The 57671-nt window shown below is 41.2% G+C and carries 58 protein-coding genes and 1 tRNA gene (1 of these 59 running past the window's edge); 53 read left to right on the top strand and 6 right to left on the bottom strand.

Going from position 1 to position 57671, the window contains the following annotated elements; genetic code table 11:
• Both E7413_03480 and E7413_03485 read right to left on the bottom strand, forming a co-directional pair.
• Positions 1 to 140 (bottom strand): MerR family DNA-binding transcriptional regulator (locus E7413_03480; GenBank protein ID MBE7018922.1); only part of this gene is annotated, 140 nt, incomplete at its 3' end.
• A gap of 303 nt (positions 141 to 443) precedes the next feature.
• Entirely contained in the window at positions 444 to 1097 is a 654-nt protein-coding gene (locus tag E7413_03485) for an SGNH/GDSL hydrolase family protein (GenBank protein ID MBE7018923.1), read from the bottom strand.
• 200 nt (positions 1098 to 1297) lie between these two features.
• On the opposite strand from E7413_03485, the gene E7413_03490 reads away from it, so the two are divergent.
• The 20 genes from E7413_03490 (at position 1298) to E7413_03585 (ending at position 22217) form a co-directional block, all read left to right on the top strand.
• Complete coding sequence (locus E7413_03490) at positions 1298 to 2338, top strand: DUF2961 domain-containing protein (protein ID MBE7018924.1); 1041 nt, start codon at positions 1298 to 1300, stop codon at positions 2336 to 2338.
• A gap of 16 nt (positions 2339 to 2354) precedes the next feature.
• Positions 2355 to 3659, top strand: a complete 1305-nt coding sequence (locus E7413_03495) for a hypothetical protein (protein ID MBE7018925.1) — start codon at positions 2355 to 2357, stop codon at positions 3657 to 3659.
• Positions 3660 to 3811: 152 nt separating this feature from the next.
• Positions 3812 to 4486, top strand: coding sequence for a hypothetical protein (locus E7413_03500; GenBank protein ID MBE7018926.1), 675 nt, complete (start codon positions 3812 to 3814; stop codon positions 4484 to 4486).
• Positions 4487 to 4491: 5 nt separating this feature from the next.
• Entirely contained in the window at positions 4492 to 5868 is a 1377-nt protein-coding gene (locus E7413_03505; GenBank protein MBE7018927.1) for a hypothetical protein, read from the top strand.
• Positions 5869 to 5905: 37 nt separating this feature from the next.
• Entirely contained in the window at positions 5906 to 6850 is a 945-nt protein-coding gene (locus E7413_03510; GenBank protein ID MBE7018928.1) for a hypothetical protein, read from the top strand.
• A 188-nt stretch (positions 6851 to 7038) separates the two neighbouring features.
• Complete coding sequence (locus E7413_03515; protein ID MBE7018929.1) at positions 7039 to 8142, top strand: DegT/DnrJ/EryC1/StrS family aminotransferase; 1104 nt, start codon at positions 7039 to 7041, stop codon at positions 8140 to 8142.
• Positions 8143 to 8164: 22 nt separating this feature from the next.
• Entirely contained in the window at positions 8165 to 8782 is a 618-nt protein-coding gene (locus E7413_03520; GenBank protein ID MBE7018930.1) for a sugar transferase, read from the top strand.
• Positions 8775 to 9386 carry an acetyltransferase gene (locus E7413_03525; protein ID MBE7018931.1) on the top strand — a complete coding sequence of 204 codons (612 nt, stop codon included), beginning with the start codon at positions 8775 to 8777 and terminating at the stop codon, positions 9384 to 9386. Before E7413_03520 ends, E7413_03525 begins: the two co-directional genes overlap by 8 nt.
• A 3-nt stretch (positions 9387 to 9389) precedes the next feature.
• The gene (locus E7413_03530; protein MBE7018932.1) at positions 9390 to 10487 is read left to right on the top strand and encodes a glycosyltransferase family 4 protein; all 1098 of its coding nucleotides are present in this window, start codon (positions 9390 to 9392) and stop codon (positions 10485 to 10487) included.
• On the top strand, positions 10484 to 11803 hold the full coding sequence (locus E7413_03535) for a nucleotide sugar dehydrogenase (GenBank protein MBE7018933.1): 1320 nt from the start codon (positions 10484 to 10486) through the stop codon (positions 11801 to 11803). Before E7413_03530 ends, E7413_03535 begins: the two co-directional genes overlap by 4 nt.
• A 4-nt stretch (positions 11804 to 11807) precedes the next feature.
• Positions 11808 to 12782 carry an SDR family oxidoreductase gene (locus E7413_03540; GenBank protein MBE7018934.1) on the top strand — a complete coding sequence of 325 codons (975 nt, stop codon included), beginning with the start codon at positions 11808 to 11810 and terminating at the stop codon, positions 12780 to 12782.
• 45 nt (positions 12783 to 12827) lie between these two features.
• Positions 12828 to 13934, top strand: a complete 1107-nt coding sequence (locus E7413_03545) for an EpsG family protein (GenBank protein MBE7018935.1) — start codon at positions 12828 to 12830, stop codon at positions 13932 to 13934.
• Positions 13935 to 14056: 122 nt separating this feature from the next.
• A complete protein-coding gene (locus E7413_03550; GenBank protein MBE7018936.1) occupies positions 14057 to 14497 on the top strand; it encodes an acyltransferase in 441 nt (146 codons plus the stop codon).
• Positions 14498 to 14510: 13 nt separating this feature from the next.
• Positions 14511 to 15782, top strand: coding sequence for a glycosyltransferase (locus E7413_03555; GenBank protein ID MBE7018937.1), 1272 nt, complete (start codon positions 14511 to 14513; stop codon positions 15780 to 15782).
• Between the two features lie 40 nt (positions 15783 to 15822).
• Entirely contained in the window at positions 15823 to 16920 is a 1098-nt protein-coding gene (locus tag E7413_03560; protein MBE7018938.1) for a polysaccharide pyruvyl transferase family protein, read from the top strand.
• Positions 16921 to 16930: 10 nt separating this feature from the next.
• Positions 16931 to 17911 carry a hypothetical protein gene (locus E7413_03565; GenBank protein MBE7018939.1) on the top strand — a complete coding sequence of 327 codons (981 nt, stop codon included), beginning with the start codon at positions 16931 to 16933 and terminating at the stop codon, positions 17909 to 17911.
• 20 nt (positions 17912 to 17931) lie between these two features.
• Positions 17932 to 18900, top strand: coding sequence for a glycosyltransferase family 2 protein (locus tag E7413_03570; GenBank protein MBE7018940.1), 969 nt, complete (start codon positions 17932 to 17934; stop codon positions 18898 to 18900).
• 48 nt (positions 18901 to 18948) lie between these two features.
• Positions 18949 to 20511: a hypothetical protein gene (locus E7413_03575; GenBank protein MBE7018941.1), complete on the top strand. Its 1563-nt coding sequence runs from the start codon at positions 18949 to 18951 to the stop codon at positions 20509 to 20511.
• Positions 20512 to 20520: 9 nt separating this feature from the next.
• Entirely contained in the window at positions 20521 to 21744 is a 1224-nt protein-coding gene (locus E7413_03580) for a hypothetical protein (protein ID MBE7018942.1), read from the top strand.
• Positions 21741 to 22217 (top strand): VanZ family protein, encoded by a 477-nt coding sequence (locus tag E7413_03585; GenBank protein MBE7018943.1) that lies wholly within the window; start codon positions 21741 to 21743, stop codon positions 22215 to 22217. Before E7413_03580 ends, E7413_03585 begins: the two co-directional genes overlap by 4 nt.
• A 42-nt stretch (positions 22218 to 22259) precedes the next feature.
• On the opposite strand, the gene E7413_03590 is transcribed toward E7413_03585, so the two are convergent.
• Positions 22260 to 23513: a SpoIID/LytB domain-containing protein gene (locus E7413_03590; protein MBE7018944.1), complete on the bottom strand. Its 1254-nt coding sequence runs from the start codon at positions 23511 to 23513 to the stop codon at positions 22260 to 22262.
• Between the two features lie 339 nt (positions 23514 to 23852).
• On the opposite strand from E7413_03590, the gene E7413_03595 reads away from it, so the two are divergent.
• The 13 genes from E7413_03595 (at position 23853) to E7413_03655 (ending at position 38424) form a co-directional block, all read left to right on the top strand.
• Positions 23853 to 24884 (top strand): MreB/Mrl family cell shape determining protein, encoded by a 1032-nt coding sequence (locus E7413_03595; GenBank protein ID MBE7018945.1) that lies wholly within the window; start codon positions 23853 to 23855, stop codon positions 24882 to 24884.
• Positions 24885 to 24893: 9 nt separating this feature from the next.
• Entirely contained in the window at positions 24894 to 26780 is a 1887-nt protein-coding gene (gene mnmG / locus E7413_03600; protein ID MBE7018946.1) for a tRNA uridine-5-carboxymethylaminomethyl(34) synthesis enzyme MnmG, read from the top strand.
• 25 nt (positions 26781 to 26805) lie between these two features.
• Positions 26806 to 27513: a response regulator transcription factor gene (locus tag E7413_03605; protein MBE7018947.1), complete on the top strand. Its 708-nt coding sequence runs from the start codon at positions 26806 to 26808 to the stop codon at positions 27511 to 27513.
• 31 nt (positions 27514 to 27544) lie between these two features.
• Complete coding sequence (locus E7413_03610; GenBank protein MBE7018948.1) at positions 27545 to 29356, top strand: cell wall metabolism sensor histidine kinase WalK; 1812 nt, start codon at positions 27545 to 27547, stop codon at positions 29354 to 29356.
• Positions 29357 to 29385: 29 nt separating this feature from the next.
• A complete protein-coding gene (locus E7413_03615) occupies positions 29386 to 30270 on the top strand; it encodes an Hsp33 family molecular chaperone HslO (GenBank protein ID MBE7018949.1) in 885 nt (294 codons plus the stop codon).
• Positions 30271 to 30285: 15 nt separating this feature from the next.
• Positions 30286 to 30630, top strand: coding sequence for a hypothetical protein (locus E7413_03620; protein ID MBE7018950.1), 345 nt, complete (start codon positions 30286 to 30288; stop codon positions 30628 to 30630).
• A gap of 33 nt (positions 30631 to 30663) precedes the next feature.
• On the top strand, positions 30664 to 31827 hold the full coding sequence (locus tag E7413_03625; GenBank protein MBE7018951.1) for a methionine adenosyltransferase: 1164 nt from the start codon (positions 30664 to 30666) through the stop codon (positions 31825 to 31827).
• 69 nt (positions 31828 to 31896) lie between these two features.
• Entirely contained in the window at positions 31897 to 33771 is a 1875-nt protein-coding gene (locus E7413_03630) for an ABC-F family ATP-binding cassette domain-containing protein (protein ID MBE7018952.1), read from the top strand.
• Positions 33747 to 34925, top strand: coding sequence for a cation transporter (locus E7413_03635; GenBank protein ID MBE7018953.1), 1179 nt, complete (start codon positions 33747 to 33749; stop codon positions 34923 to 34925). Before E7413_03630 ends, E7413_03635 begins: the two co-directional genes overlap by 25 nt.
• Complete coding sequence (locus E7413_03640; GenBank protein MBE7018954.1) at positions 34813 to 35490, top strand: DUF4364 family protein; 678 nt, start codon at positions 34813 to 34815, stop codon at positions 35488 to 35490. Before E7413_03635 ends, E7413_03640 begins: the two co-directional genes overlap by 113 nt.
• 3 nt (positions 35491 to 35493) lie before the next feature.
• Positions 35494 to 37413: a YgiQ family radical SAM protein gene (locus E7413_03645; protein ID MBE7018955.1), complete on the top strand. Its 1920-nt coding sequence runs from the start codon at positions 35494 to 35496 to the stop codon at positions 37411 to 37413.
• On the top strand, positions 37295 to 38146 hold the full coding sequence (gene folD, locus E7413_03650) for a bifunctional methylenetetrahydrofolate dehydrogenase/methenyltetrahydrofolate cyclohydrolase FolD (protein ID MBE7018956.1): 852 nt from the start codon (positions 37295 to 37297) through the stop codon (positions 38144 to 38146). The genes E7413_03645 and folD overlap by 119 nt, the downstream gene beginning before the upstream one ends.
• A 32-nt stretch (positions 38147 to 38178) precedes the next feature.
• A complete protein-coding gene (locus E7413_03655) occupies positions 38179 to 38424 on the top strand; it encodes an RNA-binding S4 domain-containing protein (GenBank protein ID MBE7018957.1) in 246 nt (81 codons plus the stop codon).
• 125 nt (positions 38425 to 38549) lie between these two features.
• Here E7413_03655 and E7413_03660 read toward each other — a convergent pair whose 3' ends face one another.
• A complete protein-coding gene (locus E7413_03660) occupies positions 38550 to 40418 on the bottom strand; it encodes a hypothetical protein (GenBank protein ID MBE7018958.1) in 1869 nt (622 codons plus the stop codon).
• A 383-nt stretch (positions 40419 to 40801) separates the two neighbouring features.
• Positions 40802 to 40888 (bottom strand) — tRNA-Leu (locus tag E7413_03665).
• Positions 40889 to 41122: 234 nt separating this feature from the next.
• On the opposite strand from E7413_03665, the gene secG reads away from it, so the two are divergent.
• The 20 genes from secG (at position 41123) to E7413_03765 (ending at position 56689) form a co-directional block, all read left to right on the top strand.
• Complete coding sequence (gene secG, locus E7413_03670) at positions 41123 to 41605, top strand: preprotein translocase subunit SecG (protein MBE7018959.1); 483 nt, start codon at positions 41123 to 41125, stop codon at positions 41603 to 41605.
• Between the two features lie 164 nt (positions 41606 to 41769).
• The gene (locus E7413_03675) at positions 41770 to 43011 is read left to right on the top strand and encodes a WG repeat-containing protein (protein ID MBE7018960.1); all 1242 of its coding nucleotides are present in this window, start codon (positions 41770 to 41772) and stop codon (positions 43009 to 43011) included.
• Positions 43012 to 43226: 215 nt separating this feature from the next.
• A complete protein-coding gene (locus tag E7413_03680; GenBank protein ID MBE7018961.1) occupies positions 43227 to 44456 on the top strand; it encodes a WG repeat-containing protein in 1230 nt (409 codons plus the stop codon).
• A 283-nt stretch (positions 44457 to 44739) separates the two neighbouring features.
• The gene (gene rpmG, locus E7413_03685) at positions 44740 to 44889 is read left to right on the top strand and encodes a 50S ribosomal protein L33 (GenBank protein ID MBE7018962.1); all 150 of its coding nucleotides are present in this window, start codon (positions 44740 to 44742) and stop codon (positions 44887 to 44889) included.
• Positions 44890 to 45036: 147 nt separating this feature from the next.
• The gene (gene secE / locus E7413_03690; GenBank protein MBE7018963.1) at positions 45037 to 45240 is read left to right on the top strand and encodes a preprotein translocase subunit SecE; all 204 of its coding nucleotides are present in this window, start codon (positions 45037 to 45039) and stop codon (positions 45238 to 45240) included.
• A 19-nt stretch (positions 45241 to 45259) separates the two neighbouring features.
• Positions 45260 to 45778: a transcription termination/antitermination factor NusG gene (gene nusG, locus E7413_03695; GenBank protein ID MBE7018964.1), complete on the top strand. Its 519-nt coding sequence runs from the start codon at positions 45260 to 45262 to the stop codon at positions 45776 to 45778.
• A 144-nt stretch (positions 45779 to 45922) separates the two neighbouring features.
• Positions 45923 to 46348, top strand: coding sequence for a 50S ribosomal protein L11 (gene rplK, locus E7413_03700; protein MBE7018965.1), 426 nt, complete (start codon positions 45923 to 45925; stop codon positions 46346 to 46348).
• 100 nt (positions 46349 to 46448) lie between these two features.
• Positions 46449 to 47144, top strand: coding sequence for a 50S ribosomal protein L1 (locus E7413_03705; GenBank protein MBE7018966.1), 696 nt, complete (start codon positions 46449 to 46451; stop codon positions 47142 to 47144).
• A 234-nt stretch (positions 47145 to 47378) separates the two neighbouring features.
• Positions 47379 to 47885 carry a 50S ribosomal protein L10 gene (locus E7413_03710; protein MBE7018967.1) on the top strand — a complete coding sequence of 169 codons (507 nt, stop codon included), beginning with the start codon at positions 47379 to 47381 and terminating at the stop codon, positions 47883 to 47885.
• Positions 47886 to 47947: 62 nt separating this feature from the next.
• Positions 47948 to 48325 carry a 50S ribosomal protein L7/L12 gene (locus E7413_03715; GenBank protein ID MBE7018968.1) on the top strand — a complete coding sequence of 126 codons (378 nt, stop codon included), beginning with the start codon at positions 47948 to 47950 and terminating at the stop codon, positions 48323 to 48325.
• A 491-nt stretch (positions 48326 to 48816) separates the two neighbouring features.
• Positions 48817 to 49137 carry a DNA-binding protein gene (locus tag E7413_03720; protein MBE7018969.1) on the top strand — a complete coding sequence of 107 codons (321 nt, stop codon included), beginning with the start codon at positions 48817 to 48819 and terminating at the stop codon, positions 49135 to 49137.
• A 19-nt stretch (positions 49138 to 49156) separates the two neighbouring features.
• A complete protein-coding gene (locus E7413_03725; protein MBE7018970.1) occupies positions 49157 to 50506 on the top strand; it encodes a signal recognition particle protein in 1350 nt (449 codons plus the stop codon).
• A 122-nt stretch (positions 50507 to 50628) separates the two neighbouring features.
• On the top strand, positions 50629 to 50874 hold the full coding sequence (gene rpsP, locus E7413_03730) for a 30S ribosomal protein S16 (protein MBE7018971.1): 246 nt from the start codon (positions 50629 to 50631) through the stop codon (positions 50872 to 50874).
• 22 nt (positions 50875 to 50896) lie between these two features.
• Positions 50897 to 51124 carry a KH domain-containing protein gene (locus E7413_03735; protein MBE7018972.1) on the top strand — a complete coding sequence of 76 codons (228 nt, stop codon included), beginning with the start codon at positions 50897 to 50899 and terminating at the stop codon, positions 51122 to 51124.
• A gap of 81 nt (positions 51125 to 51205) precedes the next feature.
• The gene (gene rimM, locus E7413_03740) at positions 51206 to 51700 is read left to right on the top strand and encodes a 16S rRNA processing protein RimM (GenBank protein ID MBE7018973.1); all 495 of its coding nucleotides are present in this window, start codon (positions 51206 to 51208) and stop codon (positions 51698 to 51700) included.
• Between the two features lie 15 nt (positions 51701 to 51715).
• Positions 51716 to 52513 (top strand): tRNA (guanosine(37)-N1)-methyltransferase TrmD, encoded by a 798-nt coding sequence (gene trmD / locus E7413_03745; protein ID MBE7018974.1) that lies wholly within the window; start codon positions 51716 to 51718, stop codon positions 52511 to 52513.
• Entirely contained in the window at positions 52467 to 52763 is a 297-nt protein-coding gene (locus tag E7413_03750; GenBank protein MBE7018975.1) for a YhbY family RNA-binding protein, read from the top strand. The genes trmD and E7413_03750 overlap by 47 nt, the downstream gene beginning before the upstream one ends.
• A gap of 12 nt (positions 52764 to 52775) precedes the next feature.
• Positions 52776 to 53939 carry a nicotinate (nicotinamide) nucleotide adenylyltransferase gene (nadD, locus tag E7413_03755; protein ID MBE7018976.1) on the top strand — a complete coding sequence of 388 codons (1164 nt, stop codon included), beginning with the start codon at positions 52776 to 52778 and terminating at the stop codon, positions 53937 to 53939.
• A 2-nt stretch (positions 53940 to 53941) separates the two neighbouring features.
• The gene (gene rsfS, locus E7413_03760) at positions 53942 to 54289 is read left to right on the top strand and encodes a ribosome silencing factor (GenBank protein MBE7018977.1); all 348 of its coding nucleotides are present in this window, start codon (positions 53942 to 53944) and stop codon (positions 54287 to 54289) included.
• Positions 54290 to 56689: a leucine--tRNA ligase gene (locus tag E7413_03765; protein MBE7018978.1), complete on the top strand. Its 2400-nt coding sequence runs from the start codon at positions 54290 to 54292 to the stop codon at positions 56687 to 56689.
• Between the two features lie 427 nt (positions 56690 to 57116).
• Here the strand turns inward: E7413_03765 and E7413_03770 are convergent, their stop codons facing one another.
• Positions 57117 to 57671, bottom strand: partial view of a SigB/SigF/SigG family RNA polymerase sigma factor gene (locus tag E7413_03770; protein ID MBE7018979.1) — the 3' portion only. The gene runs 168 nt beyond the window's last position; 555 of the gene's 723 nt are visible here — the last part of the coding sequence; its start codon lies beyond the right edge, outside the window — the gene reads right to left on this strand; its stop codon occupies positions 57117 to 57119.

A 57671-nucleotide genomic window follows, 5' to 3' on the forward strand; every position in this document is an offset into this window, starting at 1 on the left:
CGAAGAAGGGAATTTTCGTCGTAATAACGATAGCCTGTAAACCTATCCACATAGGCAGGCATCAACAATCCTATTTCATCGTAATAATGAAGTGTGCGCACACTTACACCTGTAAACTCGGCAAATTCCTTAATCTGCATTCTCAATTTTGTCACCTCCCAAAACAGAGTATACACTATGACGGAGCGTGAGAGTCAATACCTTTTGCAAAAAAAAATTGACTGACATTCGATAAATTCTAATTTGTCTGTTTCTTATTAAGTAACTATATTATAACATACTTTTACTCATTTGTCACTAATCAAAGATAAAATCAGCAAAACTGTTAGGCATAAATATTTATAAACTTGTATATTTTTTGTTCACCAATACTCATCTAATACAGAGACTATAAAAAAGTATAACAAAAAACCTCCGATGATTCGGAGTTTTTTTTCATAGAATTACAGATTTTTTAAAAATGTTTTTAAGGTGTTATAAAGGATTTCATGCCCTGCATCATTGGGATGTAATCCGTCCGGTACATAGTTTTCTTTGTGGCTTGCCAGGTTGGGGTTAATGTCACAATCGTGATATAAATCCAACACAGACAGCTTATGATATTCTGCCACTTCTTTAATGATATTCACATAAGTTTCCAAACAAGCTGCGGTGCGAACGTGGAATCCGTTATATACCATGTGTTCGTTATCACGGTGCAGGGGAGTCATTACTACAACGGCAGCATTGGGATATTTTTCACGGATTTTGATGCACAAATCGTGATATGCGCCGTAGAAGGTGTCAACTGTGCGGTCATCCATAGAGCCCAGTGCAGCATCACCGTGACCATAGTCATTGGTGCCACCAAAAATCACTACCACATCGGCATCTGCTTCCATGTTGGGAATACGGGTAGCAAAATAGTCATCATCAATTCTTGGGTCAACTCTTAAAGTGGCCTGGGGCGCAATTCTGGTGCCGCTGACACCGTAGCCGTACACCTTACAGCCGTCCTGTTCCAAACGTCTCCAGTAAATATTTTTTGGGTCTGCCACACCGATTCCTTCGGTGATGCTGTCGCCTAAAAACACAATTTTTTGATTGGTAAGTTCCATACTGAGCTTCCTCCCGAATACATTTTGAATTTTCTCATTGCTATTATAAAACAAGCGTGAGAAAATGTCAAGAAAATATGAGGAGTTTTGGTTTTTCTCAAAATATTACTTGCAAATTATTGGAATTTATGCTACACTGTAACCAGAGTTTTGACAGCAATGTTTTTCTGATAGAAATTTGATATTAGGAGATGAAAGAAATGTCCAGAATTCCTTCAAATCGTGTTAGTTTTACATTTACTGCGGAAAATCCAACCGGTGCCCGTAACGGCGGTACTCGCGGTGGTGACTGCGAAAAATTAAATCCCTGTTTTCAACTGCAACCCGGGGAAACCATGACAATTGTAGATGCCGAGGGTCCCGGTATGATTACACATATCTGGTTAGGCGGACTGCTGGGTCACGAGTCTATTATCCGTATGTATTGGGATGATGCCGAGTTTCCTTCGGTGGAAGCGCCTGCTTCCGCCTTTTTCGGATATCCCTATGATGAGGCTTATGTGAGAGTGGACAGAGATCATAAAATTATTACGTTAAATTCTTCCAAGGTGCTTCTGGCACCCACTCGCGGTTACAACTGTTATTGGGAAATGCCCTTCCGGAAACACTGCAAAATCACCATCGAAAACCGTGGTACCAAAGATGTTAATCTATTCTACGCAGTGTCCGGTTATTACGGGGAAATCCCAGAAGACTCAGGATATTTTCACGCTGTGTACCGTCACGAACATCCCGTGCAGAAAGGCCGTGCTTATACCGTTTTGGACAACGTGGAGGGCAAAGGATACTTTGCGGGTATGTTTTTTGCAGTTGGCGTGAACGGCACCAGCTGGTGTTGGTGTGAAGGGGAACCGAAGATGTATATCGACGGGGAAACTTATCCTTCCATTAACTATACAGGTACCGAGGACTATTTTTGCGGTTCCTATGCATTCGGTAACGACACCGTTCCAGAATGGTATCAGACCTATAGCGGTTTGTATGCAGGATTGTATGCCATTTTGGGGGACAACCGTGAAAAATATAACGTGCAGCAGCGATTCTTGTTGTACCGTTGGCATGATAAGGATCCCGTATGTTTTGACAAATCTTTCCGTATGACCATTGATGACGGCATTTATGAACCGCCGGTTCATTCCCCCAGATATGACGATTTTACCTCGGTGGCATTTTATTATCTTACCGAGCCGAAATCCTTACCTTTTGCATTGCCTTCTCATTTGGAATTATTTATGAGATAATCGGGAGTTTTTAGAAATGAATAATCAAAAAATTGCGGTGGGGCTTGATATCGGAACCACCACCGTCAGTGCGATTGTGCTGGATGCCAAAGAGCGAACCGTTCAGCAGATTTATAACGTGGAAAATGATTCCAAAATCCTTTCGGATCACCCCGGCGAGTTTATTCAGTCACCCAATCGCATCTGGGAGATTGTAAAAGAACTTTTAGACGATATTTTATCAAACTATTCCGTTACCTCTATCGGTGTGACCGGGCAAATGCACGGAATTCTTTTGATTTCCCCTGATGGAGAAGCGTTATCTCCCTTATATACCTGGCAGGATATGCAGGCAAGTTTGGGAGACAATTCTTCCTGCGAACAACTGGAAAAACTGACGAAAACCCGTGTGCCTGCAGGATACGGACTTGCTACATTATATCATTTGATTCAAACAAATAAGGTGCCGACCCTCCCCTATGTAACCGGCACCATTATGGATTTTATCACCATGAAGCTGTGTGGATTATCCCGCCCTGTGATGCATATTACCAATGCTGCATCCTGGGGATTTTTCAGTACTTCTCTAAACGACTTCGATGCCAATTTATTAGAGAAGGCAGGGATTCCCAAAGGGGTTTTACCCCTTGTAACTTCAGAGAAAACTGTGGTGGGAGAATATCAAAAAATACCCGTTGCGGTGGCAATCGGAGATAATCAGGCGGCATTTATGGGCTCCGTCAGTGATCCGGATAAAACCCTTTTAGTAAACATTGGAACAGGGAGCCAGGTTTCTTTGTTATCGGATCAAATTCCCGAAGAAGAAAGTTTATTGGTGGAAGCGCGTCCTTATGACGGGAATTCTTTGTTATACAGCGGTTCTTGTTTGTGCGGTGGCCGTTCTTATGCTTTGTTGGAGAAATTTTTCCGCCAGTTTGCTACCAAATGCGGATTGGAGAACAAGCCGTATTATGATGTGATCAATTCTTTGGCAAAGGAAGGTCTCGCATCGGGAAATATCGTGAATATTTCCACCACCTTTGCAGGAACCCGTGAAAATTCCAACCTTCGTGGTGCAATTACAAACATCGGAGAAGACAATTTTACCCCCGAATCCTTTGCGGCAGGTCTTTTGACAGGGATGGCAGAAGAACTGTATCAATTGTATCAAAAGATGCCTCACGAAGGGGTAAAAAAATTGGTTGCATCGGGAAACGGTGTGCGGAAAAATCCTGTTTTAAGACAGGTGATTGAAGAAGTATTCGAGATGAAATTAACCATTCCCGACCACACTGAAGAAGCAGCATTCGGCGTAGCAATGTTTGGTGTGGAAGCGATTTAATTTCTTTTTATCAATTCAGACGGCAATTCCCAAAAAGAGGATTGCCGTCTTTTTATTGACAGATTTTTTAAATTGTGATACAATATAAAAAGTGTTGAAACATTTGTAAGGAAGACATCATTTATATTTTACGATAAATTAGGAGATTTATTATGAAGAAAATGAAAAAGTTATTGTTGTTGTTTTTAGCAACGACTCTTTGTCTGACTGCTTGTCAAGCTCAGAATTCTGAGCCGGTGTCAGAAGAGGAAGAGGAAAAACTTCCTCAAGAGGATATTGTGAACTATATGGCATTGACTTATGTGAACGGAGCATCAACTGATGCTAATTATGCAGTGGAAACCGATATTGAGTTACCGGAGCGTCATTTTTTGTTTGAAGATGTGGTTTCCAATCCAGCTGAATTGATGGCGTATGAATATTTTTATGCTATCGGTACCGGGGATTATGAGTATCTTGTAAATCATATTGTTGGATCTGATTTAAAACGAAAAATGCAGTCAGTAGTGGATGCAGATGCTAACGGACTATTCTACAAGACTCTGACGCTTCATGAAATGGAAATTGTTCCCATTGAAGAGTTTTTTGATTTTGAGTATGCTTTTTGTGAAGAAGTTGCAACTTTGGCAGGGACAGCGAAATTGACGGAATATACTGTGGTGAAAGCCAGAGCAAGTTATGAATTTAACGATTTATCGTTGGAAGCAAATCCTGAACTGGTTGATGACGAAGTTACCCTCTATATTTTTGTGGGACGAACCGACGGAGATTATTTCTTATTCGAAGCTTACGGAGAAGACTTTGTAAAAAATGTGACTGAGGAGTAAGATTCATGAAACGTAAAACAACACTTTTATTGGCGATGATACTTGCATTTTCTGTAGCTTTTGGGATGGTTGCCAACGCTTCTTACAGCGGTTGGGCTGAGGAAGCTCTTCTTGACGCGAAAAACAGCGGAGTGTTAACGCAGGATGGGTTTTATGATTATCGCACCCCCATGTTAAGAGGTGAACTTGCATCCGTTTTGGTTCGTGCTTATGAAAATGCAACCGGAAAATCTGTACCCAAAAACGGACAAAGTGTTTTTTCGGATGCCTCTAAAGATGCGGACACATTATACCGTTTAGGTATTATGAATGGTGTTGGTGACGGTAAGTTTTCTCCCCACACTGCGGTTACCAGAGAGCAGATTGCAAAAATTATTTTAATGTTACAGTCAGTTTGCAGTGGGGAAGAACTGGTATTACCCGCTTGGTATGAAAACCCTTTCACTGATTTTTATGCGGTTTCCGAATGGGCAAAACCTTATGTGGAAAAGGCGTATGTTGAAGGTGTTATCACCGGTTATGATGATGGTAGTTTCCGTGGTGGCAATAGTGTTTCCAAAGAAGAAGCTATCGTTCTGTTGATGCGTTCTTTGAATCTTCACGTCAATGGAACTGCAACTGCGGTGAACAGTAAATTGACATGGAATGTGACCAATGATTGGAAATCGGGTGAGCATACCATTACCTGGAGCCGTTTAGCACCGGGAACTGAATATGTTTTAACCATTACAGAACAGAGAAATTCCCGTTATGAAGGGGATATTCCGCCCAACGGTCCCTACCAGTACCGATATGTGGATCGGTTTGACCATCCGTTGTATTTTTATCCTAACCGCACCTATCAGATTAGCTTGACAGCGGCAGGACAGACCTTGGAAAGAAGCATCTATATTCCTCAGATATATACACCGGCTATGGAAACGATTTCGAGTGCTTTGCCTACCACTCAGACAGAAGCAGCAGGCTTGCAGGCTAAGGTTACCGTTCCAATTTGGAAAATGCGTTCAGATGGCAGTAAATATGAATCTTCTGCACAACTGACAGTTCATTGGGCGATTGCAGATCAGGTTGTTAAGGTGTTTACGGAAATCTTTAACGGCACTGAAAAATTCCCCATAAAAGATTTGGGTGCTTATGCTTGGCGTGGCGGCAGAAGCGAGCATAACTGGGGAACTGCCATTGATATCAATGCCAATGAAAACTATTGTATTTATAAGGATGGAACCACCATCGGAAGTTTCTGGAAACCTTATGAAAATCCCTATTCCATTACCCCTTATGGTGATGTAATCAACGCTTTTGAAAAGTACGGATTTACTTGGGGCGGAGATTCCTGGTCTAATCCGAAAGATTATATGCATTTCTCATATCTGGGTACCTAAGCAGTGATGTGATCTCTGCAAGAAGCGAGGAATTTGTATGAAAAACAAAAAACAAAAGACAGAAAAAAATCAGCAGAATGAGCTGAACAACAATCATCAGAAAACAGCCAAAAAACGAAAAAAGTGGCCTTGGATTCTGCTGGTGATTTTATTGATTCTTGCCATTGGACTTGTCATTTTGGCAAAGTGGCAATGGAATAATATTATGGCAATCCATTATGCTACAAAATACACTTCAAAGCAGCTTTCTGAGATGCAAATGAAAAACGAAAGTGCTTTGCAGGAAATGTGCGAGGAAGTTTCCGGTGTGGATATTACCAGATTGCCCGAAGAAGCGGAAAAACATTTGCAAACAGGGAAGCTTTCTCAAGAAGACGCTGTTGCAATTTTAATCGGAGAAAAACGTTGGGATGAAAAAACCAAAAAAGCAGTTCCTGTGGAACCATCTTTGGTGGAGGGAGAAACTGCATCAGAAGGAACCGAACAGTCGGGAAATTCAGGGGATACCCAAACTGCCGACACAACTCAATTGGCAAACGGTACCGAAGCTTCAGGTGGCGAAAACACAACTGTTGATAACGCACCTTCCAACAGCGGAAATTCCGCAAGTTCCGAAGAAGTTGCCACCAACACATCCGGTCAGAATGCTGCAAACTCTGCACCTTCCCGAGTAGATGAAATTATTGCGCAGATTTATGTGTTGCGTTCCGGTTATGTGGGGCAGTTAGACGGTTTGGTTGTGCAGGGCTGGAGAGAATATAAAAGAGGCGAAATCTCCAAACAGGGAGCAATTTCCAAATATATCGGAATCGGAAATAGCCTGGAAGGACAATGCGATGCTCAGATGGAATCGCTTCTTTCAGAATTGCAGACGGAATTGGTTCGTATTGGCGGAGATACCGGTCTGATTGGTCAGATTCGCCAAACTTATCAATCACAAAAAAGCATCAAAAAAGCAGAAATGATTGCAAAATATCAATAATTATCATTCAAAAAAGAGAAAGGGCGACTTTTCTCTTTTTTTTGTGGCAAAAAACGTTTGAAAAAAGGAATTTTTCCGCGAAAAAACCGTAGAAAATTGAGAAAATCACTTGCCATTTTATAATTAGTGTGTTATAATATTGTAGTTAAAGTATATCTTTTTTTAGACTTTTGGAGGTGCAGTTTTCCATGGGTGAACGAATTTATTTATCTTCCCCTCATATGTGTGGAAAGGAAATGGCATATATCAACGAAGCATTTGAAACCAACTGGATTGCTCCTTTGGGAAAAAATGTGACTGAATTTGAAAATGAAATGTGCAAAAAAACCGGTGCTGATCAAGCAATTGCCATGTCTGCAGGAACTGCGGCTTTACATATGGCACTTCGTTATTTAGGCGTGGGCAGAGGGGACGTGGTATTCTGCACATCTATGACCTTTGCGGCAAGCTGTAATCCCATTGTGTATGAGGGCGGCACCCCCGTGTTTATTGATAGTGAGCCCAATAGCTGGAATATGTCACCTGCGGCTTTAAAAAAAGCTTTTGAGAAATATCCCAACCCGAAAGCCATTGTGGTTGTGAATTTATACGGTCAGTCTGCTGACTACGATGAAATTTTAAAACTGGCAAAAGAACATAACGTTCCCATTGTGGAAGACGCTGCAGAAAGCTTAGGTGCCACTTATAAAGGACAAATGACCGGTACCATTGGTGATTTTGGAGTGCTGTCTTTCAATGGCAATAAAATTATTACCACTTCCGGCGGCGGAATGCTTCTTTGCAAAACCAAAGAAGAAAAGGAAAAAATCCTGAAATGGATTACCCAGTCCCGTGACCCTGCCCGACACTATCAGCATACCGAACTTGGTTTTAATTACAGAATGTCTAATATTTGTGCAGGGATTGGCAGAGGTCAGTTGACTGCTTTGGATGACCGTGTTGCCAAGAAAACTGAAATTTATCATACTTATCGGGATGCATTTTCAGATTTGCCCGTGGATATGATGCCTGTTTGTGATTACGGTGTTCCCAATTTCTGGCTCTCTTGTATGACAGTCCGTGGCACTGACCCTGTAAAACTGATGGAAGCACTGGAAGCAGAAAATATTGAATCCCGTCCCATCTGGAAACCCATGCATCTGCAACCGTTCTATGCAGAGTGCGACTACTTTATGCACGATGGAGATGTTTCCAAAGGTATTTTTGAAACCGGCATCTGCTTGCCTTCTGATACCAAAATGTCAAAAGAACAGCAGAATCGCGTAATCGATATTATCAAAGCTCAATTCTAAACGAGCAAAAAGGAGTAAAAAAATGTACCGTAAATTCGGAAAACGTTTTTTCGATATTATTTGTTCCCTGTTGGCGCTTGTAGTGTTTTCCTGGCTATACATTATCATTGCCATTTTAGTGGCAATCTTTTTGGGAAGACCTGTTTTTTTCAAACAGGAGCGTCCCGGGAAAGATGAAAAGATTTTTAAACTTTATAAATTCCGCACGATGACGGACAAGCGTGACGAAAACGGAAACCTGTTGCCTGACGAAGTGCGCCTTACCAAATTCGGGAAGTTCCTCCGTGCCACCAGTTTAGACGAATTGCCGGAAGCTATCAACATCTTAAAAGGGGATATGTCTATCATCGGACCAAGACCTTTACTGGTGCAGTATCTGCCGTTGTATAACGAAGAGCAGAAACACCGTCATGATGTGCGGCCCGGTTTATCAGGTTTAGCGCAGGTCAACGGCAGAAACGCTATTACCTGGGAAGAAAAATTTAAGCTGGATGTGGAATATGTGAATCACGTAACCTTCATAGGTGATGTGAAAATCATTTTCCAAACCGTGTGGAAAGCTTTTGCCAAACAGGAAGGTATCAATCAGGATGGTTCCGCTACGATGGAACCCTTTAAAGGAAGTAAGCAAGATGCATAAAGATGTGATTATCATTGGTGCAGGCGGTCACGCCAAAGTGATTGCCGATATTGTAAGAAAATCGGGAGACAATTTAGTTGGCTTTCTGGATGATTCTAAGGAGGCTGGAACCGAATTTTTCGATGCTTTTATTTTAGGAAAGACCGATTCTTATCATGAATATCGGGACAAAGAATTTATCATTGCGATTGGTAACAATGGCATTCGCCAAAAGATTGCCGAGCAAATGAGGGACGTTACCTTCTATACTGCCATTCATCCCGCAGCGGTAATTGCTGAGGGCGTTACGATTGGTGAAGGCACCTGCGTGATGACAAATGCGGTGGTGAATTCTGACGCAAAAATCGGGAAGCACTGTATCGTAAATACTGCATCCGTGGTGGAGCACGACAATGTGATTTCTGATTATGTGCATATTTCGCCGGCAGCGGCGTTAGCAGGCACAGTAACCATTGGGGAAAGAACCCATGTGGGAATTGGTGCCAAGGTGAAAAATAACACAGACATTTGTGCCGAGGTGGTAGTTGGTGCAGGTGCCGTGGTGGTAAAAAATATTACCGAAGGGGGAACTTATGTGGGAGTTCCTGCAAGAAAGGTGAAATAGCCTATGAAAAAGATTCTGATTCTTGCCAATCTGGATATGGGGCTTTACAATTTCAGAAAAGAATTGTTGGAAAAGCTTTTGTCAAAGGGATACGAAGTGCATATCAGTTTGCCGCAGGGTCCCAGAGTAAAGGATATGGAAGAGATGGGATGTCATTATATTGAAACTCCCGTGGACAGACGGGGTATGAATCCTGTTGCTGATTTAAAATTATTTTTTGCTTACCGGAAAATCTTAAAGCAATTGCAACCTGATGTGGTTTTAACCTACACCATCAAGCCCAATATTTACGGCGGACTTGCCTGCCGTATGGCAAAGGTGCCTTACCTTTCCAACATCACGGGATTAGGTTCTGCAGTGCATAATGGTGGATTAGTTGCCAAAATTTTAATGATGATGTACCGTCAATCCGCAAAATATGCAAGCTGTCTCTTTTTCCAGAACAGTCAGAATTTAGAATTTTTTAAAGAACAAAAAGCAATTGCCGAAAATCACGTATTGCTTCCCGGATCAGGCGTCAACATCAAAGAGTATGCTTACGAAAAATATCCTCCCTCCGATAATCCTCTGTCCTTTTTGTTTATCGGTAGACTGATGCGAGATAAAGGTGTAGGCGAGCTAGTGCAAGCTGCACGCAATATCCGTAAGGATTACCCTGAAATCACCTTTGATTTAGTGGGCTTTTGCGAAGAAGAATATCAGGATACTTTTGATGAATTAAACGAAGGTAATGTGGTAAATGCGTTAGGACAGCAGAAAAACGTGCGGGAATTTATCGTAAGCCATTCTGCAACCGTATTGCCGTCTTATCACGAAGGAACGGCAAATGTGCTGTTAGAAAGTGCGGCATCAGGAAGACCTTGTATTGCAAGTAAAATTCCCGGCTGCATGGAAATTATTGATCATACTATTACCGGGTACACCTTTGAAGCCAGAAGTGTTTCGGCATTAGAAGAAGCCCTTCGGAAGTTTATCCGTTTATCTTATGAGGAACGTAAGCAGATGGGCATTTTAGGACGTTTAAAAATGGAGCGGGAATATGACCGCAAAATTATTATAGATTATTATTTACGAGAAATCGGGAAGGTGGAAGAACAATGAACTTGTATGAAAAAATTGTAAATCGTCAGGAAAAAATTTCTTTAATTGGGTTAGGCTACGTGGGAATGCCCATTGCAGTTGCTTTTGCCAAAAAAGTAGATGTCATCGGATTTGACCTAAATGAGAAGAAAATCCAATTGTATCAAAACGGAATTGACCCCACTAAAGAAGTTGGAGATGCAGCCATTAAAGAATCCACTGTGGAATTTACCTCCGACCCCAAAAAACTGCAGGAAGCAAAATTTCATATCGTAGCGGTACCCACGCCTGTCAATTCAGACCATACGCCTGATTTAACTCCCGTGGAAGGTGCCAGCAAAATTTTAGGTCAGAATCTGACCAAAGGTTCTGTGGTAGTGTTTGAAAGCACCGTATATCCCGGTGTAACCGAAGATATTTGTGTGCCGATTTTAGAGAAAGAAAGTGGCTTAAAATGCGGTGTTGATTTTAAAATCGGATATTCTCCCGAGAGAATCAATCCCGGTGATAAAGTACACAGACTGGAAACTATTGTAAAAATTGTTTCCGGTATGGATGAAGAAACCTTGGATACCGTTGCTAAAGTGTATGAACTGGTGGTACAAGCAGGGGTTCACCGTGCGGAAAGTATCAAGGTTGCAGAAGCAGCCAAAGTTATTGAGAACTCTCAGCGTGATATCAACATTGCGTTTATGAATGAATTATCCATTATTTTTAACAAAATGGGAATTGATACCAAAGCTGTTTTGGAAGCTGCCGGCACTAAATGGAATTTCTTGAAATTCTTCCCCGGTCTGGTTGGCGGTCACTGTATCGGTGTAGATCCCTACTATCTCACCTATAAGGCAGAACAGCTTGGATACCACAGCAAAATTATTTTGTCTGGTCGTACCATCAATGACGATATGGGAAAATACGTGGCAGAAAATATTATCAAAAACTTAATCCGTGCAGATGTTTCCATCAAGCACGCCAAAGTGGCTCTTTTGGGCTTTACCTTTAAGGAAAATTGCCCCGATACCAGAAATACCCGTGTGATTGATATTATCAACGAACTTGCGGAATACGATTTGGTTCCTATGGTGTATGATCCTGTTGCAGACAAAGGGGAAGCATTGCATGAATACGGCATTGAATTTGCATCCTTAGAAGATATCCGTGATGTGGATTGCTTGATTATTGCTGTGGGACACGAAGAATTTATGAAGATGAATCTTTCTGATTTTGATAAACTCTTTAAAAATGTGCCCAACAACAAAAAAGTGTTGGTGGACATCAAAGGCGTTTTAAACAGAAAAGAAGCAGAAAGCTTAGATTATAACTATTGGAGATTGTAAGATTATGGGTTACAAGGATTTGAAATTCCCTGAAAATTCTCGCTTTTTGGTAACCGGCGGAGCAGGTTTTATCGGTTCCAACATTTGTGAAGCCATTTTAAATATGGGATTTTTTGTTCGTTGCCTGGATGATTTTTCTACCGGTAAGCGGGAAAATATTGCGCCTTTTTTAGACAATCCCAATTTTGAATTGTTAGAAGGGGATATCCGTGATTTAGATACCTGTATGAAAGCTTGCGAAGGTATCGATTATGTGTCTCATCAGGCAGCCTGGGGAAGTGTTCCCAGAAGTATTGAAATGCCGTTGTTGTATGAAGATATCAACATTGGCGGCACCTTAAATATGATGGAAGCGGCACGTCAGAATCATGTGAAAAAATTTGTGTATGCTTCCAGTTCTTCTGTATACGGGGACGAACCAAATCTTCCCAAAACCGAAGACAGAGTGGGCAAAGTTTTATCTCCGTATGCCCTGACCAAAAAAACCAATGAGGAATACGGCAGACTTTATACCAAATTGTACGGTCTGGAAACGGTTGGCTTCCGTTATTTCAACGTGTTTGGACGCCGCCAGGACCCTCACGGCTACTATGCAGCGGTGATTCCGAAATTTGTAAAGGCACTGCTCAATGATGAGGCTCCTACCATCAACGGAGACGGCAAACAGTCCCGTGATTTTACTTATATTGAAAATGTAATCGAAGCCAACTTAAAAGGAATGTTATCCGGTCCGGAAGCGGCAGGTGAGGCCTTTAACGTGGCATACGGCGGTCAGGAATACCTGATTGACTTGTACTATAAACTATGCGAATTATTAGGCAAAAATATTGAACCAAATTTTGGTCCCGACAGAGCAGGGGATATCAAGCATTCCAATGCGGATATCACAAAAGCGAGAAAATTGTTGGGCTATCATCCTGAGTACGATTTTGCCAGCGGTATTGAATTAGCGGTAGATTGGTATCGTGAGAATTTGTAACCATTTTAAAATTATTAGGAAAATGTTAGTAACAGAGGTTAATTTATGACGCCTTATGTATTTATGATTCTTATTTGGGTAGTGCTGTTTTACTACCTGTTATATCGGAACGAAGGTATCTCAGAGGAAGGTATGGAAAAGCGAAGACAAATTTTCGTGTGGCTTGCCGGAACCACCTTGTTTGTGATTATGGGCTTCCGACACAATGGTGTCGGAGTCGATACCAAGCATTATCTGAGCAGATATCATTCGACAGCATATTATGACTGGGATGTGTTTAAGCATTGGGATCTATGGCGTGAGGAAGAACTTGGATTTCTCTTTTTCACTAAGATTTTATATGTGTGGAAAATTCCTTTTCAAGTATACCTGATTCTTTATGCTCTATTTATTTCCATTTGTATTTCTAAATTCATTTTAAAATGGAGCAAGAACCCATTTTGGGGATTTTATTTGCACGCTACTATTGGAATGTTTACCATGTCAATGTCCGGAATTCGACAGTCAATTGCTTGCTGTATCTGCTGGCTGGCAATTGATTATATTCTAGAGAAAAAGCCCGTTCGGTTTGTATTGATGGTCATTTTGGCATCTACTTTCCATCAGTCTGCAATTTTCTTTTTGGTATTTTATTTTGCACGCTATCTCAAAATTAAAAAGATCAGCGGATGGTTTTTTGCAGGTGTATCAGTAGCTAGTATTTTTCTTCGCTCGATTTTTACACCGATTCTGGAATATTTTATGCCCGAAAAATATGAAATTTACGGCGCGGTTAGTGATAAGTATCCTATCAATCCGTTGTTGGTAATGGTGGCACTTTTGATTCCGATGTTTTGTCTGTTTTTCTGGGAACGCAGGAAAATCAAAAATGAACGAGACGACCAGTTTCAGTCTCTTTGTTTTGTAGGTTCCTTCGCTTACGCCATTATTCAGGTGTTAGGTCTTTCTTCTAATGCGATTGGACGTATGTGTTATTACTTTTATATTTTCAATGTAATTCTGCTCGGAAATGTTATTACGGATATTGAAGACAGAAATACGCGATATATCGCGTCTGCTTTTGCAATCCTTTTGCCGGGATATATGTTCTTTAAAGCACACAGCTTGGGGATTGCGCCCTATTATTTCTTTTGGCAAGTATACGGTTCGTAAAAAAATTTGTTGCATGAGGTATCAATATGTTAAAACGGATTTTTGGTTTGTTACCGAAATTATACAATAAAATCTATGCCGTGGTAAACCACGTTGGATATGCTAAGCACATTGGTGTGAATATGAAAGGAAGAACCTATATATACGGAAATCCTTATAAAATGTTTTCTACCGAGCCTTGGTGTGTTACATTGGGTGATAATGTGCATATTACCAACGAGGTTGTTTTTGTTTGTCACGACGGCGGAACGTTGGTGTTCCGACATTTGGTTCCCGATTTGGAAATTACCAAACCGATTACTGTTGGTGACAATGTATTTATTGGTACTCGCAGCATTATTATGCCCGGCGTTCACATCGGCAATAATGTGATTATTGCTGCAGGTTCTGTTGTTAGTAAGGATTTGCCGGATAATGGAGTGTATGGCGGCGTTCCTGCTAAATTCATTAAACCGATGGACGAATATTTTGAAAAAATTCAGCAAGAATCCTTGCATCTGGGCCATTTAAAAGGTAAGGAAAAAGATAGAGAATTACGAAAAGTTCTGCTCAAGCAGGAATGATAATGTAGAAAAGATGGGGAAGAATATGAAAGTTTTATGGATTATGTATGCACCCTTGGGGCAATTATCCAAAGCATTGGGATTCGGTTGCGCGCAAAGCGGAACCTGGATTGACGGTGCGATGGACTCCTTGTTGGAAGCAGATTCTAATGTGGAACTCGCCGTTCTGACTACTGCGAAAATCAAAGAAACTCGCAGAAAAAACGAAAACGGTGTAGAATATGTGTGCCTGAATTTAGGCAGATGTCCCCGTGGGAAAAGCACATCCAAAGCGAAGTTGAATGTTTGGCTTGCGGAAATTAAACGAATCAACCCTGATGTAATTCATATTTGGGGAACCGAGTATTCCATTGGTTATGATTTGGCAAGAGCAATCCGCAATATCCCCATTGTGTATCGGATTCAGGGAGCGATCAACTCCATCAGTAAATACCCCAACGGTCATTTACCTGTTCGGAAAATGAAGCAAGAGCTGTCATTTTTTGACGGATTAAAAGCCAATAAATATGATAAAGATTCCCGTTTTATGGAAAAACAGGCAGAAATGGAGCTGGCAATGATAAAAGACTCAGCAGCCATTTTTTCCGATAATGAATGGGCGCTGATGCAATATCAGATGAAAATGCCCCAGCTTCCCGTTTATTTTGACCAGCTTCCGATTCGGGAAGTATTTTTTGAAAACACTTGGGAGCTGGATAAAGTAACACCGCACAGCTTATTTTGCTTAGCAGGGCGAACTGCCTACAAGGGGCTTCATCAGGCAATCGAAGCGGTGGCTTTATTGAAGGATGAGTTTCCGGATATTCTTTTGCGAATTCCCGGAAGCATTGCCTCCAGAAATCCAAAATGGTTGTTTGAACCTACCTACATTACCTATTTAAGAAAGCTAATTAAAAAATACGGTTTAGAAAAGAATGTGGAATTTTTAGGGGCATTATCTTCTGAGCAAATGGCAGAGTATATGCTAAAGAGCCAGCTGTTTATTATGCCCTCTGTGATTGAAAATGAATCTGCCACTTTGCGAGAGGCAATGACAATGGGTATGCCTGTGGTATCTGCATTTGCAGGGGATATCTATGAGGTGGTTGTCCATAAAGAAACAGGCCTTTTGTACCGTTATGAAGAATACGAACATTTAGCGTATTTTATCAAGACTTTATTTAGTGATACCGAGTTTTCCGTGGAAATGGGAAAACGTGCTGAGGCATTTTTAAAGGAAAAATACAAAGAACACGATTACGGAAAAATCCTTTGCGATATTTATGCCAAAGTGTTGAAACAGTAGTTTTTAGAGTGTAGCAACCAAAATATATAAAGGTGATGAAATGATGAAACGTGTCGGAATTATAACGATGTATCACAACAGCGAAAATTACGGCGGGATTCTGCAGGCATATGCCTTGGCAAAAAAATTGAATTTACTGGGTGCTGATGCCAAGCAAATCAGTTTTGACGCTTGCGGTAGCCGTGTTTTTGCACCGAAGAAATCTATTGTTACTTCTGTGAAAACTACCATGGCAAAAATTTTAAAAATGCTTTCTGCGGGGAATGCTCGAAAAAGCAAAATAATCCAAAAGTTTCGGGACGATATTCCCCATACATCAGTTGTGAATCCCGACAACATTAAAAGTATCGTGAACGATTTTGATGTGTTCATTACAGGAAGCGACCAGGTGTGGAATCCTTTGGCAATGTGCAAGGAATATCTGCTTAGCTTTGTTCCGCCCGAAAAAACCAAGCTCTCTTATGCTGCCAGCATCAGCAGAGATCGGCTGACGGGGGAAGAGCAAGCCGTATTTCAGAATTATTTAAGCACCTTTACCGATATTTCGGTAAGAGAATCCCACGATGTTGCCTTGTTGGAAGAATGTGTCAACAAAAAAATTGAGTGGGTTCTGGATCCGGTGTTTTTATTGGATCAAGCAGAGTGGGAGGATGCGGCTTGCAAACGTCTGATTGAAAAGCCTTATGTTTTTTGTTATTTCTTAAATGATAAAAATAAGGACGCAGCTTTAATGAAAGAATTTGCCAATCAAACCAATACGGTTACGGTGCAGATTGACGGTTTAACCATGTCTTCTAAAAAGATGGCCGATCAAACCATAAAAAATGTGGGACCGAGACAATTTTTATCATTAATCAAACATGCAGAGCATGTTTTGACGGACAGTTTTCATGCAATGTCATTTTCGTTTCTCTTTCGGAAAAATTTTATTGTTTTTCCGCGAAATACAGAGAGAACCATGGAATCAAGAATCACCTCCTTTTTGCAGTTACTTGGCAGAGAAGACCGCTTTGTGGATGCTAAAGAGGTAAAAGTAAGTGAGCTTTTGGCATTAAAACCAATGGATTATAACGTTTCTTATCAGGATTTCGAAGAGAGAAAAGCACATTCTGAAAACTTTTTAAAAAAATATTTATAAGGGAAATAGTATGGAGTACACATTTGATTTCATAGAATCCTATGGGATGTATGTAAATAACACATCCTTGCAACAAAAAAGCTCCTCGGGAGGTATTTTTGGGCTCCTTGCGGAAGCAGTGATTACAAAAGGTGGAACCGTATTTGGTGCCGCTTTTTGCGATGATTTTCAATCTGTAAAACATATCGCGGTGAACGATAGTGAGGAATTGGGGAAACTTCGGGGCTCCAAATATGTTAGAAGCGATTTTAGCGAATCCCTCTCTAAGGTGCAAAGCCTGTTGGAGCAGGGAAGAGAGGTTTTGTTTTCCGGAACACCTTGCCAGATTTCCGCTCTGAAAAAAATTTTAAAAAAAGATTACCACAATTTACTGACTGTAGCCGTGATTTGCCACGGAACTCCCAAACAAAAGGTATGGGCAGATTATTTAAGAGAACTGGAAACAACTTATCAGAGTAAGGTGATAGCTGTAAATTTCCGTGATAAAAGCGAAAGTTACAAAAAATACAGTATTTGTATACAATTTGCAAACGGAAAACAATATCTCAAAACAAAAGACCAAGATATTTACATGTGTGGTTTCTTGCAGAATATTACCTTGGAAAAGAGCTGCTTTAACTGTCATTTCAAAGGAGATAACATTGAAAGTGACATTATTTTAGGAGATTTTTGGGGTGTGGAAAATATTGCACCCGAACTGCAGAACAATTGCGGAACTTCCCTTGTGATCGTGCGGAGTGAAAAAGGACAGAATGCCGTGAACGACTTGCTGTCTTGCACGAAATATCAGCAGGTGGACGCAAAAAAAGCAACCGGCTGCAACAGTTCTCTGTTTTGTTCTGCAAAAAAACCTGAGAATTATGATTTGTTTTGGGATTCGTATGACGAAAAACAGTGTGCAAAATCTATCGGAAAATTTTTACAAAAGAAAAATTATCTTTCGTTATTAAAGAATAAATTGGGCAAATTTTTGGCCAAAGGGAAACGCTAGACGTAGGAGGTAAGAAAAATATGGAAAAAGAAAAATGGAAAATAGATGTTCCGGTTTATATGATATTCTTCAACAGACCAGACACTTTAGCTGAAGTTTTTGCAGCAGTAAAAAAAGCGAAACCTTCCAAATTGTTTTTGGCTTGCGATGGTCCGAGAGATGGAAATAAAGCAGATGAAGAAGCTGTAGCGCAGTGCAAGGAAATTGTTTCGGATATTACCTGGGATTGTGAAGTGTACCGTAACTATTCCGATGTGAATTTGGGTTGCGGTATGAGAATGTACAGCGGTATCGAATGGGCATTTGAGACTGTGGATCGTTTGATTATTTTAGAAGATGATTGTGTTCCTTCTCAGGCGTTCTTCCCGTTCTGTCAGGAATTATTGGAACGCTATAAGGATGATGTTCGGATTCATTCTATCAATGCCATGAATCATCTTGGTGTTTATGAAGACACTCCCTACAGTTACTTTTTTGGAAGATCCTGCTGTTGCGGTTGGGCAACCTGGAAAAGAACCTGGGATAACGTAGATTTTCATATGTCTTTCTTGGACGACCCGTATGCCTTAAAATGTGTGGAAAGCAAATATCCGTACTATGATTGGGCAACTCAGCGCGGTATGGAACGAAAAAAACAGCTGGACGAAGGAAAGAGACTTACTGCCTGGACTTATCAGAGCGCTATGGCTTGCGCGTTGTATGAACAGATTTGTATTGTTCCCAAATATAATATGATAACTAATATCGGGATGACCGGAAATGGTGTTCGTTCCGTAAATGATGTTAGAGTTTTGCCGAAAAAAAGCAGGGCATACTTTGATACCAAAAGATATGAAATTGAATTCCCTCTAAAACATCCCAAGTATGTGGTAGAGGATAGAATGTATTATGACAAGGTGACCAAACAATTCAAGTTGGGCTTTTTTGGTTATGTTGAATTGGTGATTCGCCGATTACTTTTTGGAGGCAAAAAAGGCCGTAAAAAATAATGACTAGTTCAAAAATGAGCAGAGAACAAAAGCTACGGAGGCGTTGAATTGGATACTAATATTGAAGCAAAAAGCACTCGGCAAATTAAGATAGGGGCTATTATTTCCTATCTTGCGTTGGCGCTTGATGTGGTTGCAGGTTTGATTTATACACCTTGGATTATCCGTCAGATCGGTGACTCTGATTACGGACTCTATACCCTGGCAACTTCTTTAATTACTATGTTTATGCTGGACTTTGGTATGAGTGCAGCAGTGGCAAAATTTGTGTCTCATTACCGTGCAAAAGGTGACCAGCAGGGAATGAATAATTTCCTGGGAATGATATACAAGCTGTATATTATCGTGTCTGCGGTGATTTGTACGGTGCTGATTGTGGTATTTTTTAATATCAATCAGATTTATGTAAAACTGACACCATCGGAATTGGGCGCATTTAAAGTGGTGTACCTGATTGCGGCATCTTCTATGGTACTTTGTTTTCCGTTTATCACGTTAAATGGGATTATGACTGCTCACGAACAGTTTGCCCGCTTGAAATTGGCAGATGTGTTCAACAAGGTGGTAACCATTCTTCTGACTATTATTGCACTTTTGTTTGGGATGGGGCTGTATGCTTTGGTTGGCGTACACGCAATTATGAATCTTTTGACCATTGGCGTAAAATGGTTGATGATTCGTAAAACCACCAAAATCAAAGTAAATTTTCGCTATTCCGATAAAGGAATGCTTAAGGAAATTACCGGTTTTTCCTTTTGGACTACGGTGCAAAGTATTGCTCAGCGTTTTATTTTTAATATCACACCCACTGTGTTGGGTGTAGTCAGTGGGTCTGTTGGAATTACTATGTTTGGACTTGCTTCCACATTGGAAGGCTATGTTTTTAAATTTTCTCAGGCCATCAACGGGATGTTTATGCCGAAAATTTCCCGTGCTACCCTGGATCAGACAACCGGAGAAGCGGTGCTTCCTCTGATGATTAAGGTAGGCAGAATCGTGCTTTCTATTGCCGGTATTTTAATCATCGGAATTGTAACACTCGGTCAGAATTTTATTAACGTGTGGCTGGGAGACGGATATCAGGTAGTGTATTTCTGCACAGTGCTTCTTGTTTTGCCTGCTGTGTTTCATTTACCACAGCAGGTTGCCAATACCACGGTAGTGGTTTTGAATAAAGTGAAAAGTGCCGGAATTGTGTATACCATTATGGCAGGAATCAATTTGATACTGTCCTTTGCATTTGGACATTTCTGGGGTGCAATTGGATGTTCCTTATCTATTTGCATTGCTTATTTTGTAAGAACTCTTCTAATGAATGTGGTATTTTATAAACAGTTAAATATCAATGTCTTTCAATTTTTCAAAGAATGTCACGGCAAGATGGCAATAGGCTTGCTTCTGACGCTAGGTATTGGATTCTTAATCGGCAACTACGTTACAGTTGGTTCCGGTTGGATTAGCTTTTTGATTCAGGTGGTATGTCTGGCGGTATCTTATGGCGTGATTATGTGGCTTTTCGGTTGGAACAAATATGAAAAAAACTTGTTTTCTTCTGCGATTGGTTCTGTGATTAAAAAACAGAAAAAAACCACTTCTAAAACAAATTCTTAAAAGGAGCTTATGATGTTAGAGACAGCATATCGTGACACAATTGAATTATATGCTGCGGGAATGAAAGGAGCTTTTCCAAAAGGAGAACGCATTTATTCCAAAGCAGAGATTGATGCAATCGAAAAAATCGCTCGGATGCAGGGTGTCTGGACGGTTGTGTTTGCGGTATTAAAAAAATTGTCTCAGGCAGGAAGATTAGCTCCGGATGTGACAAATCTTCCCAAATGGCAGATGGAAATTCATCTGAAAGTAATGGAATATACGCTTCGTCAGGAAGCGATGTACCGCTTTGTGGAAGAAAAGCTTTCCTTTGCCAATCCCATTACTTTAAAAGGAGATTTGATTTCCGATTTATATGCAGACCCTGCTCTTAGAATGTCAGGGGATACTGATTTATTGATTGATCCCAAGGATGAAAAAGCAGTGCTTGCTGCTTTCACTGAAGCAGGAGGAGAATACCAACAGCGCAGCGAAAACAACAATCAGTCTGTCTGCGTGCATCCAAAAGCAGGGAAATTTGAAATTCATGTGGCTTTGGATACCAAAGAGGTAACCGAAGTTTGGTATGATAATCTGGACTTTGCTGCCGAAGAAAAACGGCAGGTGACTTTACGCAATGGACATACTGTAACAGCTTTGGGTATCACAGACGGTGCCATCAATATGGTGCTTCACGTGTTAAAGCATTTAATTAGCGGAATTTCTCATTTAAAGATGTTGGGGGATGCTATTTTGTATCTTTCTCATTATGCAGATGATATTGACTTTGTCCGTGTGGATGCGGTGATGAAACAGTTGGGTTATACTGCTGTTTATGAAACCATGAAACGCATCGGTGTTTTATATTTTGATTTTTCCAATCTTGATTCTTCTGCTGATTATGATAAACTGGCAGAGACATTTATGGCAGATTTGGACTATTGTGCCCAAAACGGTTACCGAGAAGAAGAACTTTCTGCGTATACGGCGTATTCAAAAATCCGGTACGAACATTATCATAAAAAGAACTATAGCGAGTATCAGAAAAAAATGGCCAAAAAGGAAACGATGCATCGGTTGTTTCCGCAGAAAACGTTTCTTTATAAGGAGTATCCTGTTTTGCAAAAGCACGGATGGATGCTTCCCTTTATTTGGATCGTGAGAATTTCCAAGCATGTTTTCGGGAAGCAGGAACGTTATTCTGACAAAACCAAAGGCAGAACAGCGTTTTTGAAGGAGCTGGATTTGCTATGAGAAAACGAATAGTTATATTGATTCTGATTATATTAAATTTGGCAACGATATTTTTCTTTTCTCATCAGAATGGTTCTGAATCCACAGCGGTCTCTACCGCGATATCCCGTCAGATAGAAGTCAGCACACCGGGGTATGAATCTAAAAGTTTGGGCGAGCGAAATTCGTTTCATGTCCACACGCAAAAAACGCTCCGTCACTGGGCGCATGCCCTTTTATTCTTTACCCTGGGGATTCTGATGTATTTGTTTTTCAACACGTTTCCGAAAAAATGGTATCGTTTTCCTATGGTATTGGTGATTGGCTTTTTGATTGCTTTGGGGGACGAAATTCATCAGTTGTATGTGCCGGGACGAAGTTATGGCTGGGATGATATTTCCTATGATATGCTTGGCTTTTTATCAGGAATACTGGTTATCTGTCTGTTTATTTTTGCTATAAAATGTATAAAAAAAGAAACTGTGGCAAAATAGTTATGCTATTATGCCACAGTTTTTTTGTGCTTTTCTTTGTTTTTATTGTTCGTATACTAAGGTGGTACCAACGAAGTAGTGAGTTAAAATCTGTTCAAAATTGTAACCTGCTTCCGCCATTCCTTTTGCACCGTATTGGCTCATACCAACACCGTGACCAAAGCCTGTCCCTTTCATTACATATTCGGTGGGTATGCCGGAGTTCACTTCTACGATACCGGTGGAGGTGAGAATGGGCTGGTCAATTTGTCTTTCCTCCAGACCTGTTGCGGTTACTACGGAGACGGTAACTGCGTCAAGACCTTTTTTGGTAATGGTGAAAAGGTTGCTTCGCAGACCGAAAAGATTGCGGGCTTGTTCTTTCTGTAATGTGTGAGTACCATCGGTTCCCACGATTTTTACGTTGATATTTCTACCTGCGGGAGAAGTTTCCACAACTTGGATATCAATGATATCACCAATGTTTACACCCTTTGCTTTCAGCTTCGCTTTGATTTCTTCGGGGGTAAACGGTACAATCCATTCCTGAGAAGTATCATAAGGGTCTTCTACTCCAACCAGGTAAGGGAAGGGGGTTCCCCATACGTTTTCCGAATATTCGGTATATCCGCCGGAGGAAGAGTAGAAGAAGGTGTTGGCATACTGGTCGTTATACTTTAAGAAGATACCTTGGGTTTCCTCTACTGCTGCATTGGAGCGGGGATGCTCTGCCTGCACACCTCGATACACCTGAGTTTGCACGGTGTCATCTAAATTGAAACCGTATTTCTGATATTTGTTCCAGTTGGCAAGGGCGTAGTTTCTGGCGCAAACAGCTTGGGCTTTTAATGCTTCGCTATGCCAGGAAGCCGGCATTTCTCCGGGGACTACCCCCTTTAAGTAATCTTCCAAATCCACATAATTGATAACGGTAAGCCCCTGACTTGTGTGTATGAATCTGGCAGAACCGCGATATTCGGCGCCGCCGATTAGTATGGTGCTTTGATCTGCCGGTGTTAAAGTGATCGGAGTCGTTCCATTCCAATGGGTGTGCAGTAAAGAACCGTCTACCGCATTCAATAACTGAATGCTGCCGTCGCTGCCCCAACGGACAAGCACTTTGGCTGCCCATAAATCCATTACATAGTCATCGTTTACATACACGTAGAAACCGCTGGCATTTTGCACGGTGGTTTCTTTGGGTGAGGTGGTATCAAATTTTAAGCCGATGCTGATGTTTTTGGCAGATGCTGTTATTGCGGATAATGCAAGCAAGATTGCCAGAAACAGGCTTACTAATCGGAAACGTTTCATCATATACCTCCGTTTTTATGAATTTGTATTGTAAAAAAACATTCTGCTATTCTCATTTTAGCATAAATTCTTTCATTTTGCAAGAGTATTTGACAAGATTTCAAAAAATGGGGGAAACCGCAGAAAAAAACACCTTTCTGCAGTTTCTTGTGAAAACGGAAAAATTATGATAAAATAGCGAAATAATCGTGAAATATAGTTGACAAACAGGGGATTTCGTACTATAATTATTATGTATGAGAAAATGGAGATTTTTTATAGAAAAATGCTTGGAAAAGCATTCTGAATACTGAAATTTTATAAGCTGATACAGTTTGATAAAAAACGAAAGGATGGTGCCCGATGTTTGGATTTGGACAGGACGTGGGTGTGGATTTGGGAACGGCAACCGTTCTCATTTATGTAAAAGGAAAAGGAATTGTGCTGAAGGAGCCTTCCGTGGCAGCGGTAGATAAGCTGACAGGAAAACTGTTTGCTGTGGGCTATGAAGCGCAGCGTATGATTGGTAAAACACCCGGCAATATTGTGGCTGTACGTCCTCTTCGTGACGGGGTTATTTCAGATTATGATGTAACCGAGCAGATGCTCAATAAATTTTTAAGTAAAATCAGCATTTCCCGTATTTTTAAACCAAACATTATGATTTGTGTTCCTTCCGGTGTTACCGACGTGGAAGAACGTGCCGTAAAAGATGCTGCCATTCAGGCAGGTGCAAAAAAATCATACATTATTGAAGAACCCATTGCTGCGGCAATCGGTACAGGGATAGATATTTCCCAGCCCAACGGAACCATGATTGTGGATATTGGCGGCGGTACCACCGATATTGCCGTGATTTCTCTGGGCGGTGTGGTTGTTTCTACCTCTATTAAAATTGCGGGGGACAAATTTGATGATGCCATTATCAAATACATCCGAAAAGAACACAACGTGTTAATCGGAGAACGAACCGCAGAGCAGATTAAATATAATGTTGGTTGTGTAACATTGCCTGAGGAAGAATTGGTGACAGAAGTGAAAGGAAGAAACCTTTTAACCGGTCTTCCCAAAATCTTCACGGTGACTTCCACCGAGATATACGGTGCTTTGATTGATACCGCATTGCAGATTGTGGAAGCAGTGCATCAGACCTTAGAAAAAACTCCGCCGGAATTAGTGGGCGATATTGCTTCCACCGGCATTATTATGACAGGTGGCGGTGCCTTACTTGGCGGATTCCCGCAGCTGATTATGGAGCATACCGGTATTAAAACTACCATTGCGGACGACCCCACTACCTGTGTGGCGTTGGGAACCGGTAAAGCATTGGAACAGATGCATCTCTTAACAGACGCCTCCAACTCAGTTGCAGGCAGAAAATACTACGATATGTAGGGAATTGTTATGGCTTTTATAGAAGATAAATTTGAAGTTGCCGTTATCGGAGCAGGTCACGCAGGCTGCGAAGCAGCCTTTGCTTCGGCAAGGCTGGGGCATCAGACGGTGCTTTTTTCCATCAATCTGGATGCGGTTGCCAATATGCCCTGTAACCCCAGTATCGGGGGAACGGGAAAGGGACATTTAGTCCGTGAGATTGATGCCTTAGGCGGTGAAATGGGAAAACTGGCGGATGACACCTTTTTGCAATCCCGTGTGTTGAATCGGGGAAAGGGCCCTGCTGTGTATTCTCTTCGTGTGCAGGAAGACCGTCGTGCCTATCAGGAGGAAATGAAGAAGCGGATTGAAAATCAGCCCAATCTTTCCTTAAAGCAGGCAGAAATTGTAAAATTGGATATTGAAGATAACAAGGTGAAAGGTGTTATCGATGCTTTGGGTAATTACTACAAGGTGGATGCTGCTATCATTGCAACCGGTACTTACCTTCGCGGAAAAATTATTGTGGGTAACTATTTTGAACCCGGTGGTCCTGACGGAATGTTCGCCGCAAATAAGCTTTCTGAAAGCTTAGAAGAGAACGGCGTCCGCATGATGCGCTTTAAAACAGGAACTCCTGCCAGAGTGCATCGGGATTCCATTGATTTTTCCAAAATGGAAGTGCAGTACGGGGACGAAGAAATTACACCGTTTTCTTTCACCACCAAGCGTGAGCTTACCAATCAGGTGGAATGTTATTTAACCTATTCCACTCCCAAAACCAAGCAGATTGTGTTGGATAATATTCATCTTTCGCCTTTATACAGCGGAATGATTGAGGGCATTGGCCCCAGATATTGTCCTTCTTTTGAAGATAAAATTATGCGATTCCCCGATAAAGAACGCCATCAGCTGTTTATTGAACCTATGGGAATGAACACCAAGGAAATGTATGTGCAGGGGATGTCTTCGTCCCTTCCTTATGAGGTCCAGGTGCAGATGTACCGTTCGGTTATCGGATTGGAAAACGCAGAACTGATGCGTCCGGCATACGCCATTGAATATGATTGTGTGGATCCTACAGAGCTGACGTTGGGACTTGCATTTAAAAACATCAAAGGATTATACGGTGCAGGACAGTTTAACGGTACTTCCGGTTACGAAGAAGCGGCAGCTCAGGGGTTAATTGCAGGCATCAATGCCGCAAGATATATTGACGGAAAAGAAGAATTTCACCTAACACGTGACAATTCCTATATCGGCGTGTTGATTGACGATATTGTAACCAAAGGCACCAACGAACCCTACCGCATGATGACCTCCCGCAGTGAATACCGTTTGCTTCTTCGTCAGGATAATGCTGACCAGCGTCTCACTCCCTTAGGCTATGAAATCGGCTTGATTTCGGAAGAACGCTACCAGGATTTTTTAGCAAAGCAAAAATGGGTAGAAGAAGAAATTAAATACTTGGAATCGGTAATTGTGCCTCCCTCAGAGCACGTGGTTGCCACCTTGGAGAAATACGAAAGCACTCCCATTAAAACGGGAATCCGCTTAACAGATCTTCTTCGCAGACCGGAAATTACATACAAAATGTTGGCAGAAATTTCCGATAAGGTGCATGACTTACCCCGTGATATTGAGGAAGAAGTCACTGTGACCATTAAATATTCCGGTTATATCAAACGGCAGATGTCTCAGGTAAATCAGTTTAAAAAGCTGGAACAGAAAAAATTGCCCGAGGACATCAACTATGACGATATATACGGTCTTCGGATTGAAGCCCGTCAGAAGCTTTCCAAATTCCGTCCGGAATCCATCGGACAGGCATCCCGTATTTCCGGTGTGTCTCCTGCGGATATTTCGGTGCTTCTGATATACTTAGACACCAGACGGGGTAACCCGGCTAAAGAATAAAGCTCGAGAAAGGAGCGTGGCCAATATGGCAGAACGACTGATCCTCATCGTGGATGACGAAAAACCAATTGTGGATATTTTAAAATTCAACTTGCAGAAAGAGGGCTTCGATACTATTGAAGCATACGACGGAGCAACCGGTCTTCAGCTTGCAATGGAAAAGAACCCCGATTTGATTTTATTGGATGTAATGTTGCCTGAAATGGACGGTTTTACCGTTTGTAAAGAAATTCGTGTGAAATCTCAGGTGCCCATTATTCTTTTAACAGCTCGTGAAGAGGAAGTTGATAAGGTGCTGGGATTGGAACTGGGTGCAGATGACTATATCACCAAGCCATACAGCGTGAGAGAGCTTTTAGCAAGAATCAAAGCGAACCTGCGCCGTACCAAAAAAACACAACCTGTGGTTACCGCAGACAATACAGACCTGTTAACTTATGGCAGATTAACTATTGACACGGAACGTTTTGAGGTGAAAAAAGACGGAAAGCCCGTGGAAATCACTGTTCGTGAGTTTGAATTGTTAAAATTCTTAGCATCTCAGCCGGACAAAATCTTTTCCCGTGAAAAACTTTTGGAAAAGGTATGGAAATATGAATATTACGGTGATTTAAGAACCGTTGACGTAACGGTACGCCGTCTTCGTGAAAAATTAGAAGACAATCCGGGGGAACCGGATTTTGTGGTAACCAAACGTGGAATCGGTTATTATTTCAATAAAAACTGCAAATAAGCACAGAATTTTTTAAAACCTGAGGAACGATATGTTTAAAAGTATTCAAACAAAACTGGTACTCTTATTTATCCTTGTTATTCTATCGGTAATGTTGACGGTTGGTACCTTCATCATCACCAATGTAACACGGTTTTATTATACTGACTTTATGTCTCAGATTGGTACTGCAGTTTTTACCGAAGATTTTGTTCCTCAAATGACAGATGCCGCATCTTCCGAAGACGGTGGGCAAAGGCTCTCGGAGCTTTTGGAAGCGGCTGCAGGCCGTATCGGCGTGGATTCTTACCGAAATTATGCCATTTTAGATGGGAAGGACGGTTCTTTGATTGACAGTTCAGACGAACTGCTCACCCAGGTAGAAATCTCTGATAACATCTTAGCGGCAATGGCAGGAAGAGTCGGAGATATGGTGTTGGAAAACGGTACCTATATGGAATATGCTTATCCCGTTGAGGGAGAAGACGGTACTGCTTTTGTCATTTATATATATGAAACCAAAGAAGAGCTGAACAGTTTTTCTAAAAGTATGTTTTTAATCATTTTGCAGGCTCTTCTGGTAGCGCTTTTTATTTCGGTAATTTTAGGGTATTTGCTTTCTAAAACAATTACCACACCCATCAAAAACTTAACCTCACGGGCAGAAAAAATTGCCGACGGGGAATTTGAGGTGGGAGAGCAATCACCGTCTAAGGATGAGATTGGTGTTTTGACCAATACGTTTAGAACCATGGGTCAGCGTCTTTCCGAAACGGTGCAGGAGGTTGCTTCTCAGAACACAAAACTAGAAAAAATTATGGAATATTCCACCGACGGTATCGTTGCGTTTGACACAGAAGGGGAACTTTTGCATATTAACCCTTCTGCAAGACGTTATCTTTCCATTGGCGAGAATGATACCATTCGTTTTGACGAGTTTTTTACCCCTTTATTTTCAGATGTGTCTTTAGGGAATTTCTTGTACTTAAATCCCGATAAGCAAATCATCAAAGAGGGAGACTGCAACAACTATTATCTTCGTTTTTATTTCGGAAGCTTCAAATATTCCGATGATACGATTGGCGGCGTGATTGTGGATGTACAGAATATGACCGAATCCAGAAAACTGGAGTTGTCCCGCCGAGAGTTTGTTGCTAACGTATCTCATGAGCTTCGTACGCCTTTAACTACTGTTAAGGCATATATCGAAACCTTGGAAAGCGGTGCTGTGGATGGAGAAACACAGGAAAAATTCTTAGATACTATTCACCGAGAAACCGACCGTATGACCAGATTGGTATCAGACCTTCTGATTTTATCCCGTCTGGATAACGGGGTGAAACTGAATCTGACCCGTATGTCCGTGGAAACGATCTTGCGTGACGTCACGGAAAAGATGCAGTTTGAAGCCCGAAAAAAATATCAGACATTAACTTATACGATGATCAATGAAATCCCTCCTATTGCATTGGATTATGACAGAATGCAGCAGGTGATTATCAATATTGTGTCTAACGCAATCAAATACACATCGCAAAACGGAACGGTAAAAATCTATTCCAGCTATGTGTCTGATAATGCAGTAATTCGCATTTTGGATAACGGGATGGGGATTCCCGAAAAGGATGTGAAGCGGATTTTTGAACGTTTCTATCGTGTGGACAAAGCCCGCTCTCGTGAGCAAGGGGGAACTGGTCTTGGCCTTGCAATTGCTAAGGAAATTATCAATGCCCATGCAGGAGAAATTACATTAAATTCCAAATTAAACGAAGGCACTGAGGTGGTCATCACCCTGCCTGTGGAGAAAAGTTTCCAGAATTCCCGGGAAGAAACAGCAAAGCCTGAGGGGATCACGGAAGTATAAAAAAGAAGTAACAAAAGCGAGGAACCATTATGGATGAAATTATCAGAGCCATCACCAGTGACGGATATCTGAAAGCATATGTAATCAATTCCACCGAAACCATTCGTGATGCTCAAGGGCTTCACCAAACAGGAAAGGTGGCTTCTGCGGCATTAGGCAGAGCTTTGACCGCTGCACTAATCTTGGCAAACGATATGAAAAATGAAACCGATCGTGTGTCTGTGCAGTTTCGAAGCGAAGGACCTATCGGCAACGTGGTGGCAGAAGCTAACGGACAAAATCAGGTAAAAGGGTTTGTGTCTAATCCCGATGTTGTGCTTCCTTTAAGAGAAGACGGCAAACTTGACGTTGGCGGTGCATTAGGACATAAAGGCACCTTAACCATTGTTCGTGACATTGGCTTAAAGGAACCTTATGTGGGTACCGTGGAACTGATTTCGGGCGAAATTGCAGAAGATATTTCCTATTACTATATGCAGTCGGAACAGATTCCCACTGTGCTTGGATTAGGCGTTTTGGTAGCGCAGAATTTTGCCATCCTCTCTGCAGGTGGGTTTATGATTCAATTATTACCCGGTGCACCCGACAGCATTGTGGACAAGGTAGAAGAAAATGTGAAAGCACTTCCCAAATCCATTTCGGCACTGATTGCAGACGGCAAGAACGCTACCGAAATTTTAGGGATGTTGCTTACGGGATTTGACTATCAGATTTTATCAAAAAAAGAACCGTCTTACCGTTGTGATTGCAGCCGTTACCGTGTGGAAACCGCTTTAATCAGTTTAGGCAAAACCGAACTTCAAAAAATGATAGAGGAAGAGGATACCACTGAGGTTTCCTGCCACTATTGCAATAAAAAATATCATTTTTCCAAAGAGGATTTGGAAATGCTTCTTCGGTTGGCAACCAAATAAGGAGGGGGAGACAATATGCAATTTTTAAGACCTGCACTTCCCATTTGTATGCTTTTGGTATCCAATGTGTTTATGACGTTTGCCTGGTATGGGCATTTAAAATTTAAAAGCACGGCACTTTGGATTGTAATTTTTTCCAGTTGGGCAATTGCGTTGTTTGAATATATTTTTCAAGTTCCTGCAAACAGAATGGGGTCAGAATACTTTACCACCGCTCAACTGAAAATTATTCAGGAAGTCATCACCCTGACGGTGTTTTCCGTCTTTTCGGTGTTATATTTAAAAGAGAAATTCACTTGGAATTATTTTTATGCGTTTTTATGTATGTTAGGCGCCGTTTTCTTTATTTTTAAAAAGTAGAAACGGCATTCCAATAGAGAGGAGATAAGAATTATGAGAAAGTTGTTCACTTCAGAATCTGTAACGGAAGGACATCCCGATAAAATCTGTGACCAGATTTCCGATGCGATTTTAGATGCTATTTTAATGCAGGATCCTGCTGCCCGTGTAGCTTGTGAAACCACCTGTACCACTGGGATGGTATCTGTGATGGGGGAAATCACCACCACCGGTTATGTGGATATCCCCAAAATTGCCAGAGAAACGGTTTTGGAAATTGGTTATGACCGTGCAAAATATGGTTTTGATGGCACCACTTGTGCTGTTATCACCTCTATTGACGAGCAGTCTCCCGATATTGCGCAGGGGGTAGATTCTTCTGAGGATGATAAATCCACCGGCGCAGGAGACCAGGGTATGATGTTTGGTTACGCTTGTGACGAAACTGCGGAACTGATGCCGCTTCCCATTTCTTTGGCACATAAATTGGCAAAGCGTCTGACTGATGTGAGAAAAGACGGCACCCTTTCCTATCTTCGTCCCGACGGGAAAACTCAGGTAACCGTGGAATACGAAAACGATATTCCGAAGCGGATTGATGCCATTGTTATCTCCACGCAGCATTCTGCCGAAGTGGAACAGGCAACCATTCGTGAAGATATGAAAAAACATGTAATTGCCCCCGTTATTGATGCTTCTATGATGGATGATCACACCAAAATTTATGTGAATCCTACCGGTAGCTTTGTTGTGGGTGGCCCTCAGGGTGACTCCGGCTTAACCGGCAGAAAAATCATTGTGGATACTTATGGCGGCTATGCCCGTCACGGTGGTGGCGCGTTCTCCGGCAAAGACCCCACCAAAGTGGACAGAAGTGCTGCTTATGCTTCCCGTTGGGTTGCAAAAAACATTGTAGCGGCAGGCCTGGCAAAACGTTGTGAAATCCAGTTGGCTTACGCAATCGGCGTGGCAAAACCGGTATCCGTTATGGTAGACACTTTTGGTACCGGTGTGGTTTCCGATGATGTGATTGCTGACGTGGTAAATGAAGTGTTTGACCTTCGTCCCGCGGCAATTATTTCTGAGCTGGATTTGAGAAAGCCCATTTACAGAAGATTGGCTGCATACGGACATATGGGCAGAGAAGATTTAGGCGTATTATGGGAAAAAACCGATAAAGTAGACGCTTTAAAAGCTGCATTAGCAAAAAAAGCATAAAATATTAAAAAAACAAAAAATCAGCCATGGGGGTTATTCTCCCGTGGCTGTTGTAACATAGGTAATGGTATGATAGTAGCGTTAGATAAGGTGTCTAAATTCTTCGGAGCGGAAGAAATTCTCACAGACATCACATTAAAAATTGAAGATTCTGACCGTATTGGGTTAATTGGCGCCAACGGGGCAGGAAAATCCACCTTGTTAAATATGCTTTCAGGGGAATCGGAGCCCACCGAAGGGGAAATCATTTTCCAAAAAAAGCGTATTGGCTATCTGCATCAAAATGCAGGACTTTCCGGCGGTAATTCCATTTTAGAAGAAATGAGAAGTGTGTTTTCCGATGTAATCAGAATGGGTGAAAAACTGGAGAATCTCTATCAGCAGTTATCCACTCCCCAAGGGAACACCGAGGAAAATCAAAAAGAATATGCAAGGCTGCAGACTCTTTACGAGCAAAAAGAGGGATACCATATTGATATTAAAATCAATACCGTCCTAAACGGTATGGGTTTTTTAGGAAGGGATTTGTCTACGATTGTAGATAGATTGTCTGGCGGTGAAAAAACAAGACTTGCTCTTGCAAAACTTTTACTCTCCGAACCTGACCTTTTAATTTTGGACGAACCTACCAACCATCTGGATTTTAAAACCTTAGGATGGTTGGAAGAATATTTAACCGCTTATCGTGGCGCCATTATTTTAGTGTCTCACGACCGTTATTTTTTAGATCGTTGTGTGACCGATATCTGCGAAATTTACAAAGGAAAATTAAAACGCTATCGTGGCAACTATTCCAAATTTGTGGTGCAAAAGGCACAGGAAATGGAGTATCTGCAGAAAGAGTATGACAAACAACAAGAGGAGATTGCGTCCTTAAAAGATTATGTAGCCAGAAATCAGGTTCGTGCTTCCACGGCAAAAAGTGCAAAAAGCCGTCAGCATATTTTAGATAATATGGAGGTTTTGGAAAAGCCTTCCGATTATTTAAAATCCATTCATTTGAAATTCACTTTTAAAACAGAACCCGTGAAAGACGTGCTTCGGGTGTCTGATTTGGAATTAAAAGTAAAAGATAAATTGTTAAATCCGAGTGTGAATCTACACGTTCGTAAAAACGATAAAATTGCCATTGTTGGTACCAACGGCGTTGGTAAAACCAGCTTTTTAAAGGCAATTTTAGGAGAATTTCCCTATTCCAAAGGAGACATCCTTTGGGGTGGTGGTGTAAAAAAATCCTATTTTGAACAGGAAACCAATAAGCTTCATCCCGAAAAAACTGCTTTAAATGAACTGTGGGATCGTTTTCCCCAAAAATATGAGCAGGAACTAAGAAAACTCCTTGGCGGAATGCTGTTATCGGGAGAAGATGTGTATAAAAAAGTGGGTGTGTTATCCGGCGGAGAAAAGGCAAAAGTGAAATTTGCCATTATGATGTTAGAAGAAGGAAATGTCCTCATTTTGGACGAACCTACCAACCACTTGGATTTGTCTTCCAAGGAAGTTTTGGATAAGGCACTGGCAGAATATGAAGGCACTGTCATCATGGTGTCTCACGACCGTTATCTCTTAAATAAGGTTCCCACCAAAATTGTGGAAATGAAACCGGGAGAAATGGTCATTTATGACGGAAAATATGACTATTATTTAGAAAAACATAAAGAGGATGCTCCTGCTCCCGTCGAAAAAAAGAGCGAAAAAGCCAACGAGTTTTACCGCTCCAAAAAAGACAGAGCAGAAGAAACCAAACGAAAAAACGATCTTAGAAAAACCGAAGCGAAAATAGAAGAAATTGAAGGCGAAATCGCAGTTTTGCAGGAAGAAATTGCATCGCCCGATATTGCTTCAGACTTTGAAAAGCTAAAAGAAAAGTGTGACCTTTTGGAAGAAAAAGAAGCTATCCTCAACGAATTATATGAAAAATGGGAGGAACTATCAGCCCAATGACTGAGTTTCTGACAAAACTGTTTATCAAAAATCATAACGATACCGCATCCATCCGTGTCCGCCAAAGCTACGGAAAATTGGTGGGTGTTGTGGGAATTGTTGCCAATCTGTTGTTATCTTTGGCAAAGCTTTTGTGCGGCTATTTTTTTCATTCGGTGTCGTTAACAGCAGACGGTGCAAACAACTTATCCGATATGGGCAATTCTCTGGTGACTTACATTGGATTCCATCTGGCAGGCAAACCTGCGGATAAAGACCATCCCTACGGGCATGCCCGCTATGAATACATTACAGGTCTTTTGGTATCATTTCTGATTCTGATGTTGGGCTTGTCTTTACTGAAAACTGCGGTGGAAGATATCTTTTTTCCGAAAGAAACCATCTTTCACGATGTTGCTATCTGGATTATGGTGGGAGCAGTTTTGGTGAAATTATGGTTGTATTTCTTTTACAGAGGAATCGGCAAGAAGTTGGATTCGGTTGCTATTTTAGCAAATGCCAAAGACAGTTTAAACGACGTGTTCTCCACAAGTGGCGTGTTACTATCCTTTCTGTTAGGAAAGATGTTTCATCTGCCTTTGGACGGTTATGTGGGTGCCCTTGTTTCGCTGTTAATTTTATACAGCGGTTGGGAACTTGTGAGAAACACCATGAGCCAGTTATTGGGAGAAGCCCCCAAGCCTGAACTGGTAAACGAAATTAAAACCGAAATTTTAGATTTTCACGAATCTATCATCGGGATTCACGATTTAATGGTACACGAATATGGCGCAGGGCAGTTGTTTGTGTCGGTGCACGTGGAAGTGCCAGCCTCTCAGAGCATTCTCACCAGTCACGATATTGTGGATCAGATTGAAGTGCATTTTATGAAAGAACATGGGATTCAAATGGTGATTCATTTAGACCCTGTGGAAACCGATAATCCTCGTGTGGTTGAGTTGAAAGCAAAAATTTCTGCCGTGGTGACAGAGATTTCTCCCAAGCTTCATATTCACGATTTTCGTGTGGTGTTTTTAGCATCCCACAATAATCTGATTTTTGATGTGGAAGTGCCGTTTGAATTTCCCTATTCTGAAAAAAAACTGGAGGAAATCATCAAAAAAGAAGCGGGAAAAGAAAATAACTGCATTATTCAGTTTGATAAGACCTACTAAGAAGGAGATAAAACATATGCCGTTTGAAAAAATACTGCAGGACGATTTTATCCTGCGTCTGATTATTTTGTATGTGTGCAGAGAATACGGGGATTCCATTACCAATCCCGAGCTTACCAAGTTTATTATGGACGGTCAGGAAGTGGATTATTTTAATCTGCAGTATAACATTTATGAACTGGTGAAAATGGAGAACCTTCGGGTATTCACCGACAGTGGAAAGCATTATTATGAACTCACTGATGAAGGCAAAGAAACCGCAGGCTTTTTCCAGTCTAAAATCCCTATGCTCATCCGAAAAAAGTTGGATGATGCCATTATGGAAAAGAAAAAGAATGCCGCTCCAAAAACTGCCGTGATTGCAGACTTTAATCCCGAAGGCGGCGAGTTTTTAGCAGGAATTAAAATTCTGGAAAACGATCAGGAACAGTTTTCCTTAAATGTGTTGGTTCCTACTCGTGAACATGCCATCCGTGTGTGTCAGTTTTTCCAGGAGCATATCGAAGAAATGTATCAGCAGACTAACCAAGAAATTATGAAATTGTTTACTGAACCGAAGGAATAAGTTATGAATCAGTTTTTACCCATCACAATGGAGGAAGTGAATGAGAGATATGGGGGCGAAGTGGATTTCGTCCTGGTAACCGGGGATGCCTATGTGGATCATCCCTCTTTTGGCACTGCCATCATTTCCCGTGTGTTGGAAGCAGAGGGGTATCGGGTGGCAATTTTGGCTCAGCCCGATTATAAATCCAAGACGGATTTTATGCGGTTTGGAAAACCCAGACTTGGTTTTTTGGTCAACAGCGGAAATTTGGATTCTATGGTGAATCACTATACCGTCAACAAAAAACCGAGAAGTACCGATGCTTTTTCTCCCGGTGGAAAAATGGGAAACCGTCCTGACCGTGCGGTGATTGTATATACCAACCGTATCCGTGAAGCCTACGGGCAGATTCCCGTGGTAATTGGCGGATTGGAAGCATCCCTCAGACGTTTGGCGCACTACGATTACTGGAGCGATAAGGTTCGCCGTAGTATTTTAGTGGATGCCAAGGCAGACTTTTTAATCTTCGGGATGGGGGAAATCACCATCCGTAAGGTTGCTGAGTGTTTAAAAAACGGCACACCGGAAGATATCAAAAAACTGCCCGGAATTGTATATCAGACCAAAAATATAGACCATATTGAAAATGCGATAGTATTACCCACCTTTGAACAGGTGAGAGAAGATAAAAAGCAGTACGCCAAATTTACCAAAGAAAGCTTTGGTGAACAAAATCCCTATATTGGAAAAACCTTAGTTCAACATCATATCGACCGTTATGTGGTGCAAAATCCTCCTTGCAGACCGTTACTTCAGGAGGAATTGGATGAGGTTTATCAATTACCCTTTATGAGAAACTATCACCCCATTTACGAAAAAGATGGTGGAGTTCCTGCCATCAGCGAAGTGAAATTTTCTATTATTTCTCAGCGTGGGTGTTTTGGCGGATGTAATTTCTGTTCTCTTGCTTTTCATCAGGGCAGAATTGTGACCGCAAGAAGCCACAAATCCATTATTGAGGAAGCAAAGAAAATCATCAAAGAACCCGATTTTAAAGGCTATATCCACGATGTGGGCGGACCTACCGCAAACTTCAGATTTCCCGCCTGCGACAATCAGCTGAAAGTGGGCGCCTGCAAGAATAAGCAATGTCTGTTCCCCACACCTTGCAAGAATTTAAAAGCAGACCATCGGGATTATTTGGAATTACTGCGAAAATTACGCAGTTTACCCAAGGTGAAAAAAGTGTTTGTCCGTTCAGGAATTCGGTTTGACTATCTGATGGCAGACAAAAACGATACGTTTTTCAAAGAACTGGTGGAACATCACGTGTCAGGGCAGTTGAAGGTAGCGCCTGAACATTCCTCCAACAACGTCCTTCGTTATATGGGAAAACCCAATATTGAAGTGTTTGAAGGATTTATGAAAAAGTTCTATCAGTTAACTAAAAAGGTGGGCAAGGAACAATATTTAGTGCCTTATCTGATGTCCTCACATCCGGGAAGTCGGGTGCAGGATGCGGTGGAACTTGCTCTCTTTTTAAAGAAACATAAAATGGTGCCCGAGCAGGTACAGGATTTTTATCCCACCCCGGGAACCTTGTCCACCGCCATGTATTACACCGAGCTTGATCCCAGAACGGGCAAAGGCGTGTATGTGGCGAAATCCTATCAGGAAAAAACTATGCAAAGAGCAATGCTTCAGACCTATAAACCAGAAAATCGGGAAACGGTGAAAAAAGCCCTGAAAGAAGCAGGAATGGAGCATCTGATTGCACAGCTATTACCGTACCATAAACATACAGAGAAGGAGACCAAACAAAATGATTTTAGACGGAAAACTGGTATCACAAAGAATCAAGGACGAAATGGCACAAAAGGTGGCAGAATTAAAAGCCAAGGGGGTAAGCGTGGGTCTAACCGTAATCATCGTGGGCGATGATCCTGCTTCCCGTGTATATGTAAATTCCAAAAAGAAAGCTTGTGAAGCGCTGGGCATCAACTCTCAGGAGTTTGCATTGCCTGCAGACACCACCGAAGAAGAACTGTTAACTTTAGTTCGTAAATTAAATGAAGACGATAGCGTAAATGGTATTTTAGTGCAGTTGCCCTTACCTAAACATATTAACGAAGAAACGGTTATCAACACAATTGCGCCCGAAAAAGATGTGGATGCATTCCATCCTCAGAACGTGGGTAAAATTATGATTGGTAACTACGATTTTCTCCCTTGCACTCCTGCAGGGGTTATGGAGCTGATTAAAGAAAGCGGCATTGACGTCAGCGGAAAAGAATGTGTGGTGTTAGGAAGAAGTAATATCGTTGGCAAGCCTCAGGCAATGTTACTTTTGCATCAGAACGGAACCGTAACTATCTGCCATTCTCGTACCAAAAACTTAAAAGAAGTGACCAAACGTGCAGACATTTTGGTTGCAGCCATCGGTAAGCCCAATTTTGTGACCGCAGATATGGTAAAAGAAGGTGCGGTTGTCATTGACGTTGGTATTAACCGTCTGCCTGATAAAACCCTGTGCGGTGACGTGGATTTTAATGAAGTATCCAAAGTGGCAGCAGCCATCACTCCCGTGCCCGGAGGCGTGGGTCCCATGACCATTGCTATGCTGATGAAAAACACCGTAACTGCAGCAATCTGCCAAAACGGATTAAAAGATTAAGAGAAACAAAAGAAATAAAAGGTACCAAAAAAATGAGAATTGATAAATATTTAAAAGTATCTCGTATTATCAAGCGCCGCACCGTTGCCCAGGAAGCCTGCGAAGGCGGAAAAGTAACCATCAACGGCAAAGTGGCAAAGCCCTCCTCCGAAGTAAAGGTTGGCGATGTTCTTACCCTTCAGTTTGGTGCAAGATGTGTCAGAGTGGAAGTGCTGGAGGTAAAAGAAGTGGTAAAAAAAGACGATGCATCCCTGATGTACCGTCAGTTAGAAGGCTGATTTTTAAAAAATAAGAACCCGACCCGATGACGCAATCAAAGATTGCGGTCGGGTGCCCCGGAACCTTGTTGTATTCACAATAAAAGGAACAGATATTGGTGAAAATATCTGTTCCTTTTTTATTGTTATTGCGTACAGTATTGCTCTCCGTGAAGGATATCATAAATCAAAAGATCAACCTGATCCATCAATTTTGCATCTTCCGGGAGAATGTTATCAATTTTTTCCATTTCGGCATTATAGATTGCGGTGTTCACTGTGGCAGGATAACGGTCGGAGAATTCATCAAATACCATAAGATGCCAAGGTGCTTTGTTTCCGCTTGCTAAGAAGACTTTCAGCCCTAAAGTGTTTCCGCTGATTCTCGGAGAAAGCTCAAAGTCGGGCATGGGATAATTGGTCCATACCACATAGGGCGTTTCATAAAGGTGAGGATGTTTTGATGAGGTAAAGGTGTCGCTTTTTTCAACAAAGCCGGAATCCATATAGGTGCTTCCGTTGGTGCCAAGTAAGGGTAAATGGTCACCAAACATTGCAATAATCACGGGTTCTTCCACATCTTCAAAATAATCTACCAGCGCCATAAAGGATTTGTCTGCATTGTAAACCCCTTGAGAAAATCGTTTTAAATCCATGTAATCTTCTTCTGAGAGGGTAGGTGCTTCCATTTCAAAATCAAAAGAATCGTAACGGGGATTTTTGTAACCGCCGTGATTTTCCATGGTCACAATAAATTCCATAATGCGTTCGGAGGTTTTACCTTCGAATTCATCAATAATCTGTTTCACACAAGCCATATCGTCAATATAGGCTCCTGATTTATCCTGATAGGTAAAATCGTCGATTCCTTTAAATTCATCAAAACCGAGAAGCGGATAAGCGGTGGAACGATTGTAAAAATTCTTTTTATAAGGGTGCAGTGCAATGGTTTGATATCCCTGATCCCGATAGGCAGAAACAATAGAGGGGGTGTATTCGGTGATGTACTGCGAATACGGGTATGCCGCTGAGGGGAGCAGATACGTGGGAATTCCGGTAATGACTTCGAATTCCGGCATACAGGTTCCGCCGGAGTATACGGGGGTTTGGAAGGTTCCCGTTAAGGTGTTTTCTGAGAGAGAATGAATTCCTTCCAGTAAGTCTTTGTTGTAGGTTACTTCCGGTAACACAGAAGGGTCCCACCAGGATTCATTCTGAATAATGATTACGTTTGCTTTTACGGGGGCAGCTTCAGGAACTTTTTTCTGATATTCCGGTTTCATTGTCATAATAGAATTTTCGTGATATCCTTCGGGCTGAGGGACAATCAAGTCACCAATTCGCGGGAAAAAGGTGAGGATGGCCCCATTTGCCTGATAATCTTCAATGGGGTTGAATGCTGAAATTTTCACATCCATTTTGGATAAGGTTTTCCGACGGAATTTAAAGTTATAGCACATTGTGTTATTGACCAGCATAAATAAGATTACGGCAACCACACCGTATGCTACTCGATGATACCATCGCCTTTTGACGGGACAGGAAGCCAAAAGACAATAATGATGATACAAAGACCACACATTGATGAGTAGTGCAATCAACGCAGACGGAATAAATGGGATTTTCACAAAGGAAGCGATTTCCTTCACGTTGGATATCAAAAGTAAATTGCTGGGCAATAGTGGGTTTCCGTTTAAACGTCCCATTACCTCACTGGTGTAAGCAATCATAAACATCAATAGGGTGTTCAGCAAATTTGCAACAAAAGCATGTTGCGTCAATGCATAGAAAAAGCTTTGCCAGCATAACAGAAAGGCATAAGTGATCAACCATTTTACGAAGAAATATTTAGACCGGAAGAATACCACTATCGCAAGGGGATAGGATAAATGCATAACTTCCAGGGAAATCAGCAAAATGAGGGGTGCCAACATAAAATAAATAATTCTTCGTTTATGATAAGTGAAATCCTGATCTGTTGGGTCGATTGTTTTTCCAAACAATTTGTTCAGCATTCCGATTCCTCCTTTTTTTGTCGAATGTCGATATTATATCACCTTTTTTGATAAAAAGCAATGTATTTTTTATTTTTTGACAGAAAAGATTCAAATTTTACTGAATTGTATTTTAAAAAATCGTGCCCTCTTAGGCTTCAAGTCCCATCAGGAAATAAAAAAGCTATCCTTGCGGATAACTTTTTGTTTGGTGCAGCTGATGGGACACGGTCGCAATGCGCCCTGACTGCTCGACGACCCAAGCCTATGGCTTCGGTACCCGTCTTCGCACCACTCGTCTAAAAACAGTTCACTGAACTGTTTTCTAAACGACTCGTGCCCTCTTAGGCTTCAAGTCCCATCAGGAAATAAAAAAGCTATCCTTACGGATAACTTTTTTCATTTGGTGCAGCTGATGGGACTTGAACCCATACGAGAGTGTTCTCACTACCCCCTCAAAGTAGCGCGTCTGCCGATTCCGCCACAGCTGCTTATTCATATTTTATCGTTGCTCTCCAAAAAGAACAATAGTGATTATAGCAAAAAAAGTGGAATGTGTCAAGTTTTTTTAAAAAAAATTAAAAAATTTTCAGATTTTACTTGATTTTTTAAAAAATGTGTGGTATTATTTCTTAGTGATAGAAAAATGAGGGTAGAATTCTGCCCATATGCAACGGCTGTTCCGGGGCAGAATAAAATATAATGTAATAGAGGAGTTATTTAACATGTTTAACAATCCGTCCGTAGTTGTAACGTTAATCGTTCAAATTATTTTATCTTTAATTTTAATTGTTGCTGTTTTATTCCAAAATAGCAATCAGGAAGGTCTGTCCGGTGCAATTGCAGGCGGTGCAGAAACCTTCTTTGGTAAGAATAAAGGCAGAACTGTTGATGCAAAATTGAAAAAACTGACTACCGTAGTTGCAATTTTATTCTTAATCAGCTCTGTTCTGTTAGGTCTCTTTGTTCAGAGAAGTATGCCGAAAGCAGAAACCACCATTCCTGCCGGTATGATGCAGCCCACCGGTGCTCCTGTTGATATTCAGCCTGTTGCTGATGGCACCGTTCCTGCTGATGCTGGAGTTGTTCCTTCTGAAACTGAGAACGTTGAAACTGAAACTGTTGAAACTGAAAACGTTGAAACCGAAACTGTTGAAACCGAAACAGTTGAAACCGAAAACGTTGAAGAAGGTACTACTGCTGAATAATTTGTTTCATACGAATCGTAAGAACCGACTTTCTTTTGAAGGTCGGTTTTTTTGTATTATTTGGCAGGAAATGGTTTACAAATTGAAGTGGATATGTTATACTGTGAAAGTAAGAATATGATTGATTGGTATCAATTGATCAGGTAAATCAAAAAGGAGGAAAAATGATGAAACGATGTAAACGAATGATGGGGATTTTCCTGGCGATGCTTTTTTTGATTGGTCAATTGGAAGTGATTTCAGGATATGCAAGTGATGGGGGGCGTTTAGAGAGGCCTTTTTATAATGGTCTGGCAGTTGTATGTCGCGACGGCAAATATGGTTATATCAATCAATCAGGAGACCTCGCAATTCCTCTTCAATTTGATTTTGCGTCTTGTTTTTCCGAAGGATTGGCTCGTGTCCAAGTTGGTGATAAATGGGGATATATCGGACGCGATGGTTATTACGTAGCGAAACCTCAGTTTGATTATGCATCTAATTTTTCCGAAGGATTGGCAGTTGTCCGAGTGGGGGATAAATGGGGATTTATTGATAAAAGTGGCTATTATGTAGTGGAGCCTCAATTTGATTATGCATCTGATTTTTCCGAAGGATTGGCAGTTGTCCAAGTGGGGGATAAATGGGGATATATGGGTCAGAATGGTTATTACGTAGCGAAACCTCAGTTTGATTATGCATATGATTTTTCCGAAGGATTAGCTGCCGTGGAAGTTAACGGTAAATGGGGTTATATCGGTCAAAATGGATATTATGTGGTTCTTCCTCAGTTTGATAGGGCATATGATTTTTCCGAAGGATTGGCTCCTGTTCGAGTTGGTGATAAATGGGGATATATTGGTCAGAATGGCTATTATGTAGTGAAGCCTCGATTTGATTATGCATGGGACTTTTTCGAAGGATTGGCTCGTGTTCGAGTTGGAAATAGGTACGGTTACATTAATACGAAGGGGAATTATGTGGCAAAACCTCAATTTGATTTTGCATGGGACTTTTCCGAAGGATTGGCAGTTGTTCAAGTTGGAAATAGGTATGGTTACATTAATACGAAGGGGGATTATGTAGCGAAACCTCAATTTGATTTTGCATCTGGTTTTTCCGAAGGATTGGCAGTTGTTCAAGTTGGGGATAAATGGGGATATATCAATCAGAACGGGTACTATATGTGGGAGCCTTATTGGGATGATGCAAGTTCTTTCCATTCGGGCTTAGCGGTAGTTCATCATGGTGATTTTAGTGCCGTTATCAATTCCGGCGGGCAATCTGTGTGCGAAGAACAAAGTGAATACGGTGACCTTGATGTAACTCTGGGTGGACACATTTTGTACTATTATGATGGAAGCACATATCTGGTGGATCAGTACGGAAACATTTTGTCAGACGGATATGATATGTTTGGTTATTAAGCTGATGTTACCATAGAAATCACAGTACGGGCGAAGCTACTCCTGCTGAATAATTTGTTTAATACGAATCATAAGAACCGACTTTCTTCTGAAGGTCGGTTTTTTTGTATCATTTGGCAGAAAATGGTTTACAAATTGAAGTGGATATGTTATACTGTGAGAGTAAGAATATGATTGATTGGTATCAATTGATCAGGTAAAAAAAAGGAGGAAATATGATGAAACGATGTAAACGAATGATGGGAATTTTCCTGGCGATGCTTTTTGTTTTTATCCAGATGGGGGCTGTTGTCGGAAATGCAAATTGGCCTGCGTTCAGTGATGGGTTGGCTATTGTAAGCCAATATGACAGATATGGATATATCAATCAAAACGGAGATCGCAAACTAGCTCTTCGATTTGATTATGCATATGATTTTTCCGAAGGATTAGCTGCCGTGAAAGTTGACGACAAATGGGGTTACATCAATACTGCAGGAAACTATGTAGCGAAGCCTCAGTTTGATTGGGCATCTGATTTTTCTGAAGGATTAGCTGCCGTGGAAGTTAACGGTAAATGGGGTTATATCGGTCAGAATGGATATTATGTGGTTCCTCCTCAGTTTGATTGGGCATATGATTTTTCCGAAGGGTTAGCTACCGTGGAAGTTAACGGTAAATGCGGTTATATCGGTCAGAATGGATATTATGTGGTTCTTCCTCAGTTTGATTGTGCTTATGCTTTTTCTGAGGGATTGGCACTTGTTGAAGTTGGCGGCAAATATGGTTATATTAATCAAAGCGGCTATTATGAAGTGGAACCGTGGTTGGATGATGGATATGATTTTTCAGAGGGACTTGCGTGTGTGCAAGTTGGAGATAAATGGGGATATATGAGTCGGTATGGATATTTTGAAGTTCATCCTCAGTTTGATTGGGCATATGATTTTTCCGGAGGATTAGCTGTCGTGGAAGTTAACGGTAAATGCGGTTATATCGGTCAAAATGGATATTATGTGGTTCCTCCTCAGTTTGATTGGGCATCTGATTTTTCCGAAGGGTTGGCGCGTGTTGAAGTTGGAGGTAAATATGGTTATATTAATCAAAGCGGCTATTATGTAGCGGAACCCCAGTTTGACTATGCGTTGGATTTTTCTGATGGGCGAGCGGCTGTGATGGTGAACGATAAATGGGGCTACATTAATCAGCATGGATACTATGTATGGGAACCTTATTGGGATTATGCTAGCGATTTCTATTCGGGATTAGCGGTAGTTTACCATGGCGATTTTAGCGGCGTTATCAATTCCGACGGAACATGTATCTGCGAAGAACAAAGTGAATACAGTGAATTTCTTGTAACTGATGATGGATATATTTTGTACTATCATGATGGATGGAAATATCTGGTGGATCGAAACGGAAACATTTTGTCAGGTGGCTATGATATGATTGGTGAGTATTGATCCATCGGCATACCAAAAACACAGTAAGGGCGGAGCGGTTCCGCCCTTACGTTTTTTTGTTTCTCACTAAAATTTAAAAGAAAAAAGTTGGAAAAAAGTATTGACAAATAAAATGGAATATGTTATATTAAGTAATGCCCTTAGTTTAGGCGTTATTTTTTTGTGCAAAAAAATATGTTTTTGCAGGTAAAAAAATGCGTCAAACGGAGCCTTATATGCTGCATTTTGGGGCACTTAACATCAGTAAATTAAAATACTATAAATTGGCGGAGGTGTTTAAAAGATGAGAGTAAAAATTACTTTAGCTTGTACCGAATGTAAACAGAGAAACTACGACACTATGAAAAACAAGAAAAACGATCCCGAAAGATTGGAAATGAACAAATATTGCAGATTCTGCAGAAAACATACTCTGCATAAAGAAACCAAATAATTCATTTTGGTTTGATTGCCGACGGCAAATTTTTGCGGTCGGGGAGTATCCCGTTTTGTATATATAATGTATATATGCAGGATTGCAGCATGGATTTCTGTAGAAAAGGGTGCCCGTCAGGGTGCTTTTAGAAAGGAATGAACGACAATGGCTGGAAATGAAAAGAAACAGAACGGAATTGTAAAATATTTCAAGGGCGTTAAATCTGAATTCAAAAAAGTGACTTGGCCGTCTTTCAAACAGATTTTAAACAATACCGGTATGGTTATTGCTTCTGTTATTATTATCGGGTTATTCATTTTTGTGTTGGATTACGCTTTCTCCACAGCATTAAAAGCAATTATTAAATAAGGGAGGCGACTGCTGTTTTATGGAAACTGCAAAATGGTATGTCGTTCACACCTTTTCCGGTTATGAAAACAAGGTGAAAACCAATTTGGAAAAAATGGTGGAAAACCGCGGTCTTCACAATAATATTGTGGAAATCAAACTGCCGGAAGAAGAAGTAGTTGAAATAAAAGATGATCAGAAGAAAGTAATCAAGAGAAAGAAATTTCCCGGTTACTTATTCTTAAAGATGACCATGGATAACGATACCTGGTATATCGTAAGAAATACCAGAGGTGTTACCGGTTTCGTTGGACCAGGGTCCAAACCCGTTCCGCTGACTGAAGAAGAAATCATCAGTATGGAATTGGAAAAGAGAGTCATCGAATTAGATTTCGAGGTTGGAGACGACGTTCGCATTACCGAAGGCTCTTTCGAGGGCTTTATTGGAGTGGTTCAGTCCATCAACATGGCAGAAGAGAAATTTACCGTACTGGTATCTATGCTCGGCCGTGAAACACCGGTGGAATTTGAATTCGGACAGGCCGAAAAGGTCGAATAATCACATTAGAATAAGCGCATTCTATGCACTTAGATACAGCAGAGCAAGGGTTTGCTTTGCGTGGGAGGGTTGAAAAATCCCCAAAAAAGGATTTTTCGGATCCCGCATCATTACCACATTTTTTCTTAATAGGAGGTGTTCTTTATGGCACAGAAGGTTGTAGGCTTTATTAAACTTCAGATTGAAGCAGGTAAGGCAACACCCGCACCGCCGGTTGGTCCTGCACTGGGTCAGCACGGTGTTAACATTATGCAATTTACCAAAGAGTTCAACGAAAGAACCAAGAACGATATGGGGTTAGTTATCCCGGTAGTTATTACCGTTTATGCTGACCGTTCTTTCTCTTTCATTACCAAAACTCCGCCGGCAGCAGTACTGTTGAAAAAAGCTTGTAAAATTGAAAGCGGTTCCGGGGTTCCCAACAAAACCAAGGTTGCTACCGTTTCCAAAGCTGATTTACAGAAAATTGCTGAACAGAAAATGCCCGACTTAAATGCAGGCTCCATCGAAGCAGCAATGAGCATGATCGCAGGTACTGCCCGCAGTATGGGTATCACCGTAGAAGAATAATTACGGGATTCATACAAAGACGTGGGAGAGATTTTTTAATCTCGCAACTCGGATTTTATGACAAAATCCGAACATTCAAATAACCACAGGAGGATTAATTATGTTTAGAGGAAAAAAATATCAGGACGCTGCGAAACTGATTGAAAGAACCAAACTCTATGATTCTCAGGAAGCTATGGAATTGGTTTGCAAAGCAGCAAAAGCTAAGTTCGACGAAACTGTTGAACTGCATGTAAAACTGGGTGTAGACTCCAGACACGCTGACCAGCAGGTTAGAGGTGCTGTTATTCTGCCCCACGGTACCGGTAAAACTGTTAGAGTTTTAGTATTTGCAAAAGGCGATAAATTAGCAGAAGCAGAAGCTGCTGGTGCTGATTACGTTGGTGCAGAAGAACTGGTTACCAAAATCCAGGGTGAAAACTGGTTTGAATTTGACGTTGTTGTTGCAACCCCCGATATGATGGGCGTTGTTGGTAGATTAGGTAAAGTATTAGGTCCCAAAGGCTTAATGCCCAACCCCAAAGCCGGCACCGTTACTATGGACGTTGCAAAAGCAATCGCTGATATCAAGAGCGGTAAAATTGAATACCGTCTGGATAAAACCAACATCATCCACTGTCCCATCGGAAAAGTTTCCTTTGGCGCAGAAAAACTGCTGGAAAACTTCAATGCTTTAATGGGCGCTGTTATCAAAGCAAAACCGGCAGCTGCAAAAGGTCAGTATTTAAGAAGCGTTTCTGTTGCTTCTACTATGGGCCCCGGTATCAAAATCAACCAGTCCAAATTAACTGACTAATTTTGTGATTAAAAATTAAAAAATTCCCTTGACAAACTGTCATATTTGTGATATAATTGTCAAGGTTTGTTCCAAAGACAATAGGCGGTTGGATTCCAACCTTAAAATTCGCCTATCGAGGAAGACGATAAAATTTGTTATTTATTTTATATTGATAACGTATTTTTTCCTAACTGTCCTCATTTTGTCTTTGTGAGGACAGTTATTTTTTTGGTAGATGGAGGTGTATGTAAAATGCCAAGTAACAAAGTGTTAAAAGCAAAACAGCAGGTTGTTGTTGAATTGTCTGAAAAAATGGCAAAAGCAAACTCCGGTGTTTTAGTAAACTACTGCGGTATCACCGTAGAAGAAGATACTGCTCTGCGTAAACAGATGAGAGAAGCAAACGTTGAATACAGCGTTGTGAAAAACACCTTATTAAACTTTGCTGTAAAAGATACTGATTTAGCTGGTCTGTGCCCCTACTTAGAAGGCCCCACCGCTTTAGCAATCGGTATTGATGATCCTATCGCTCCGATCCGTATCGTTAGCGAGTTCATCGAAAAGAACAAAAAATTAGAAATCAAAACCGGTTTCTTCGAAGGAAAAATGCTGGAACAGGCAGAAATCGAAAAAATCGCAAAATTACCTTCCAAAGAAACCTTACTTGCAAAAGCATTTGGCGGCTTAAAAGCTCCTATTTCCGCATTTGCAAGAGTTATCAACCAGATCAAAGAACAAAAAGAAGGACAGGGCGCGTAATCGTTGCCTAGTGTTCATCTCAAAATAGGTGCGAAATTGCACAGAAAATGGAGGAATAAAAAATGAGCGAAAAAATTACTAAATTAATCGAAGAAGTTAAAGAATTAACCGTGCTGGAACTGGCTGATTTAGTTTCCGCATTAGAAGAAGAATTTGGCGTAAGCGCTGCTGCAGGTGCAGTAGTTGTTGCTGCTGGTGGTGCTGCTGCAGGCGGTGCTGCTGAAGAAAAAACCGAATTTGACGTTGTTATGACCTCTTTCGGCGACAAAAAATTAGACGTTATCAAAGTTGTTAGAGAAATCACCGGCTTAGGCTTAAAAGAAGCGAAAGACATGGTAGAAGGCGTTCCCTCTAAAATTAAAGAAGGCGCTTCCAAAGAAGACGCTGAAGAAATCAAAACCAAATTAGAAGGCGCTGGCGCAACTGTAGAACTGAAATAATTTCAGTTTCAAATTTGGAATTGTGGGGTCATTGCACAAAAGTGCGGTGGCCCCATTTTTTTGTTTGCTTGAAAAATGACGCACAATGGATGAAGTTCACCGCTCGCCGTACAGAACGTACGGCTTCGGGTAACCACCTTCGGTGTTCACTTTCTCCATTCTGCATCCATTTTTCTGCGCAAATGTTGTACGAAGATTCGTCAAGGCTCCGGGCTGCCCGATCGCAATCTTAGATTGCGCTATCGGATCGGGTTCTTATTCAATTTCCAAATTCTATTCTCATTTTTCTGCACAAAGGAAACCTAATGAATTGTAAATTCTTTAAAATTGGCGGTAGGGCGTGACGACCACGGGCAATCTATATAAAATCTTTCTGAAAATAACAAAAAACATTGATTTTTTCTTAGAAAATACTTGACAAACGGGGACTTTTATAGTACAATACCGTATGTCAAGTATTTTTACTTTACACTATGGTAGGGAGATATGGTCTGATGAAGGAAATTAAATACGGCGTTTTGCTTGATTATTATGGCGAATTACTCACCGAAAAACAGCGCAGCGCCTTGGATTTATACTATAATGAGGACCTCTCTCTGTTGGAAATCGGAGAACATTTGAGTATTTCCCGTCAGGGTGTGCATGAGTGCATCAAAAAAGGATGTGAGCATCTGGAAGAATATGAAAGTGTTCTGCACTTGTATGAAAAAGAGATGCAAAAAGAAATCGTGAAAGAACAAATTTCAAAAAAACTTTCCGGTTTGGATGAAAAAATCATAAACGAAATTTCAGAACTGATAGATAGATTGTAATGAAAGGAGAACTGCAAAAATGTTTGACTCCTTAAGAGAAAAATTGGATAACGTCTTTAAATCCCTTCGCGGCAAAGGAAAACTGACTCAGGAAGATGTAAAACTTGCGATGCGTCAGGTACGCCTTTCCTTGTTGGAAGCAGATGTTAACTTTAAAGTAGTAAAAGATTTGGTTGCAAAAATTACCGAGCGTGCCGTTGGTACCGAAGTTTTGGAATCTTTAACTCCTGCACAGATGGTAATTAAAATTGTAAATGAAGAACTGATTGCGTTAATGGGGAGCGGCAATGAAAAAATCAAGATTGCTGACCGTCCTCCTACGGTAATTCTGCTTGCAGGGTTGCAGGGGGCAGGTAAAACCACTACCGCTGCAAAATTAGCACTTCATTTAAGAAAACAAGGCAAAAAGCCTTTGTTAACCGCTTGTGACGTTTATCGTCCCGCAGCGATCGATCAGTTAAAAACCCTGGGAGCAGGGCTTAATATTCCCGTCTTTACCATCGACGGCTCCAAAGATGCGGTGAAAATTGCAAAAGACTCTTTGGATTTTGCAGCTCGTAACTTAAACGATATTGTTATCATCGATACCGCAGGTCGTTTGCATATTGATGACGATATGATGGATGAAATCAAACGTATCAATGCCGCAGTGAATCCCACCGAGGTGCTGTTGGTGATTGATGCCCTGTCCGGTCAGGATGCGGTAAATTCTGCTAAAGCCTTTGATGAAGCGCTTGCTCTGGATGGTTTGATTTTAACTAAATTGGACGGTGACTCCCGTGGCGGTGCAGCATTGTCTGTCAGAGCAGTTGTGGGAAAACCCGTCAAATTTGCAGCAGTTGGCGAAAAGCCGTCTGACTTGGAACCTTTCTATCCCGAACGTATGGTATCCCGTATTTTAGGGATGGGGGATGTGCTTTCCTTAATTGAAAGGGTCAGCCAGGAAGTTGACGAGAAAAAAGCTTTGGAACTGGAAGAAAAATTAAGAGAAAACCGTGGTATGGACTATGCGGATTATTTGATTCAGCTCCAGCAGATTCAGAAGATGGGGTCCATCAAGGATTTACTAGGTTTCTTACCCGGTATCAACAAAAAAGCAATTGATGAAGCCAACATTGATGAAAATAAATTTGTTCGTTCCAAGGCAATCATCCAGTCGATGACTGAAGAAGAACGAACCAATCCGAAATTGATGTCCTTCTCCAGAAAAAAACGTATTGCTGCAGGAAGCGGTACCACCATTCAGGATATCAACTCTTTGACGAAAGAGCTTGAAATGATGAATAAAATGATGAAGGAATTTAAAAACAACAAAAAATTTGCCCGTAAGATGAAGGGCATGATGAGCAGCATGGGAATGAAAGAATAATTCCTATATCCAAAAAGGGCTTTGCCCGATACTAAAATAAGGGGTGTAACCCCGGTATCAAAAAGTTTAAAAAAATATTTTTATAGAAAGATGCCCGCAATTGGGCAAAAGAGGAGAAAAAAATGGCAGTAAAAATCAGATTAAAAAGACTTGGCGCTAAAAGAGCACCCTTCTACAGAGTTGTAGTTGCAGATTCCAGATACCCCAGAGATGGTAGATTCATCGAAGAAATCGGTACCTACAATCCCATGACCAACCCCAACACCATTGACATTGATGCAGACTTAGCGAAAAAATGGTTAGCAAACGGCGCTCAGCCTACCGATACCGTAAAAGTATTACTGAAAAAAATCGACGTAATCAAATAATAACGGTTCGAGGAGCTAGAAAATGAAAGATTTATTGACCTTTCTTGTAAAATCTATCGTGGAAAACGAAGACGCAGTTGTGATCGAAGAACACGAAGGGGAAAACGCTTTTATTTATAAAATCAGCGTTGCTCCCGAAGATATGGGCAGAGTAATCGGCAAACAGGGCAGAATTGCTCAGTCTATCAGAAGCATTGCCAAAGCGGCAACTCCCAGAGATCGCAAAAAAACCATCGTGGATATTGTGTAAATTTTTTGGGAAACAACTAAAGTGGCAAGTGTTCCGTTTGGAATACTTGCCATTTTCCAAACAGATAAAGAGGTGCAGATAATGGGTACTTTAATGGAACTCGGCTATGTGAATAATGTAAGAGGATTACGGGGCGAAATTAAGGTAATCCATTATTGCGACTACAAAGAATTTTTTGAAGAGCTGGATTCGGTAATTGTAAAGAATACCGAATATGAAATCGAAAGTATCAAATACTATAAGGACCAGGTTATCTTGAAACTTGTAGGGATTGATACTGTTGAAATGGCAGAAACCCTAAAGAATCAAAAGGTTTTTGCCGAAAAAGATGCACTGCCGCCCCTTCCTGAAGGCGTGTTTTACATTGCGGATTTAATCGGCGTGAAGGCATACTTGGAAGACGGCAATTATGCGGGAGAAGTGAAGGAAGTGCTTCAGAACGGTCCCACCGATATTTTTGTATTAAAAAAAGAAGACGGCGGGGAAGTGATGATTCCCAGAGTGAAAGAGTTTATTCCTTTCATTTCCGTCACTGATAAAAAAATGACCATTACGCCCATTGAAGGGCTGTTATAGAGGTTGGGTATTCAGATGAAATTGAGTATTTTAACCATTTTTCCCGAAATGATTGAAAACTTTTTGGGAGAAAGCATAATAAAGCGTGCCAGAGATAAAGGCATCATAGACGTGCAGGCGGTCAATATCCGCGATTTTTCCGAGGATAAGCATAATCGTGTGGACGATTATCCCTTTGGCGGAGATTTGGGAATGCTCTTTAAACACGAACCAATCATTCGTGCTTATGACAGCTTAACCAAAGAGGGAGAAGAAAAACCTTTCTGCATTATGATGTCTCCCAAAGGGATTCCCTTCACCCAAAAAGTGGCTAACGAACTGGCGAAAAAAGAGAATATTTGCATTATTTGCGGTCACTATGAGGGCATTGACGAGCGGGTCAATGAAACCATCTGTGACTTGGAATTATCCTTAGGCGATTTTGTGTTAACCGGCGGAGAACTGGCGGCGGCAGTGATGTCTGACGCGATTTTACGGTTGGTTCCAGGGGTACTTGCAGAGGATGATTCCTCACTACAGGAAACCCATCAGGGAGAACTGTTGGAATATCCTCAGTATACCCGTCCTGCAGAAACTAAGTACGGAAAAGTGCCTGATGTGCTGTTATCAGGTCACCATAAAAACATTTCAAAATACCGTAGAGAACAAAGCCTGATGGCAACCTTAGCCAAACGAGAAGATTTGTTTTTGCAGACTGAATTTACCAAAGAAGATATTACATATTTAAACCATATCAAAACGATATTAGAAGAAGGAATCAAACAATATGATTACAACCAAACAAAGAGCACAGTTAAGAAGTCTGGCAAATGATTTGCCTGCACTCTATCAGATTGGAAAAAACGGAATTACCGCTGAATTTTTGGCGCAGATGGAAGAAGCTTTAGAAGCAAAAGAGCTGATTAAAGTTTCTGTTTTAAAAAACTCTTTTTATACCACTAAAGAAGCTATGGCAGAATTATGTGAAGAACTTGGCTGCGAAGCGGTGTCTGCCGTTGGCTCCAAAGTGGTGATTTATCGCCGTTCTTCCAATCCGGATAAAGTGAAAATTGAACTGAAATAAGTGAGTGATCCTATGAAAATCGGGGTATTTGGCGGTACCTTTGACCCTGTTCATCAGGGCCATATTGAGCTTTGCAAAACGGCAATTGATGCACTCGGATTAGATTTGCTTTATGTGATGCCAAACGGAAATCCCCCTCATAAAGAGGACAGAACCGACGGGATTGACCGTTTAAATATGGTAAAAATTGCATTTTCTGATATCGATAAGGTGAAAATTTCTGATTACGAAATCAGAAAAGAAGCTCATTCTTATACCTATGAAACGCTGACGGATTTTAAAAAGGAACATCCCGACGACGAGATTTATTTCTTGATGGGGATGGATAATTTAGATTATTTTCCCAAGTGGAAGCATCCGGAAGTGATTTGTACTTTAGCGAAATTGGTGTTCTTTGGCAGAGCAGGATTTGAGAAGACCCAAGAAGGCGCCAAAGCGATTTCGGAACTTTTTGGCGTAAAACCTATTCTCATTGCTTTTGATTGGGATATATCCTCCACCGAAATCCGCAAGGAATTGGAGCAGGGCACCTACATTTTTCATAAGCTTCCCTTCTTGGTGTATCAGTATATTATCCGAAAAGGATTATACGGCTGCCAAAGTGTGGGAGAATATGATTCCTACGAGGAAGACTTAAAAAATTATATCGAAGAAAAACGCTTTCTTCACAGTATCGGCGTTGCGGTGACGGCGTACCGTATGGCAATCCGATATGATGAAGACCCGAAACAAGCGTATTTTGCAGGGTTACTTCACGATATTGCAAAGCGGATGCCACTTGATAAACAATTGGACCTTTGCAAAAAAATTGAGCTTCATCCTGATGAAGTGGCATATCCTAAAATGTTGCACGCTCCTGCAGGGGCAGGGTTTGTGAAAAAGAAATACAATATCAAAGAAAAAAAGCTGTTGTCAGGGATTCGGTATCACACCATGGGTCACAAAGATATGACCACCTTCGACAAGCTGATTTATATGGCAGATTATATTGAGCCGTGCCGTAATTTTTCGGGGGTGGAAGAATTAAGAGAAGCCACTTTTTCCAATCTGAATACGGCAATCATCAAAGGAATTGATACCACCATTTTATCTTTGGTGGAAGAACATTTAAAAATATCTCCTGTGCTGTTGGAAGTGCGAAACGACCTGCTGGAACGGGAGCAGAAAGGACGCTAATTATGGAAGCATTAGAAAAAGCGATATTTTTAGCAAATGTGTTAGACAATAAGAAAGCAGAGGACGTTACTGTGTTAAAAGTGGCAGAATCTTCGTCTGTGTGGGAGTATTTTGTTATCGCATCAGGTACTTCCAATACCCACATCAAAGCCTTGGCAGGTGAAGTGGAAGAAAAAATGAAAGACATTGAAGCACCCCTTCACATTGAAGGTTATGTGTCTGCAGAATGGGTGCTGATGGATTATAACGATGTGAACGTAAACATCTTCCAGAAAGATTCCAGAATGTTTTACAGTTTGGAACGTCTGTGGCAGGATGCCGAACAGATTACTTGGAAAGAGGAGGAATAAGTGATGTACAACTTTACCGAAATCGAACAAAAATGGCAAAAAATCTGGGACGATAACCAGACCTTTAAAGCAACCAACGATTTTACCAAGCCCAAATTTATGGCATTGGTAGAATTTCCATATCCCTCCGGTCAGGGTTTGCACGTAGGACATCCCCGTTCTTACACCGCATTGGATATTGTTGCTCGTAAAAAAAGACTGGATGGCTACAATGTGCTTTATCCTATGGGATGGGACGCGTTTGGTCTGCCCACCGAAAACTTTGCCATCAAAAATAAAATTCATCCCAAAACTGTTACCAAAAATAACATCGCAAACTTTAAACGTCAGTTGAAATCCTTGGGCTTTTCTTTTGACTGGTCCCGTGAAATCGACACCACTGACCCCAATTACTACAAATGGACTCAGTGGATTTTCCTGCAGTTATTCAAAAAAGGTTTGGCATACAAAAAGGAAATGGCTGTAAACTGGTGTACTTCCTGTAAAGTTGTATTGGCAAACGAAGAAGTGGTGCAGGGCGCTTGTGAACGTTGCGGCAGCGAAGTTGTTCGTAAAGTAAAATCCCAGTGGATGTTGAAAATCACCGAGTATGCACAGCGTTTAATTGACGATTTAGACGAAGTGGATTACATCGATAGAGTCAAAGCTCAGCAGAAAAACTGGATTGGCCGTTCCACCGGTGCAGAAGTGGATTTTGTAACCACCGCAGGTGAAAAATTAAGAGTATACACCACCCGTCCCGACACTTTATTCGGTGCTACCTATATGGTAATTTCTCCCGAACATCCCAACATTGAAAAATGGGCGGACAAACTGGAAAACTTAGATGAAATCAAAGCATACCAGGTGGAAGCTACCAAAAAATCCGACTTTGAAAGAACCGAACTTGCTAAAGATAAAACCGGCGTGGAATTAAAAGGAATCCGTGCAATCAACCCTGTAAATCAGAAAGAAATCCCGATTTTCGTATCCGACTACGTACTGATGTCTTACGGCACCGGTGCCATCATGGCAGTACCTGCTCATGACGAAAGAGACTGGGACTTTGCAAAAGCATTTAATCTTCCCATCATTGAGGTTGTTGCAGGTGGTGATGTGCAAAACGAAGCATACACCGATGTGGAAGAAGGCACTATGGTGAACTCCGGTTTCTTAGATGGTTTAAGCGTTGCCGAAGCCAAAAAAGCAATTATTGAATACTTAGATAAAGAAGGATTAGGCGAATCCAAAGTCAACTATAAACTGCGTGACTGGGTATTCTCCCGTCAGCGTTACTGGGGCGAACCCATTCCGATTGTACACTGTGAAAAATGCGGTGCAGTGGCATTGCCCGAAAGCGAACTGCCCTTACTGTTACCCGAAGTGGATAGCTACGAACCCACCGACAACGGCGAAAGCCCGTTAGCCAATATGACCGACTGGGTGAACACCACTTGTCCTTGCTGTGGTGGTCCTGCAAAAAGAGAAACCGATACCATGCCTCAGTGGGCAGGTTCTTCCTGGTATTTCCTGCGTTATATGGATCCCCATAACGACGATGCATTAGCATCCAAAGAAGCATTGGAATACTGGGGTCCCGTAGACTGGTACAACGGCGGTATGGAACATACCACCCTGCACTTACTCTACTCTCGTTTCTGGCATAAATTCTTATATGATATCGGCGTAGTTCCCACCAAAGAACCCTATGCAAAACGTACCTCTCACGGTATGATTTTAGGGGAAAACGGCGAAAAAATGTCCAAATCCCGTGGCAACGTGGTAAATCCTGACGATATCGTAAGAGATTACGGTGCCGACACCATGCGTTTATATGAAATGTTCATCGGTGACTTTGAAAAAGCTGCTCCCTGGAGTCAGCAGGGTATCAAGGGCTGCGTAAGATTCTTAGAAAGAGTACACGCACTCCTCACTATGATTCAGGAAACCTCCACCGGCAAACTGGAAAAAGAAATTCATAAGACCATCAAAAAAGTGTCTTCCGATATCGAATCCTTAAAATTCAACACCGGTATCGCAAGTTTGATGAGCTTGTTAAATGCCATCTATGATAATCGCGGTTTAACCAAAGAAGAATTAAAAATCTTCATCACCTTGTTAAATCCCTTTGCGCCTCACTTAACCGAAGAAATGTGGGTACTCTTAGGCTTTGAAGGTATGTTAAACCAGACCGCTTGGCCCAAATACGATGAAGCAAAAACTGTGGATAACGAATGCGAAATCGTAATCCAGTTAAACGGTAAAATCAAAGATAAATTAGTCATTGCTGCAAACCTTTCCAAAGACGAAATTGAAAAAACCGTAATGGAATCTGATGCAGTAAAAGCAATGATTGACGGAAAAACTGTGGTAAAAACCATTGTTGTTCCGGGCAAACTTGTAAACATCGTCGTAAAATAGGCTACGGCTTGAAAAAGAACATAGAGCGCAAAAGGCATAGGATTTATTTCCTATGCCTTTTTGTTTAAGGTGAAAATTTGTTGGCACAAATTTTGATTTAAAATGCCTTTTGCTATCTGCAAACTTCACCTCTCGGCGTACCGATGTACGCCTTCGGGTAACCCTTCGGTTCAGTTTGCAAATTCTATGCCCTTTTTCTGCACCTGACTTAACAAAAGAAAAAGACGAAATCCAAGGGATTAAAAAATTTGAATTTCGTCTTTTTGTTTTTGGCATTGCTGTTTGTAAAATGTAGGGGACGATGCCCACATCGTCCCGCTTATATTCCTTGCTATTTACTCTTGACAATCTTATCAAACAACGATATACTGAAATTGCCAAACAAACGAAAAGAAGAAAACAGTATGGATTCCATACTGTTTTCTTCTTATGAGCAGGTTAGTTTTTTTCGTAAACCCTCAATAATTTTTTTCTCAATTCTAGAGACTTGCACTTGGGAAATATTTAATTGTTTTGCCACTTCGTTTTGGGTTTTATCTTCAAAATAACGAAGTCTGATAACAGTTTGTTCCCGTTGGGGCAATTTTTGTAACAGTTCGTGCAATGCCATATATTCCACAATTTTTTCTTCCTGATGTTCTTCGCCGGGAATCTTATCCATCAGCATTACAGAGCCGTCGTCTCCCATGGGGGCGTAGAGCGATTCGCAGGTGGGCGTGTAGGAAAGGGCGGTGACCACATCGTCTTCGGGAATTCCCGTGGCTTCAGAAATTTCTGTGATTTTAGGATCTTTGAAAAATTTGTTTTTATAGTCTTCTAAATATCGATTGATTTTATAGGAATTTTCCTTGATATATCGGGACACTTTTACCGCACCATCATCCCGGAGGAATCGTTTGATTTCTCCCATAATCATGGGAACTGCATAGGTAGAAAATTGCACATCGTAAGAAAAATCAAATTTTTCGATGGCTTTTTGCAA

Source organism: Oscillospiraceae bacterium (assembly GCA_015068645.1).
In the GTDB taxonomy this organism is placed as follows: domain Bacteria; phylum Bacillota; class Clostridia; order UMGS1840; family UMGS1840; genus SIG452.

Bases quoted from the DNA above. Each gene is read 5' to 3' on its own strand.
- E7413_03485 (MBE7018923.1), bottom strand. From the start codon at position 1,097: ATGGAACTTACCAATCAAAAAATTGTGTTTTTAGGCGACAGCATCACC.
- E7413_03490 (MBE7018924.1), top strand. From the start codon at position 1,298: ATGTCCAGAATTCCTTCAAATCGTGTTAGTTTTACATTTACTGCGGAA.
- E7413_03495 (MBE7018925.1), top strand. From the start codon at position 2,355: ATGAATAATCAAAAAATTGCGGTGGGGCTTGATATCGGAACCACCACC.
- E7413_03500 (MBE7018926.1), top strand. From the start codon at position 3,812: ATGAAGAAAATGAAAAAGTTATTGTTGTTGTTTTTAGCAACGACTCTT.
- E7413_03505 (MBE7018927.1), top strand. From the start codon at position 4,492: ATGAAACGTAAAACAACACTTTTATTGGCGATGATACTTGCATTTTCT.
- E7413_03510 (MBE7018928.1), top strand. From the start codon at position 5,906: ATGAAAAACAAAAAACAAAAGACAGAAAAAAATCAGCAGAATGAGCTG.
- E7413_03515 (MBE7018929.1), top strand. From the start codon at position 7,039: ATGGGTGAACGAATTTATTTATCTTCCCCTCATATGTGTGGAAAGGAA.
- E7413_03520 (MBE7018930.1), top strand. From the start codon at position 8,165: ATGTACCGTAAATTCGGAAAACGTTTTTTCGATATTATTTGTTCCCTG.
- E7413_03525 (MBE7018931.1), top strand. From the start codon at position 8,775: ATGCATAAAGATGTGATTATCATTGGTGCAGGCGGTCACGCCAAAGTG.
- E7413_03530 (MBE7018932.1), top strand. From the start codon at position 9,390: ATGAAAAAGATTCTGATTCTTGCCAATCTGGATATGGGGCTTTACAAT.
- E7413_03535 (MBE7018933.1), top strand. From the start codon at position 10,484: ATGAACTTGTATGAAAAAATTGTAAATCGTCAGGAAAAAATTTCTTTA.
- E7413_03540 (MBE7018934.1), top strand. From the start codon at position 11,808: ATGGGTTACAAGGATTTGAAATTCCCTGAAAATTCTCGCTTTTTGGTA.
- E7413_03545 (MBE7018935.1), top strand. From the start codon at position 12,828: ATGACGCCTTATGTATTTATGATTCTTATTTGGGTAGTGCTGTTTTAC.
- E7413_03550 (MBE7018936.1), top strand. From the start codon at position 14,057: ATGAAAGGAAGAACCTATATATACGGAAATCCTTATAAAATGTTTTCT.
- E7413_03555 (MBE7018937.1), top strand. From the start codon at position 14,511: ATGGGGAAGAATATGAAAGTTTTATGGATTATGTATGCACCCTTGGGG.
- E7413_03560 (MBE7018938.1), top strand. From the start codon at position 15,823: ATGATGAAACGTGTCGGAATTATAACGATGTATCACAACAGCGAAAAT.
- E7413_03565 (MBE7018939.1), top strand. From the start codon at position 16,931: ATGGAGTACACATTTGATTTCATAGAATCCTATGGGATGTATGTAAAT.
- E7413_03570 (MBE7018940.1), top strand. From the start codon at position 17,932: ATGGAAAAAGAAAAATGGAAAATAGATGTTCCGGTTTATATGATATTC.
- E7413_03580 (MBE7018942.1), top strand. From the start codon at position 20,521: ATGATGTTAGAGACAGCATATCGTGACACAATTGAATTATATGCTGCG.
- E7413_03585 (MBE7018943.1), top strand. From the start codon at position 21,741: ATGAGAAAACGAATAGTTATATTGATTCTGATTATATTAAATTTGGCA.
- E7413_03590 (MBE7018944.1), bottom strand. From the start codon at position 23,513: ATGATGAAACGTTTCCGATTAGTAAGCCTGTTTCTGGCAATCTTGCTT.
- E7413_03595 (MBE7018945.1), top strand. From the start codon at position 23,853: ATGTTTGGATTTGGACAGGACGTGGGTGTGGATTTGGGAACGGCAACC.
- mnmG (MBE7018946.1), top strand. From the start codon at position 24,894: ATGGCTTTTATAGAAGATAAATTTGAAGTTGCCGTTATCGGAGCAGGT.
- E7413_03605 (MBE7018947.1), top strand. From the start codon at position 26,806: ATGGCAGAACGACTGATCCTCATCGTGGATGACGAAAAACCAATTGTG.
- E7413_03610 (MBE7018948.1), top strand. From the start codon at position 27,545: ATGTTTAAAAGTATTCAAACAAAACTGGTACTCTTATTTATCCTTGTT.
- E7413_03615 (MBE7018949.1), top strand. From the start codon at position 29,386: ATGGATGAAATTATCAGAGCCATCACCAGTGACGGATATCTGAAAGCA.
- E7413_03620 (MBE7018950.1), top strand. From the start codon at position 30,286: ATGCAATTTTTAAGACCTGCACTTCCCATTTGTATGCTTTTGGTATCC.
- E7413_03625 (MBE7018951.1), top strand. From the start codon at position 30,664: ATGAGAAAGTTGTTCACTTCAGAATCTGTAACGGAAGGACATCCCGAT.
- E7413_03630 (MBE7018952.1), top strand. From the start codon at position 31,897: ATGATAGTAGCGTTAGATAAGGTGTCTAAATTCTTCGGAGCGGAAGAA.
- E7413_03635 (MBE7018953.1), top strand. From the start codon at position 33,747: ATGGGAGGAACTATCAGCCCAATGACTGAGTTTCTGACAAAACTGTTT.
- E7413_03640 (MBE7018954.1), top strand. From the start codon at position 34,813: ATGTGGAAGTGCCGTTTGAATTTCCCTATTCTGAAAAAAAACTGGAGG.
- E7413_03645 (MBE7018955.1), top strand. From the start codon at position 35,494: ATGAATCAGTTTTTACCCATCACAATGGAGGAAGTGAATGAGAGATAT.
- folD (MBE7018956.1), top strand. From the start codon at position 37,295: ATGATTTTAGACGGAAAACTGGTATCACAAAGAATCAAGGACGAAATG.
- E7413_03655 (MBE7018957.1), top strand. From the start codon at position 38,179: ATGAGAATTGATAAATATTTAAAAGTATCTCGTATTATCAAGCGCCGC.
- E7413_03660 (MBE7018958.1), bottom strand. From the start codon at position 40,418: ATGCTGAACAAATTGTTTGGAAAAACAATCGACCCAACAGATCAGGAT.
- secG (MBE7018959.1), top strand. From the start codon at position 41,123: ATGTTTAACAATCCGTCCGTAGTTGTAACGTTAATCGTTCAAATTATT.
- E7413_03675 (MBE7018960.1), top strand. From the start codon at position 41,770: ATGATGAAACGATGTAAACGAATGATGGGGATTTTCCTGGCGATGCTT.
- E7413_03680 (MBE7018961.1), top strand. From the start codon at position 43,227: ATGATGAAACGATGTAAACGAATGATGGGAATTTTCCTGGCGATGCTT.
- rpmG (MBE7018962.1), top strand. From the start codon at position 44,740: ATGAGAGTAAAAATTACTTTAGCTTGTACCGAATGTAAACAGAGAAAC.
- secE (MBE7018963.1), top strand. From the start codon at position 45,037: ATGGCTGGAAATGAAAAGAAACAGAACGGAATTGTAAAATATTTCAAG.
- nusG (MBE7018964.1), top strand. From the start codon at position 45,260: ATGGAAACTGCAAAATGGTATGTCGTTCACACCTTTTCCGGTTATGAA.
- rplK (MBE7018965.1), top strand. From the start codon at position 45,923: ATGGCACAGAAGGTTGTAGGCTTTATTAAACTTCAGATTGAAGCAGGT.
- E7413_03705 (MBE7018966.1), top strand. From the start codon at position 46,449: ATGTTTAGAGGAAAAAAATATCAGGACGCTGCGAAACTGATTGAAAGA.
- E7413_03710 (MBE7018967.1), top strand. From the start codon at position 47,379: ATGCCAAGTAACAAAGTGTTAAAAGCAAAACAGCAGGTTGTTGTTGAA.
- E7413_03715 (MBE7018968.1), top strand. From the start codon at position 47,948: ATGAGCGAAAAAATTACTAAATTAATCGAAGAAGTTAAAGAATTAACC.
- E7413_03725 (MBE7018970.1), top strand. From the start codon at position 49,157: ATGTTTGACTCCTTAAGAGAAAAATTGGATAACGTCTTTAAATCCCTT.
- rpsP (MBE7018971.1), top strand. From the start codon at position 50,629: ATGGCAGTAAAAATCAGATTAAAAAGACTTGGCGCTAAAAGAGCACCC.
- E7413_03735 (MBE7018972.1), top strand. From the start codon at position 50,897: ATGAAAGATTTATTGACCTTTCTTGTAAAATCTATCGTGGAAAACGAA.
- rimM (MBE7018973.1), top strand. From the start codon at position 51,206: ATGGGTACTTTAATGGAACTCGGCTATGTGAATAATGTAAGAGGATTA.
- trmD (MBE7018974.1), top strand. From the start codon at position 51,716: ATGAAATTGAGTATTTTAACCATTTTTCCCGAAATGATTGAAAACTTT.
- E7413_03750 (MBE7018975.1), top strand. From the start codon at position 52,467: ATGATTACAACCAAACAAAGAGCACAGTTAAGAAGTCTGGCAAATGAT.
- nadD (MBE7018976.1), top strand. From the start codon at position 52,776: ATGAAAATCGGGGTATTTGGCGGTACCTTTGACCCTGTTCATCAGGGC.
- rsfS (MBE7018977.1), top strand. From the start codon at position 53,942: ATGGAAGCATTAGAAAAAGCGATATTTTTAGCAAATGTGTTAGACAAT.